Consider the following 57,671-nt stretch of genomic DNA (forward strand, 5'->3'; position numbering starts at 1 on the left):
GCTCGGAAAACCGAATCGGTTTTCCGAGCCATTTTTAGGCTCTTACGAGGGCTTATTCAGGCTTCGGTGCCTCCTCAGCATCGGTATCCTCGACCCAGCCGTAGGTGCGTTCAACGGCACGGTTCCACTGGTGGAACAGGCGATCGCGCTCTTCGGCCTCCATCTTCGGACGCCACTTCTTGTCAATCGTGATGTGGGCCTTGACCTCATCCAAGCTCGACCAGAAGCCAACGCCCAGACCTGCACCATATGCAGCGCCGAGAGCAGTGGTTTCAATGTTGTTCGGGCGCGTGACAGTGACATCTAGGATGTCGGACTGGAACTGCATGAGGAACTCGTTCATGGTCATGCCGCCATCAACGCTCAGCGTCGTGATGTCCGTGCCGGATTCTGCGACCATGGCATCGAGAACCTCACGGGTCTGGTACGCAGCAGCCTCCAGCACAGCGCGGGAGATGTGGTTGCGGTTAACGAAGCGAGTCAGGCCGACGATGACGCCACGGGCGTCCGGCTGCCAACGAGGAGCGAAGAGACCGGAGAATGCCGGCACGATGTACACGCCACCGTTGTCCTTGACACTCTTTGCTTTGTTCTCGATGGAAGCGGCATTTGGAATCATTTGCAGCTCGTCACGCAGCCACTGAACAAGTGCGCCGCCCATGGAGACCGAACCCTCGAGAGCGTAGACCGGCTTCTCGCCCTCGACCTGGTAGCAGACGGTGGAGATGAGGCCGTGCTCGGACCACTTCGGGTTCTCGCCGGTATTCATCAGCATGAACAGGCCAGTGCCGTAGGTGTTCTTGGTGTCGCCCTCGCCGAAGCAGCCCTGGCCGAACATGGCGGCCTGCTGGTCGCCGAGAATACCTGTAATGGGCAGGCCGGACAGCGCATCGCGGGCGCGAACGCGGCCGAAGTCGCCTACCGACGGGCGGATGTCCGGCAGCATCGACATCGGAATGCCAATCTCACGGCAAATGTCCTCATCCCACTCGAGGGTCTTGAGGTCCATCAGGAGAGTACGGGATGCGTTAGTGACGTCCGTTGCGTGAACTGCAGATTCGCCGTTGTCGCCCTCTGCGCCGCCGGTGAGATTCCACAGCAGCCAGGTGTCGATAGTGCCGAAGAGTAGGTCGCCAGCCTCAGCCTTTTCGCGAGCGCCCTCGACGTTGTCGAGAATCCAGCGTACCTTTGGTCCAGCCGGGTAGGAGTTGATACGCAGGCCCGTGGTCTCACGCCAGCGGTCCGCGCCTTCATCCCCCATGAGCTCCTTACAGATGGTGTTCGTGCGGGTGTCCTGCCAGACGATGGCGTTGTAGACCGGTTCACCAGTGTTCTTGTCCCAGACGACAGTGGTTTCGCGCTGGTTGGTGATACCGATTGCCTCAATGTCCTGGGAGGAGATGTCGCCATCAGCGAGAGCTTCACTGACTACGCGACGGGTGTTGGTCCAAATCTCCTGGGCATCGTGCTCGACCCAGCCCTCTTCCGGGAAGATCTGCTTGTGCTCCATCTGGGCGACAGTGACGATCTCTGCGTCATGGTTGAAGATGATGCAGCGGGTGGAAGTAGTTCCCTGGTCAATGGCGAGGACATATTTGCTGTGCATCATGGGGGATACTCCTAGCGAAATTGTGTGTAAATGTGAGTTTTCGGACTTGCGCTATTTTATTGTGCGTTTACTCTCATATTCCCGTTATCCGATGGCAAAGGCAAGAGCGCCTGCAGCCACGGCTGCCAGCATCGGTGCGACAATCGGAACCCATGCATATGCCCAGTTCGCATCGCCCTTGCCCTTGATCGGGAGCACGAAAGCGTAGGCCAAACGGGGGCCGAGGTCACGAACCGGGTTGATAGCGTATCCAGTCGGGGAACCAAGGGAAAGACCAATCGACACAATGATGAACGAGACACCGAAGTAGGTCAGCGGGCCAAGCTCGCCGCCGGCTGGGCCGAACAGGATGAATGCGAGCAGAACGAAGGTCGCGATGAACTCGGTGACGGCATTCCAAAAGTTATTTGGATGAACCGGCGCGGTGAAGAAGTTGCCACCAGTTTCGGCATTCGCATTGGTCGGATTGCCGTTGTCGTCAACGCCATTGGCATCGAACAGCTGCTTAAACGCGGCCCATGCCAGGATTGCACCTACGAATGCGCCCAACAGCTGACCTGCGGCATAGTAGGGGACCAGGCTCCAAGCCAGGCTGCCTTTGACTGCCAGGGCAACGGTTACCGCTGGGTTCAAGTGCCCGCCGGATACGTCAGCAATAGATGCGCCAGCGAAAACGGCCATACCCCAACCGAAGGCAATGCCCAACCAGCCTGCATTTGCAGCGCGGGTAGTCCGGAGGTTGATAGAGGCGCAGACTCCGTTACCGAGCAGAATCAGAATGGCGGTTCCGAAAAACTCCCAGAGGAATGCCTGGGATCCTGTGATTGTCTCCATGAGATGTAGAAAACTCTCTGTGAGTCGTGACCGGGCAAGGTCACGATGAATCTTGCAACGTAGAATTCTTTAGGTATAAGAAATGCCGGCGAGAAACTATTTTTCGCCGGCACTTTTATTTCGACCCCATCAGCCCTTTGAAGTGCGAAGCCGTTTTCCCGAGAAGGAAGCTATTTCGTTGTGGCTACAGCGCTGGTGGCCATTCAAGAGCTAACTCGTATGGCCACCTAGGGGAGGGTGGGAAATGAACTAGCGGTCGAGGCTGACGTCGACGTCCGCGCGAGTTTCCACTGCATGAGCAGCAATCTCGTTAGCGGCCTTGTCAGTCAGCTCACGTTCAGCTGCCAGGGTTGCTTCGACACGTTCGATGAAGACCTTAATCTCCTTCTCCATCGTATCCTTGTCCCAACCCAGAGCTGGGGCAACCAGTTCAGCGGTGGCCCGGGCGCTGTCGACACCGCGGTGTGCGTACTCCATGGAGACACGCAGGCGGCGCTCCAGGATGTCGTCGAGGTGCTTTGCGCCTTCGTGGGTCACTGCGTAGAGGACCTCAGCGCGCATGTACTGCTCAGCGGCCTCCAGTGGCTCGAGCAGGGACTTGTCCTCAGCTGCCGGAGCCAGAACCTCGTAGATAAGGGAGCCGTAGCGGTTGAGCAGGTGCTCGACCTGCTTCTCGGTGATACCGAACTGCTTGGCCAGCGCTGGCTTCTGGTTGTTCAGTGCGTGGTAGCCATCGGCACCGAGCAGCGGGACATCAGCGGTGACGGACTCTGGTACCTTGCGTGGAACATCCTGGACTGCAGCGTCAATGGTGTCGGCGCCGATGACGCGGTAGGTGGTGTACTTACCGCCTGCGACGGAGACCATGCCCGGAGCAACGTGGGCAACAGCGTGGTTACGGGAGAGGTTAGTGGTGGAGTCGGAGTCGCCTTCCACCAGTGGACGCAGACCCGAGTAGACACCGACGATGTCGTCGTAAGTAATCGGACGACGAACCTTGGCGTTGACGTGATCGAGGATGTAGTCGATGTCAGCGCGGGTAGCTGCCGGGTTTGCCAGGTTCATGGTCCAGTCGGTGTCGGTGGTACCGATAATCCAGTACTCACCCCACGGGATAACGAACAGGACGGACTTCTCAGTCACGAAGGTCATTGCCACCGAGCCCTCAAGAGCGGACTTCGGAATAACAATGTGGACACCCTTGGAGGTGTGGACGCGGAACTTGCCGGTGACGCCAGCCAGCTTCTCAATCTCATCGGACCAAATGCCGGTGGCGTTGACGAAAACGTTGCCGCGGATAGTGGTGGTCGCGCCAGTGTCAGTGTCAAGGAGCTTCGCGCCGACGATGCGCTCGCCTTCCTTCACGAAGTCGACAACCTGGGTGGAGGTGCGGACGTCAGCGCCGAAGTGAGCAGCGGTGCGCAGGACAGTCATGGTGTGACGGGCATCGTCAACCAGAGTGTCGTAGTAGCGAACGCCGCCGACCACGGCATCTTCCTTCAGGCCCGGAGCCTGCTTCAGGGTTCCCTTGCGGGAGTAGTGCTTCTGCATCGGAACCTGCTTGGCGCCACCCATGACGTCGTAAAGGAAGAAGCCCGATGCCATGAACGGACGCTCCCATACGCGGTGAGTCAGAGGGAAGACGAAGCGCAGTGGCTTAACCAGGTGCGGTGCCAGATGCGACATGGACAGTTCGCGCTCGCGCAGGGATTCAGCTACCAGGCGGAAGTCCAACATCTGCAGGTAGCGCAGACCGCCGTGGAACATCTTTGAGGAGCGGCTAGAGGTGCCGCCTGCGAAGTCACGAGTTTCAATGACCGCAGTCTTCAAACCACGGGTTGCGGCATCGAGCGCAGCGCCAGCGCCTACAGAACCGCCGCCGATAATGACGACGTCGTATTGCTCGGTACCGAATTTCTCCCAGGTCTTTTCATGCTGTTCCTTGTTCAGAACTGCAGATGGGGCGAGAGATGAAGAGGACGACATTTTCCAATCCTTCCCGGTGGGGGCGTTGATTTTTTCGTCGAAGAGAATTTCTCGGCTCACGGCTCAGGTTACCAAAACTCGGCTTACTTGTGAGCGCCAACCTACGGTTACGTAGATATAAATAATGGGGCAAAAAGTCACGAAAATCGCGCCAGTAATGTTGTCCGATTTTCCGCAGGTAGATGGCTATGTTAATAGAGGTTTTCCACTTTTAGACTGAAAGTCGGCTGGCAATGAAACCCCCATAATGGGGGTATCAAAGATGGCTGATGGGTGGGCAATGGGTGCACGGCGGGCGTGTGGCGTATATGAGAGGCGATGACTGGAACTGCGCTCGCATTTACACATGAATATGAGCCTGTAACGACATTTATTCATGGGTCTCAGATACCAGTACATATCGCCCCGCTAAGGGGTGCGAAAGATTGTAGAGTAAAGGCCATGTTCAAGGATCCTGTGTACTTAACGATTATCGGATTGGCGCGCACCGTCTTCTTTGCCCAAGGTTTGAAGTTCACCGTTAAGGGCTGGGAAAACGTGCCGAAAGACTCTGGCGCCGTTCTCGTTACTAACCACACCGGATACATGGACTTCACCTATGTCGGTCTTCCATTCCGCAAGCATCGTCGTTTTGTCCGTTTTATGGCGAAGAAGGAAGTTTTCGACCATTCGATTGCAGGCCCAATCATGCGTGCTTGTAAGCACATTCCGGTCGACCGCACCGACGGCTCCAAGTCTTTCGAAGAGGCCTGCGCAAAGCTGGAAAACGACGAGTTGGTAGGCATCTTCCCGGAGTCGACTATCTCGCGCAGCTTTGAAGTCAAGAATCTGAAGTCGGGTGCGGTGCGTATGGCGCAGCGCACCGGCAAGCCCATCATCCCAGTGCTGATTGTGGGATCCCAGCGCGTGTGGACGAAGGGGCACCCCAAGCATCTCGGTCGCAGTAATACTCCGATTCATATTACGGTTTTGCCGCCGTGGACCCCGGAGGGCGATCCGGCAGAGGCCACCGAAAAGCTACACGAAATCATGGATCAGGGTGTCCGTCAGCTCTGGGACGAGTACGCAGCTGAAGAAGGTCCGCTGCCGAAGGGCGCCTACTGGGTACCGGCTCGCCTTGGCGGCGGCGCACCGACTTTCGAAGAGGCCCAGGCAGAGGACCTGAAAGTCGAAGAAGAGCGTCAGCGTATCCGTCATTTGCGCGGTGACCTGGCCGCATTCAAGGAAAAGCTAGCCGAGTCGGCGCGTGAATTCGGCGATAGTGCGCGTGAGTTCGGCGATCAGACCAGGCAGCAGTTCCTCGATGCCTCGCACACGATGAGCGCGGAGTCTGCTCGTCGAAGGGAACAGACGACCGCGCTGTTGGCGCAGTTCCGTCAGTCTGTGGAACAGATGGCTGATGATGTCGTCGCCGGCGCCAAGGAGAGCAAGGAGTCCGTGCGTACTGCCACGGATTCGATGCGTGTGACGTTCCGCGAAGCGTACGTGCAGCTCGAGAAGGCCTCCGCCTCTGGTGTTGAACAGACGCAGCAGACCGTTTACCGTCTTATCGGCCAGTCGATGATGATTCGCGACAAGCTTCCACAGCGCTTGAACAGGCTCATCGCCGCTCAGCCGGAGACGTTTATCTTCGATTACCCCGCATCGCTTGCCGACGACGCGGGCACAATTAGCGAAGAAACTATCAAGGCCTTGCAGCAGCTCGGTGATGTCGGAGCCACAATCGTTGTTCTGCACGAGTCGGGAGATAAGCCGAATCTATCGGCTTTGGAATCGGTTGACCTGCAGGTCGTGGAACTTCCGGAGGGCGCCAGCAAGCTGGACGTCACAAATGCGGTGGTTAGCACGCTGCGCAAGCAGGCTCGCAAGGAAGAAACCGCGATTCTTTTCGCCGGTCGCTCGAACTTTGAGGAAGCTACACAGCGTGTCGGCATGCCGGTAGTTATGGCCGATGCGGACTGGGCCTTGCTGAAGAACGCGGACTGGGTAATTGACACTGTCGAGCATGGGGGAGTAGCCACAACGCTGCAGTTGTTGCACGACCGGTTTTGCGATGACGGTGAAGATGACAACAGTGAGGACGGCAAGTAGTTCGAAGTGACCGAGAGACTACATCCACTACTCGTAGCTTCGGATATTGACGGGACGTTCATCGACTCGCGGGAGCGGGTAACTCCCCGCCTGCGACAGGCCGTCACGCGAATGCTACGCCGCGGCACCCCGTTGGTGCTGGCCACGGGAAGGCCGGCCCGGTGGTTGCAGCCAGTGCTCGAGCAGCTGCCGGTTCAGCCGTTGTGCGTGTGCGCCAATGGCGCCGTGATTTACGACTCCGGCCGTGATGAAGTAGTTGCCGCCAACACACTGAAGCCAGAGACGCTGCGATACGTCGTTAAGCATGCGCGCGAAGCGACGCGATCCATCGGTGGAATCGGCATTGCGGCAGAGCGCGCTGGGACATCGGCGAATGACGCCATCGATGAGCTTTTTGTGGTGGCACCGTCCTATGATCATGCGTGGGAATCGGATGAGCACGGTGAGCTTGCTGAAGAGGCCGTGTTGTCAGAACCCGCGACGAAACTCTTACTGCGAAACTCAGATGTGAACAGTGCCCAGCTATATGAACTGGTCGCCCCCGCAATTGACGCGAGCCTGGCGCACGTGACCTACTCCATGCCGGACGGGCTTTTGGAGGTGTCCGCGCCGGGCGTGACTAAGCGCGCCGGGCTTGAATACGTATCTGAACTGGTCGGAGCGACCGCGAAAGATGTGGTCTGCTTCGGTGACATGCCGAACGATATCGAGATGCTGTCGTGGGCGGGCACGGGTGTGGCCATGGGCAATGCGGCTGACAACGTCAAGGAGATTGCAGACGAAATCACCGCCACCAATGATGATGACGGTGTTGCTCGTGTGCTGGAGCGCTGGTTCTAGCTAGCCTCGAGGGTTTCCTCGCGCCAGCTAGCTCACCCAGCGCTCGACAGCGTTTACTTCAGCTCGGTCTTGACTTCGCCGGTGGTGCGGTCGAAGGTGATTGAGCCGTTCTGGAACTCAGCGCGCTCGATGTTTCCATCGACCACCTGGGTCTTCGTCGGGGCACCCAGCTTGCCGACCTCGAAGCCCTGGCGGGCCCACTCATCAGCAATCTTGCCCCAGATAGCGTGCGCGCCGGTGGTGTCGGAGTCGGTGATTACGCCGTTGGAGAACTTCACGTAGCGCAGGGCATCGGCCTGGCCAGCATTGTTCGCTACGGTAGAACCGCTCTGGATGCCGGACATTGCGTAACCGAGAACGGAGCCCATTTCCTCGGAAACTTGGCGCCATTCGGCAGCCAGGTCGTTCTGCTCATTGATAGTGATGATCTTGTCAATCAGTACCGGCAGGTCAGCAATCGATGGGCCGTTTTCAATGGAGCGTCCAACGGCACCCAGAATCGCATCGGCGGTCTGTCCGAGCCCCGGTGCGCCGAGCATGCCCAGCGCCGAGGCCAGCATCGAACGTGCACCCGAGACTGTCTCCAGAGCCTGTGCCTTCTGCTGCTCGTCGGATGCGCTCGGCGAGGAGGAGTTGCTCTGCTCGCTTGCCGACGGTGCGGAGGAGTCAGCCGTAGCAGTGCCACTGGTGTTCGTGGCGTCGGTTGGCTCCGAGGTATTCGAAGTACCCGAGGTGGTCGAGTCGGAGCTCGACGTTGTCGACGAAGTGGTGCTCGATGCGCTCGAGGACTTCTCGGAGGACGAGGTCGTGGACGTACCCGTGGATGCCGAGGTGGTCGAAGTGGTCGAGGTCGACGTGCTCGACTCGGTCGATTCGGTCGACTGCGAATCTGCGTCTTCGGCGGTCTTATCGCCCTTTTCATCCTGCGGAACGAGGAGGTCAATCAAGCCATCTGGACCCTCATTGTCAATCTTTCCGCTGGTCAGGCTGTTGTACTTCTTCTCGGCAATCGAGCGGATTTTGCCCAACTGGGCGTAGCCAGCATCACCTGGGCAGGTGGTGTTACCAACATCGCGGTGCGCGAAGACGGTCGGCAGAGTGACCTGCTTGCCGTAACCATACTTGGAGTAGCTGGTGCCACCCGAAGTCATCTGAATCTGGCCGGCCGGCTTGACGCCGGCGACCTTCAGACGCCAACCAATCATGTTGCCCACCGAGTTCAGTGCAGCCTCACTGGGAGCAACCGAAGTGTAGTTACCCATCATGGAGATGCCGAAAGTACCGGTGTTGAAGCCACCTGCGTGAGCGCCCTGGACATTCTTATCCAGGCCACCGTAGCGGCCCTCGAAGATGTTGCCGTACTTGTCGACCAGGGCGTTGTATCCGATGTCGCACCAGCCCAGAGTCTGTGCGTGGTACTGGTAAATACCGCGGACGATACCAGCGGACTGGCTCTCGGTGTAGTTGTTTGAGCCAGCGGTGTGGTGCACGGTGGCACCGACAAGCTTGCTGTCGTAGTCCGCGCCCTTACAGCGGTTATTCTCGTTGGCACCCCAGCCGGCACGGGTAATGACCTTCGGCATGCCCGTGACATTCTTGGCGTCCACAATTGGGTCGATGCCGGATGCGGCAGCCTGGCCGTCAATAAGCACTGCGTCGACCTGGTCGATTGGCAGTTCATCGGCGACTGGCTCGATATCCGTCCACTTCACTGGGAGGTTCGGCGAGTCCAGACCTGCAGCGTCGTTAGCGCTCGGAGCGGTCGGGTCATCGAGTGCGTCCTCAGGAGCTGCATCCGGAGTCTGCTGGTAGTCGGAAGCGGTATCGGCGACATCCTTGGCCGCATCCGTAGCGGAATCCTTTGCATCCTCCACGGCCTTCTTGGCGCCCTCGGCATTAATCTCGTCGAGGTTGAGCTTGGACAAATCCAGCTTCTCAGCGCCCTTGATGTCCTTCAGATCCACGCCGGAACCCGGACCGAAGATGTTAAGTCCGTGGGTGGAAACCTGAACGCGCTTGGTTGGCTCGATGTAGATGAGCTCCGTTCCGTTCAGGCCGTTGCCATTGCCTTCAGCGGGGTAGTCCGGGTCAACGCTGAACCAGTCGGACCAGGAGCCGTCTGCTCGCTCGGCGCGGACGAAGCTGGCGATATCAGGGTCACCGGCCCACGTCAGCGCAAACTGGGAAAACTCAGTATCGGAGGTAATTTCCTTGACGACACCGCGGTTGGGATGAGCTTCGTCGGCAAGCGACTGCGTTGCGATTGCTGCATCTTCGACGAGAACGGAGACGCTGTCTGCAAGCGACTTGCTCTGGACAACCGGGTCGATGGGGCCGGCGCCGTTTTCCTCAATGAGGTCATAAGCGGCACCTGCGCCGACAACGGCAACGGGTGTCAGGGCAAGGGTCGCCACGGCAGCGAGTACCAAGGATTGCTTGGCACCTGCGCGGCGATTGATGCGGCGGCGACTAAACACGGTAATAACTCCTGGGTGATTGCGAAAATCTGGTGTTACACCACAAATGTGATGTGGTTATGCCTGGATTAGATAAGCGGGGGGTTAGTTCTGAGGTGCGAACCAGGTCTGCGTAGCTTCGGCAGGGTTGGTTGGCAGGGATTCAGTTAGAAACTCACCAACAACCTCGCCTGGCGTGGGCGTTTCCACGTTTCCGAGGGAACCGCCGTTGTCGCCCGACTCGCCGGTGCCCGGAATCGGCGGAATGCTGGCGGCCTCTCCGTCCTGGTTGTTCGGATCCGTCGAGCGGCCGGCGATATCCGCTCCACCGGCACCATCAAACTTGGCTTTGGCTGCAGCGCGGATGGCATCCATCTGCTGGTAGCCGAAGGTGCCCGGGCAGGAGGTGTAGCCGGTGTCGCGGTGACCGAAGATGGCCGGGAGGTTCACGGTCTGGCCGGAGCTGTAGCGTGCCTTCGAGTAGCCGGCGCTGGTCAGTGCGGCGGTGGACATCGGATCGACGCCACCGACCTTCATGCGCCAGCCGACCATCTCGCCGAGTGCGGTGACGGCCGCATCCGGAATCTCCAGCTGGTCGTGGTTGCCCATCACCGAGATACCGAAGGTGCCGTTGTTGAAGCCACCTGCGTGTGCGCCCTCGATGTTCTTGTCCAGGCCGCCGTAGCGCCCCTCGTAGATGTTGCCGTACTTATCGACCAACGCGTTGTAGCCAACATCGCCCCAGCCCAGCGTCTTTGCGTGGTAGGCGTAAATGCCTCGGACAATGGCTGGTCCCTGCGACTCTGAGTAGTTATTGGAACCCGCGGTGTGGTGGATGCACGCGCCCTTGAAAGTGCTGTAGGAGCTCGAACCGCTGCGGATGGACTCATCTGCGCCCCACGCTGCACGGCTGATTACATTTGGCGCACCGGCAATCGACGACTCGTACGCAACTGGCTGAATAACCTCGCCGACCTGCTCTACGCCGTCGATGAAAACTGCCTGGACAGCGTTGAGGGACAACGCGGCCGTAGCACTGACGAGGTCCTGCAGGGAACCGCCGATGGTTGCGGGGTCAAGATTGTCGATACCAATGATGTTGCGTGGATCTAGGCCCTCGAGGAGGTTCAGTCCGACAGTCGACACCTGCACGCGCCTGGTGGGCTCAACGAACAGCAGCTCGGTGCCGGACTGTCCGGAGTTATTCATCGGACCGTGTGAATCAGCGTGGAACCACGGGCCAAAGCTGCCGTCTTCACGCTCGGCGCGAACGTACAGCTGCAGATTGTCATCGCCCGGCCAGGTCAGGGCGAACTGGGAGAACGGTTCGTCGCGGGTGATGTCCTTCACGAATCCGCGAAGCGGGTGCAGGGCATCGGTAATGGCATGCGTGCCGACGGCTGCGTCGTCAATCATCATCGTGACAGCGTCAACCAGCGGCGATGTCGAAATCTTGGCCGCGATGGGGCCGGCGCCTGGGCTTTCAACCAGGGTAGGGGCCTGGCGAATACCCCATGTTGCTAGCGGAGCTGCGGCAGTAGTTGCTGCCAGTCCATAGAGGAAGGTGCGACGGCCCATCGACGGGGCATTGATGCGACGGCGAGTTGGCACGGTAAAAGCTCCAAAAAAATGGGGTACAGGGTTATCGACCCGAGGCCTACCCCGGGGTCGAAGGGAAGGAAAGTTGCAAAGCAACAGAAAATTCTGAGGAGGATGTTACCAGTGTGACTAAAAAAATCTAGTGAGACATCTGTGTTTCTCCGTTAATTTTGGGAAAATTATCAAATAATGTGACCAAATGAACGTTGGGTTGGGCTCACGTGGACGTCGTAAAGCCCGCGTGTACACCCGCAAACCGGATGGAAATGCAATAGGTTTTAAGGCGTGAGTAGCGAAAAGAACATCACTGCCAATGAATTTGCTCCGAAGTCCCTACAGGACATCAAGGACAACACCTACGACCTCATCGTGGTCGGCTCGGGTTTCTTCGGTTTGACCGTTGCTGAGCGGACCGCCAATGAGCTGGGCAAGCGCGTGCTCGTTGTCGAGCGCCGCAACCACATCGGCGGCAACGCCTACTCGGAGGCAGAGCCGGAGACTGGCATCGAGGTGCACAAGTACGGTGCGCACCTGTTCCATACCTCTAATAAGAGGGTGTGGGACTACGTCAACCAGTTCACCGACTTCACCGACTACCAGCACCGGGTGTTCGCTATGTACAAGGGCACCGCGTACCAGTTCCCGATGGGGCTGGGGCTGATCAACCAGTTCTTCGGCAAGTACTACAGCCCGGACGAGGCTCGCCAGCTGATTAAGGATCAGACCGATGGTCTGGATCCGCGGGATGCGAAGAACCTTGAGGAAAAGGCCATCTCCCTGATTGGCCGCCCGCTGTACGAGGCCTTTGTCAAGCACTACACTGCCAAACAGTGGCAGACGGATCCGAAGAACCTGCCGGCCGGAAACATCACCCGCCTGCCCGTTCGCTACACCTTTAATAACCGCTACTTCAACGACACCTACGAAGGTCTGCCTGTCGACGGCTACACCGCCTGGCTGGAAAACATGGTGACCTCCGACAAGATTGACGTCGTTGTCGACGCTGACTGGTTCGAGGTGCGCGACGAGCTGCGCGCTGTCTCCCCGGATGCTCCGGTCGTCTACACCGGCCCGCTGGACCACTACTTCGATTACGCAGAGGGCAAGCTGGGTTGGCGCACCCTGGACTTTGAGATGGAGGTTGTCAACACCGGCGACTTCCAGGGCACCCCAGTGATGAACTACAACGACGCAGATGTGCCGTACACCCGTATCCACGAGTTCCGCCACTTCCACCCGGAGCGCGATTACGTCAAGGACAAGACGGTAATTGTTAAGGAATACTCCCGCTTCGCCGATGATGGCGACGAGGTCTACTACCCGATCAACACCCCGGAAGATCGCGAGATGCTGGAGGCTTACCGCAAGCTCGCCGCAGCAGAAGCGCAGGAGAACAAGGTCCTCTTCGGTGGTCGCCTGGGTACCTACCAGTACCTGGACATGCACATGGCAATCGGTTCCGCACTGTCGATGTTTGGCAACAAGATTGCGCCGTTCTTCAACGACGGCGAAGCAATCCAGCAGGAGCGCGGGCACTAGTTTGCCGCTTGCGGCTCCCGCGCTAGTATTGCGCGAGTGTCGCGCGAAGAAAACCAAACCGAAGTTCCCCAGCAGGGGCCATTGCTACAGCGTGTGAACAAGTTTCTCACCCTGCCAGTGGCTCCCGTAATTCTGGTTCTCATCGGTTCTCTCGGCACCCAGGCCGCGGCCGTGCTGGTCACTGGCATGCTTTCCACGGTCGGCGCGCCGGGCATATCGGGCTTGCGCATGACTGCCGCCGCCATCATCATGGTGGTCCTGTTCCGGCCAAAGCTGTCCGGGATGACCCGCGCTCGCGCCATCAACATCGTGGTCTACGGCATCGCTATGGGCATGATGAGCATGATGATTTACGCCGCCATCGCCCGCCTCCCGCAGGGCGTCGCCGTCACCATCGACTTCCTCGGCCCCTGCGTCGTGTCTTTCCTGGGGCTGAAAATGTGGCGCTCCCGCCTGTGGGCCATCGTCGCTTTCATCGGCGTTGCCCTGATCGCCCAGCCCTCCAATGACCTTGACATTATCGGCATTGGTTACGCCGCAATCGGCGCAATCTTCTTCGGAGCTTACACGCTCTTCTCCGCCCGAATGGGCAGCACCGAGGGCGGCGGCATGCCCGACCTGGCGCTGTCAGTGGTCGTCGCAGCAATCGTGCTCGCGCCATTTTCTGTTTCCGCTGCACCGCTTGTCGACGGTTCGATGTGGGCCACCATCGTTATTTCCGGGTTTATTGGCGCTGTTATTCCCTACGTGATGGACACCATCGCTGCGGGGATTGTCTCAGCGGCGGTCGTCGGCACGCTCTTTGCACTGGACCCGGTCATCGGTGCAATCCTGGGCTGGGCGTTTTCCGGTGACCGAGTGACCTGGTCTATGGCGCTGGGCATCGTGCTGATCGCGGCGGCTGGCGCGATTATTACCTGGCGCGGGGCGCGGGAGTCGCGCGAGCTGCGGGGGCTTGCGCAGTAAAAATGCGGATACCAGAACCCGCCGAAAAGTGGGGTCTCGACGTGTTCTGCTGGAAAACGACAGTGAATGCGGGTAAGTTTGTCGAAGACTTACTGTTTCTTAAGGTAATTCCCTGAAGAGGAAACACGCCTGATAGCTCCCACCGGCCGTGGGGAATCGCACATTGTGAGGAGAATGCACACGTGAAAATCACCTCTACTTTCCGTGGTTGGCGCCGAAAGGTTGCAGCCGTTGCGTCCGCAGTAGCTGTGGCTGCGTCTGCATTGACCATGGCGCCGGCAGCGAGCGCGGCGGGTGACCGAGGCTCGCTGCGCCCGGGTTGTGAGTGGGATTCGTACCGGTACTTCACCCAGAAGTGCCAGGTTTATTCGCCGGCCATGGATCGTAATATTCCGGTTCAGATTGTGGCCTCGGCCAATGGCGGTAACAAGGCTCTCTACCTGCTAGATGGCCTGCGTAGCCCGGCTGATGCCTCAGACTGGGTGGAGCACGGTAACGCCCCACGTACTTTTGAGGGATCCAACGTCAACCTGGTTATTCCAGGTGGCGGGGGCGGTAGCTTCTACACCGACTGGAAGCGTCCGTCGGTTAGTGTGCACGGTCCGTTTGTAAACATGTGGGAGACCTTCTTAACTCAGGAACTGCCGGTTTACCTTGAGCGTGAGTTCGGCATTTCTCGCACTGGCAACTCCATTGCAGGTCTGTCCATGGGTGCATCTGCTGCACTGTCGCTGGCATACAACCACCGAGACCAGTTCGGTCAGGCTCTTGCCTTCTCCGGTTACCTGCACACCACTGCCCCGGGTATGACCACTGCAATTGAGGCTGCTCAGCTGTCGGCTGGCTACAGCTCCTTCGACATGTGGGGTGCGCCTATGTCAGCGGAGCGTGTCCGCAATGATCCGTACCTGAACGTCGAGAAGATGAAGGGGCTGGATCTGGTTATTACCTCGGCAAATGGTGTTCCGGATGAGGTTCGCGACCCGAAGAACCTCTACCGGGTCGTCCCGAAGGCCGGTGGCGTTGCGCTGGAGTCGCTGTCCCGCTTGTCCACCCGCGAGTTTGAGTTGCGTGCTCGTACCTCCGGTCTGGATGCCACGTTTGAATACGAGCAGACCGGTATCCACGATTGGCCGACCTGGGATCGTAACCTCCAGAACTCCAAGGCCCGCATCGAAGGTTTCCTCGGAGCTTAAAACTACAAACTGAACGAAAAAGCCCCTATGCGCAGCAGATAGTCCGCAGCGCGTAGGGGCTTTCACATTCTGGGCTGTCGCTAGCGTGGCAACAAGAGGCAATCCGCCACGGGCACTAGGATGCTATGAGATAGAAACGTCGGTAACTTATCGGCGGCAACACCCCCGGTAGACCTTTCGGAAAGTGGTTGATACGTCTCATGGCATCACAGCCTGAACAAAAGCGGACACATACCCCGACAACGTCGTCAAGCCTTGCCGTTGAACGCCTGCAGCGGATTTTGCTGCCAAAGTTGGGTGAGCCCCGTGATGTCCGCTCGCTCTACTTGGTTGAGCCGGAGACGAATGTCGGTCGTGTGCAAGCACATTCCCGCACGTCAGCCACCATTCCGGCGGGTGATGAAGTTAGTTTTGAAACCTACTTCAATGCTTTTCCGGCCAGCTACTGGCGCCGGTGGACGAATCTGGACAATGTTGTCCTGCGCCTGGAGCTGTCCGGTACCGCGCGCGTGGACATCTACCGTTCGAAGATTGACGGTGCGCGCATCGCCGTGACCGGCGAAGTTGTCGGTGACCTGGGTGCGGCGGCTGAAGGCGCGGAAGCCAAGGTCGACGGCAAGGATGTGCACGTCTGCGAAATCCCAGTACCGCTGACGCAATTTGAAGACGGCGGCTGGATTTGGTTCGACCTCACCTGTGAGACGGACGTGGTAATCCACTCCGCAGGTTGGTATTCCGATATCGAGGCACCGCGCCAGACGTACCCGGACGGCACGGAGCATCCGGCGCCGGAGGGGCGCGTCACTATCGGTATCCCGACGTTCAATCGTCCGACCGACGCAGTCGCTGCTCTTGAGGCGTTGTCCTCGGATCCCGAAGTCGATGCCATCATCGATGCTATTTTGATGCCTGATCAGGGCACTAAGCACCCGGCAGACGAGCCGGGCTTCGATGCTGTCGCCGAGCACTTTGGTGACCGCCTGCGTATTTTCCCGCAGGGAAATCTCGGTGGTTCTGGCGGGTACTCCCGCATTATGTATGAGGCCCTGGGTGGTCCGGATTCGGATTCGAAGCGTGCGACCGATAGCCCGTTCATTCTCTACATGGATGACGACATCGCCATCGAACCGGATTCCATTCTGCGTGCGGTCGCTGTCGGCCGGTTCGCGAAGTCCCCGATGCTGGTCGGCGGTCAGATGCTGAACTTGCAGGAGCGCAGCCACTTGCACTCGATGGGTGAAGTCATCGGCCGCCATGACTTCATGTGGACTTCCGCTCCGCACGTCCACTATGACCACGACTTTTATGCACACCCGCTGCGCGATCGCGGGGAGCATGGCACCAACGCAACCGGTGAGGTCGTCGATTCGAAGGACCTTCACCGCCGCATCGATGTTGAGTTCAACGGCTGGTGGATGTGTCTGATTCCGCGCGTCGCTGCTGAGGCGATCGGTCAGCCGCTGCCACTGTTTATTAAGTGGGATGATGCCGAATACGGTTTGCGAGCAGGCAAGGCAGGCTTTCCGACGGCCACGTGGCCGGGCGTCGCAATTTGGCATATGGCCTGGTCGGACAAGGACGACGCCATTGACTGGCAGGCGTACTTCCACCTGCGCAACCGCTTGATTGTCGCGGCTCTTCAGTACGAGGGCGATGCTGCCGGTATCGTGCGTTCCATGCGCAAGGCCACTTTCAAGCACCTCCTGTGCCTGGAGTACTCCACTGTTGCCATCCAGAACGAAGCCATGAAGGACTTCCTGGCAGGCCCCGAGCGTCTATTCGACATTCTCGAGTCCTCGCTGCCGCGCATCAATGCCCTGCGCAAGAGCTTCCCCGACGCGGTTGTGTTGCCGAGCGCAGGCGATCTGCCAAAGCCCTCCGGTATTCCGGGGGTTCCGACAAAGGATGTCGGTGGTCGTCTGGGCAAGCTGAAGAAGGTCGGTTGGCTGGCCAAGGGTTTGCTTCACAGCGTGCGCCCGGAAAACTCCGAGCACCATGCGGTGCCGCAGGCAAACCTGGCGCCGCTGGAGGCGCGTTGGTTTTCCCTGTCGCGTCTGGATGGCGCAACGGTCACCACCGCTGACGGCCGTGGCGTGGTGTATCGCCAACGTGACCGCGACAAGGCCAAGGCTCTGCTGGAAGAATCCTGGGAGCTGCAAAAGCAGGTTGAGGAGCGGTTCGAGCAAATGCAGGCACGCTACCGCGCAGCCTATGACGATTTGACCAGTAGGAAGGCCTGGGCGAATGTCTTCGAAAATTAAAGGCGATCCGTTCGGCGAGTCCGACGTTCTCGTTAATATTCAGCACACGCTTAACGACGTTCCGGGTGTGCTGCCCACCGCGCGTGCCATGAGCTATTTCGGTGAGCACGCCCTTGGGTGGATGGGGCTCGCTGCCCTCGGGGCGGCGGTGGATAAGGAGCGACGCATTAGCTGGGCAAAGGTCGGTGTGGCCGCCTTTACCTCGCATGCGGCATCGGTGGTGCTTAAGCGCATTGTTCGTCGCCCGCGTCCCCATGACCGTCGTATAGCAATCGGCGTTGGTACGCCAAGCAAGCTGAGTTTCCCGTCCTCGCACGCGACGTCGACGACGGCGGCGCTGGTGGGGATTGCAAAGTTGGGTTACCCGGCAGCACCGGCCGTGGGCGTGCCGGCGATTATGCTCTCCCGCCTGGTGCTGGGAGTTCATTACCCAACCGATGTCGCTCTCGGAGCAGCGCTGGGTACAGCCACTGCTCTTGCGGTGGACAAGATAGGTGATAAGGTCATCGAGCCGAAAAAGGCGCAGCATAACCAGGGTGGACAGCCCTCCATTGCGGAAAGGAATGCACAGTGACACAGGCGGAGAACGACAACTTGGCCAATGTGTCGGCCAACCAGCGGCAAGCTTCTCAATCAAGGATTGGGTCCGAGCCGCACACTTCCGGTATCGATGAGCCTGCGCACCCGCAGGGGCATCCGCCGAAGAATCTGTTGGACGGCATGATCAAGGCGCTTCGCCCGAAGCAGTGGGTGAAGAATGTCCTGGTCATTGCGGCTCCACTGGCAGCCGGCAACGAGATCATGGACTCGGGACGTTCGATCGGTACGCTGACCGTCGACATCCTGGTGGCGTTTGTGGCCTTCTGTTTGGCCGCATCGTCGATTTACCTGATTAATGATGCCCGCGATGTTGAAGCTGACCGGGCGCACCCAACCAAGCGCTTCCGCCCAATTGCCGCTGGCGTACTGCCGGTGAGCATGGCGTACATTATGGCGGTCGCACTGATTATTGGTTCGATTGCGGTGTCCTGGTTTGCCTCTGAGGGGCCGGGGCTAGCAATTGTTGTGGCTGTATACATTGCACTGCAGCTCGGTTACTGCTTTGGCCTGAAGCACCAGCCGGTGATTGATATTGCGCTGGTGTCCTCGGGTTTCATGCTGCGTGCAATGGCCGGCGGTGTTGCTGCCAACATCAACCTGTCCCAGTGGTTCTTGCTGGTTGCCGCCTTTGGTTCGCTGTTCATGGCAGCCGGTAAGCGTTACGCTGAGCTGCTGTTGGCAGAGCGCACGGGTAAGAAGATTCGAAAGTCGTTGCAGGGTTACACCGCGACTTACCTGCGCTTTGTGTGGACCCTCGCTGCGACCGCCGTGGTGCTGAGCTACGCGCTGTGGGGCTTTGAGATGGGCCGCGCGCCGGGCACTTCATCGACTTCGGCTATTTGGTACGAGATCTCGATGGTTCCATTCACTGTGGCCATCCTGCGCTTCGCCGCCGACGTTGACCGTGGTGATGCGGGAAGCCCGGATGAGATTGCGCTCAAGGACCGACCGCTGCAGGCACTGGCCGTCCTGTGGCTGCTGTCCATTGCCATCGCTGTCTACGCTGTCCCGACTCTGGGGTAGTTCCCAGTTCTTATCCCTTTAAGCGAACTGCGATTTCCGTCGGGTTCTAGTCGGGTTCGGTTGGTAGCTGAAAGCCCATGCACCGAGGGGTGCATGGGCTTTTTTGTGCCTAGCTAATACTTACGTTGTGTTTGGGGTTCTTGTAGGCGTGTTTTAGGTTTCTCAGTCAGTCCTACGGATTAGTCGGGGCGGAATTACAATTTTGTAATTCCATGCTGGTAAACATTGTTTCTCCTTGTGGTGGATAGTTTTGAGGGGAAATGTGAGAAATATTACGGAATGATTACGATTTAAACTTGGATGTAGGGAAACGATTGAGTATCGTTACATACTCGAGATTCTTTTGTGGGGTCTCCAGTTGTCGCGTCACAACTGGAAGCAGAAAAGCGAAAGCTCGCGTAAGCGACTGCCTCCGAAAAGTCTGGCGCGGAGGTAAGTCCGAAAGTAAAGAGGAGAACGATGAGCTTTACTGCAGTGAGTCGTAACTTCACGGTGAAGGTCGTAGCTGCCCTTGTGGCTGTTGCAATGGTGTTTGGTGGCATCATGCTCGCATCCGCGAAGGATGCGAGTGCTGATCCAAACCGTGATCGACTGCGTCCAGGCTGTGAGTGGGATCCATACAACTGGTGGGTTCAGTACTGCCAGGTCTTCTCGCCGGCTATGAACCGCAATATTCCGGTTCAGATTAAGGCGGCTACTGGTGGCGGCGATGCGTCCCTGTACATGCTCGACGGTCTGTGGGGCTTTAATAAGGGCGCGTCCGGTTGGATTTGGTCGGGTCACATTGCTCAGACCTTCGCCAATGACAACATCACTCTGGTTGCGCCGGCTGCTGGCGATGGCTCCTTCTACACCGACTGGAATACCCCGGCTGTGACTGCTGAGGGTCCGAAGATCCAGAAGTGGGAGACCTTCCTGACTCAGGAGCTGCCGGTCTATCTGCAGCGTGAGTTTGGTGTCAACCCGAACCGCAACGCAATCGCTGGTTTGTCCATGGGTGCGGCTGCGGCGGTTTCTTTGGCAGCCCGCCACCGTGACCAGTTCAAGCATGTTACTTCGCTGTCCGGTTACTACCAGATGTCGAACGAGGTAGTTGCTACGGGTACCACTGCAATGGTGGCTAGCACTGGTGTAGTGAATCCGACTGGCATGTGGGGTCTTCCGGTTCCGGCTTCGGCGGAACGCCAGGCCCATGACCCTTCGATGCTGCTCGACCAGCTCAAGGGGCTGCCGATGTATGTTTCCTCCGCCCAGGGTGTTCAGAGCCTGTGGAGTGATCCGGAGGTTTTGAACCGTCCGGTGCCGCAGCTCCCTGACACCGTCTGGCGTGCCGTGATGGAGTCCGTATCCCGCGCTTCGACGCAGCGCTTTGAGCAGGATGCTCGCGCTGCCGGCCTCAATGCGCAGTTTGTCTACAGCCCGAACGGTATCCACTCGTGGGAGCTGTGGGGCCGTGATGCCGCGCTTGCTCGCCCGCACATTCTTCGGGCGCTGGGCCTTTAGGTCGATAGTTATTTCAGGGCGCTCTGGCGCGCTGACCTAGCGCTGGTGCTGGATGACTTCTTAAAGGGGCTAGCTTCTTAAGAAGTCTCAATTTTGAAGAAAGACCAATCCTTTTGTTGGGATTGGTCTTTTTTCTGTGTCGAGTCCGGGTTTGGATGCTGAGCGGAAGGTGTGGGTAACGGCCTACAGAGGGGCGCAAAGAGTTGCGCTGTCAAAGCTTGAATTCAGTTCCTTTTGCGTGTGTCTCCACGGTTTTTACCCGTAAGAGGGTAAACATGAGAGTCGAACCTTAAAGTAAAGGGTGAAGCTATTCAGGTAGCTATACCGTTTGTTTCGCAGAACGTGTGTGAGATTCTTCGTGCAGCGGCACGCCGGAGGAGGGGAACCTTCGGATACGTTGCTGGTCACCACGTAATTCTGCGAAGCCGAACGGTAAACGCATAGCTCTAGCGCCGCGTGATGCTATCTGCAGGTGCCTAACCGGCGCCGGTGCAACACTCAACGTCTCAAATAATTTCAACCAGCGACTTTGTAAAGGGAAGCCCTCTTATGCGCGTAACCGCTAGATTCCTCCGTGGTGGCCTCGGCAACAGCCGGAAGTCATCGCGGGCGTTGACCGCACTTTTGGCACTACCGTTGACTCTCGCTCTCGGTGCCCCTGCTGCAGTGGCGGCTCCCGAGCCAGCTCAGCCAGGTCTGCCTAGCTACGAGGAACTTCAGGCCGTTCAGGGGCAGTTGGCTCAATCTGAAGACCTGGGAGACCTTGCTAAGGCCGCTGAAGCAGCGCAAGCTGCTGGTGCGCAGCTACCTGGCCTGGGTATGCCGAAGCCGATGCCAGGGCCGGAGCGTACGCCATTTAAAGTCGATACTCCCGCAGTGGCGAACCTGCCCAGCGGAGTCAGCGTAGACAAGGTCGAGTGGTACACAGATCACCACGTCATTGCGCACATTCGCTCGGCTGCCATGCCGGAGAAGCCAATTCAGGTTGAGATTTTGCTGCCGCGCGATTGGTACCGCGACAAGGAGCGCACATTCCCGAGCGTCTATCACCTTGACGGTATGGCATCGTTTGATGACTACTCCGGTTGGATTCGCGCTACCAATATCGAGCGCTTCTACGAGGACAAGAATGTCCTGGTGGTTATGCCCGCCGGCGGTACATCGTCCTTCTACTCTGACTGGGATCAGCCGGATAACGGTCAGAACTACAAGTGGGAGAGCTTCATTACTAAGGAGCTCGTGCCGGTTATCACCAACGGCTTCCGCGGCAACGATGAACGCGGCATTATCGGTATCTCCATGGGAGCTACCGGTGCTTACAACGTTGCAGCACACTCTCCGGAGCTGTGGAAGTTTGCCGGTAGCCTCTCTGGTTACCTGGATATGACTTCGCCGGGCATGCCGCAGGCAATCTCTCTGGCGATGAAGAACACCGGTGGCTATGACGCGACGAAGATGTGGGGCCCGCTCGGTTCGCAGCGTTGGAAGGACAATGATCCGAAGCTGAACATCGACAAGCTCAAGGGCATGTCGCTGTACATCTCGGCGGGTAACGGCAACACCGGTGAGTGGGACGTGCCGTCGCAGATCGATCCGACGAAGCCGGACAATCCGACCGGTTACGCATTGGAAGTGCTTTCCCGCATGACCAGTGAGACCTTCATCCGAAATGCTCGCGAAAAGGGCGTCGAGCCGGTTGTGAACTTCCGGAGCTCGGGTACTCACACCTGGCCGTACTGGCAATTCGAGGTCAGTCAGGCCTGGCCAACGCTGGCCGATGCACTGCAGTTGCCGGAGTCCGATCGTGGCGCTGTCTGCCGCGTAGGTGGCGAGATTGAGAAGGCCGTTGCATCTCTGCCGGGAATTGGCACCTGCCTGTCGGATGAGTATGGTGTCGCCAAGAATGGCGTGGCTCAGGACTTTACCGGCGGTACCGCCTACTGGCACCCGGATTCCGGGGCACATGTGGTCTGGGGGCGCATCGGTTCGCGTTACAACGAGCTCGGTGGTCCGTCCTCGCCGCTCGGCTACCCAGTGACCAACGAACTGGCTACGCCGGATGGCTCGGGACGCTTCGTTCACTTCGAAAAGGGTTCGATTTACTGGACTCCGGAAGGCGGAGCCCACGAAGTCACCGGCGACATTATGAACGTCTGGGGCAAGGCCGGCTTCGAGACCGGTCCGCTGGGCTACCCAGTCGCCAACCACCGCGATATTCCGGGCGGTGTCGCCCAGGACTTCCAGGGTGGCACCATCGTCAAGATCGGCGGCGAAGAACCTCGCATCGTGCGTGGTGAAATCGGCCGTGTCTACAAGGAGCTCGGTGGCGCTGAGTCCGATCTGGGTCTGCCTGTCGACGGCGACGAGGTCAAGCTCGCCCGCGGCGCTTTCCAGCGCTTCGAACACGGTGCCATTTACTGGACTCCGGAAACTGGTGCACAGCCGGTGCGCTCCAACGACATCACTGACCACTGGGGCAGCACTGGCTACGAAAATGGCCCGTTCGGCTACCCGGTCGGCCCACTGCAGCCAGTCAAGGCCGGCGGTCTTGAGCAGCAGTTCGAGGGTGGCTGGATTCGTCAGCTCAACGGCAAGATTGTCGAAGAGCGCAATAAGCCAGAAGCGCCGGCCCCAGCCGCCGACAACGGTGATGACAAGTAAGCCAACCAAAGCAGGGCACTGAATAAGGGATAGACAAATGTCCATGAACAAGTCCTTCCGGACACTGGCTACAACCACAGCTGTTGCGCTGCTGACCTTCGGAGTGGCCGCCTGTGGCAGTTCCACAGTGGAATCTTCGGAGGTCACCTCGTCGACGACTACGAAGACCTCCACGACGTCGTCAAGCACGAAGACTTCTGCGCCGAAGTCGAGCGAAAAGTCTGCGCCGGAGATCACAGATCCCCAAGCTAAGCGCGTGGACGAAGCGCCCGATGGGCAGATGAAGCTCAGCGAGGCGGACGATTCATACCTCGGAGCGCTGGAAAAAGCGGGAATCGATGTTGATGGGGTGGAGGATCAGCTCATCGGCACAGGTCGCGCGGCATGCGCGGACGCACCGGAGGAGGAGCGTGAAGTCATCGCGCTGGCGATTGCCGGGCAGCTGGTCGCCCAGGGGCGCTCACAGGAAAGCGCCGAAGAAGTGGCGAAGACTATTGCAAGCTCCGCTAAAAAGGCGTATTGCTAGCACTCATGCGTAAAGTGCTGACAATTCTGGCGGTCATTGTGCTGGTGGCCGCTATTGGCTTCGGCGTAGTGCAATGGCTTAACGACGACCAAGGCGGTCAAACCCCACCGACCCCCGGTGACGATGGCGGGGTTCTGGCCGAACAACCCGAGTGGTGCCCGGCGGTAGAAGTTATCGCCGTGCCCGGAACTGCGGAATCGCGTGCTGACGATGATCCGATGGCCCCGACCGCGAACCCGCATTCGCTGCTGCTTGGCCTGACGAACTCGATCTCAGGGTCCTACTCGGAGGGTGATGTCAAGGTCTGGACTACGCCGTACCCGGCACAGATCAAGACGCATCAGCTGCCCGACCAACTCACTTACGATGATTCGCAGGCAGTCGGGCGCGATGTCACCGCTAAGGAAATGGCTGACTTGCACGGGCAGTGTCCACTGACGGACTTCGTCCTGATGGGCTTCTCCCAGGGTGCCGCTATTGCAGGTGATTTGGCCTCTGACATCGGCAATGGCCGCGGTGTCGTTCCGGCCGAGCGCATTGCGGGCGTGGCTCTGTTGGGCGACCCGCGGCGTGACCCCAATCAGGGCGTGAACCAGGGCGTTCCGCTGGCTGGTGTGGGCGTCGAGCTGTCATTGCAGCCGCTTGGCGGCATTGTGCAGGCTGTGGTTCCGGGCGCGACGATGCGCGGTCCACGAGACGGCTTTGGTCCTCTTAATGACAAGGTCCAGAATGTCTGCGTGCCATCGGACTCCTTCTGTGATGTGCCTCCGGGAGTGGCCGATGCGATTGCACGAGCGCAGGAGATGATTACCGGCGCGGGTGCGCACGCGACCTACGCCACGAATGATGTGGCAATTCCGGGGACGACTCCGCTGGCCTGGACTGAGGGTTGGGCTCGCGAACTGATTGAGCAATCGCTGGCGCGGTAGAGGCAGCTCGAAATGTGCGAGACGCCCCCGACGGGGACTTGCTGTTAGAATCTTGCTCAAGAACTGGTGTTTAATGTTCCAAAACAACAGTTTCGCTAAAATTTCGAAAGAAATTGACAAAGTTGCAGGAAGCAGTCTGACGGAACCGGTTATTATCGCCCAAGGAACTGCTGTTCATGACCGGGGAAATCTAGGCGAAAAGGTAGGGTGCAATGACGAATCCGACAAACCCATATGGAGATTTCGACGAAGACGGTATGCCGAGGTCCAAGGGGAAGTTCGCTAACAGCTCGGGTGCTTACAGCTCCGGTATGCCGTACTCGGATCCATACCCACCGCAGCAGCCGAACGTGGGGCAGGGCTATCAGGACCCGAGCCAGCACAATTTCCACAACGGGTACTCGAATCCGTATCAGAGTGGTTACCCAAACCAGCAGGCGCCGGCGTATTCCGCTGGCTTCGGCGGCCCGAACCCGCACCAGGGCTACGGGGTGGCAGGTTCCCCTGTCTCGGATAAGTCCAAGATTGCAGCGGCTCTGCTTGCTTTCTTCCTGGGCACCCTGGGTGTTCACAATTTCTACTTGGGGCACAACTCGCGTGGTGCTATTCAGCTAGCACTGACGGTATTCGGCTGGATTACCGCCATCTTCCTGGTTGGCTTCTTCCTCATTATCGGCGTCAGCATTTGGGCATTTATCGAGTTCATTTTGATTCTCGTCGGTAGCGGCTCCTACGCCTATGACGCAAATGGGCGCCACCTGCAATCGTAGGAGCCTCGTCCGAATCCGCTAGTTCCTGAAGCCGTGCACCGGCGCGGGGATGTAGCCGCCGCGGGCAATGAACTCGGCATTGCCCTTGGCATTGACATCAATGACCGGCGCGTAGCCGAGCAGACCACCGAAGTTCACCTCATCGCCCGGCTTGGTACCCGGCACCGGAATGAGGCGGGCTGCGGTGGTCTTGTGGTTCATCACACCGATGGCGGCCTCGTCGGCAATCATGCCGGAAATCGTGGTCGCAGGCGTGTCGCCGGGAATCGCGATCATGTCGAAGCCCACCGAGCAAATAGAGGTCATCGCCTCCAGCTTGTCCATGCTGATCGACCCCGCGCGCACAGCATCAATCATGCCCTTGTCCTCAGAGACCGGAATGAACGACCCGGACAGTCCACCGACGCGTGAACACGCCATCAGGCCGCCTTTCTTGACGGCGTCGTTAAGCAGTGCCAGCGCGGCAGTGGTGCCGTGCGTGCCGACCTGCTCCAACCCCATGTGCTCGAGAATATGAGCGACGGAGTCGCCCATCTCTGCAGTCGGCGCGAGCGAGAGGTCCACGATGCCAAAAGGCACGCCCAGGCGCTCCGACGCCATCGTGCCGACCAGCTGACCCGTGCGCGTGATCTTGAACGCCGCCTTCTTAATCTCCTCGGCGACTTCGTTAAAGCTGGCGCCCTGCAGATCGCCGAGCGCGCGATCGACCACGCCCGGACCCGAAACGCCGACGGACACGACACAATCTGGCTCCCCAACGCCGTGGAACGCGCCGGCCATGAAAGGATTGTCGCCCACCGCATTGGCGAAAACCACCAGCTTGGCACAGGCAATCGAGCTGCGGTCAGCGGTTTGCGCCGCAGCTTCCTTCACTACCTCGCCCATGCGGCGCACCGCATCCATGTTGATGCCCGCGCGTGACGACGCAACGTTGACCGAACTGCACACCAATTCGGTCTCGCTAAGAGCGTGGGGAATGGAGTCGATGAGCCGCTTCTCGCTGGTCGTCGCGCCCTTTTCGACGAGCGCCGAGTAGCCGCCGAGGAAGTTCACCCCAGAATCGCGGGCAGCGCGGTCGAGCGCCTTGGCAACCACTGTGGGATCGCCTTCGCAACCGGCCGTGATGAGGGAAACTGGTGTGACGGAGATGCGCTTATTGACGATCGGAATGCCCAGCTCCGCCTCGATACCCTCGCAGACCTCCACGAGGCGAGCGGCCTGCCTGGTTACGCGGTCATACACGGCCTGTGCGGTGGCTTCCATTTCAGAGCGAGAGCACTCGAGCAGGGAAATCCCCATGGTGACCGTCCGGATATCCAGACGGTACTTCTCGATCATGTCAATAGTGTCGAGGAACTTAGATTGCGCGAAGTTGAAATCCATCCTGGTCGCGCCCTTTAAATCTCGTTGACGGCGTTGAACAGCGCCTCAGACTGGATTCGAATGACAAGCCCCTCCCGCTTGCCGACGGAATCCATGTAACCCTGCAGCGTGCTGATAGGGGTGGCCTTCTCGTTGAACTCCACCCGCAGGATCATGGTGAACCATTTATCCATGAGGGTCTGGGAAACATCGACGATGTTGACGTCCTGCTCCGCCAGAGCAGTGGTGACGGCGGCGATGATGCCGGTGTGATCCTCGCCGGTGACGGTAATGATGGCAAACATGGCCTCAATTTTAGCCGGTGGGGAGGCGGGGAAAATCTGTGGATGGCGGTTGTGCTGGTGGCAAGTTTGTGGTGAAGCATGTTCAGGGCCGCCCAAAAACACTTCACGACACCTATGTCACCACGTGCCATCTGTGGAGGCGGCATGAGGTGACATAGGTGTCGTGAAGTGGGGAGGAGGGGGAGGGGCGTGGGCGTGGGCGTGGGCTGTGCCAGAGCGGGGGCCAGCCTTACGGATCCGGCCCTACGGCCCTATCGGACGTCGACGAACTCCTTGACAATCCACTTGCGCAGGGCGAGCAGAATCAAGCCCAGGACAACCGAGGCGATACCCAGGGTGATGAAGAAGGTGTTCTCAGCAGCGGCATCCTCATAGTTGTAGAAGCCGGCCAGGGTGCCTGCCAGTGAAGTACCCATAGCGACTGCCATCAGCCAGACGGCCATCATGCGCGACGGGAATGCTGCCGGAGCGACCTTGGTAGCAAGGGCGTTGCCGACCGGGCTCAGCATGAGCTCACCCATGGTGAACAGGAAGAGAATCCAGATAATCGCATACAGCGGAGTGGAGTTCTCACCGCCACCGGAGAATGGGATGAAGAAGAACAGCGAGATACCGATGATGATGTTGGCGACACCGAACTTCACTGGGGTGGACCACTGGCGGTCACCAAGCTTGGACCAGGCGGCTGCAAAGACCATCGAGAAGGCGATGATGAAGATCGGGTTGATCGAGTTAATCCAGGCCGGGGACATTTCCCAACCGAAGATCTCGCGGTCGAGGCGGATGTCCGAGTAGATGGCCAGCACCGTGAACTGCTGCTGGAAGATACCGAAGAACAGCACGCCTGAGACGAACATCGGGATGAAGCCGACCAGGCGAGTCTTCTCCGATTTCGTCGTAAGTGGCGAGGAGTACATCTGCCACCACAGCACCACAGCGGCGATCAGTGCAATCACTGTGACCACAGTGGAAAGAGTCGTGACCGGAACAATTCCGGTGGAAACCAGCGTAACCGAGACAACAGTGATGACCACTGCGATGCCAATCCATACCGGGTACTGCTTCTTCGGCAGCGGGTTCGGAATCTCATGGCCAGCCTCGGCGATGGTGGACTTGCGCATCAGGATGTACTGAATCAGACCGGCAGCCATACCGATAGCGGCCAGGCCGAAGCCCCAGTGGAAGCCCTTCATTCCCCAGATCCAGCCGGTGAGCAGTGGGCCGAACAGGGCACCGATATTGACGCCCATGTAGAAGATGGAGAAGCCGGCGTCACGACGCGGGTCGTCCTTTGCGTAGAGCTGACCCAGCACGACCTGTGCGTTGGTCTTCACGCCGCCGGAGCCGATTGCGATGGAGACAAGGCCAATAGCCAGGCCAATCACGCCGGGGATGAATGCCAAGGAGATGTGGCCAAACATGACCAGGATGGCGGAGTAGAACAGTGTCCGCTCCGAGCCAAGGATACGGTCAGCAACCAGAGAGGCAACGAGTGCGGCCATGTAGACAAGACCGCCGTAAGCACCGACGATAGAGGTAGCAGCACCCTTGTCCAGGCCGAGACCGCCCTGAGTGGTCTCGTAGTACATGTAGAAAGCCAGGATGGCCTGCATGCCGTAGAAGCTGAAGCGCTCCCACATTTCGATGCCGAAGAGATTGGCGAGACCCCACGGTTGGCCCATGAAGGTGCGGTCTTCGCTGGACCCTGCGGGGTTATGAGTTCGTTGGGTCTCAGCAGTTGGTTGATTGCCGAGAGCCTCGTCTGAAGATTTGTCCATTCTTCAATTATCGAGGCGGAGTGCAAAAATTAAAAACCAGATTTAGTCAGTGAACTAAATCGAAGGGTTAGGAACGGGGCCAAAGGCTTAGTCCAGAGACTTACGAGCAACCGCATTCGACGCTGCTCGCCAACCCAGCAGCAGCAAGGCGCTCATGACTGAGGCAACCAGAATGAAGGACCAGTGCGGGACTGCCGAATTGCGGGTGGCCCACACAGCTAGGCCGACGACGACAGTGCCGAGCCACACAATTGCGCCTGAACTCACTGCACGCGGGTTCGGCTCGTTCTTAATCAGCGCGGTGCCCAGGAGGACACCGAATGCGAACGGCCACCAGGTATCGAGGATATTGATGAAGGTAAAAGGATCCTCGGGAGTGTTGTGAGCCAGACGTGCCAACACGGCGAAAATAAAGATGGCGAGGATGTCAATCAAGAACGTCGATACGCGTGTGTTCATGCTTCTTAGTCTAGCGACCCCTCAGATCGGTGGGTGACCAGCGACCAGCGGCGAGGAAGCCATTAGCGGTCAGCGACTGGCTGATGCTCGGGCTGATCCTTGTGGTCGAAGCCGAGGGCGTAGATAATCCAGCCCACAATTGCCACCAGGACGAAGGAAACGATGCGGTAGACCAGCACCGCTGCAAAAGCCTCGGCGCCGGTGGTGCCGCCTGCGATGAGAGCCGCAGTCAAAGCGGCCTCGACAGTGCCGATGCCGCCCGGTGTGGCCTGGATGAAACCCGCGAGCTTGCCGGTTACGAAGGCCAGCAGCACCTTCGTAGCGGAGATGTCATCGACACCAACGGCCCGGATGGCGGCGTAGAGACAGACAATTTCCGCCACCCAGTTGATAAAGGACCAGGTGAAGGAAAGAGCTAAAGTTTGCACGGGCAACTTCACGCTGGTCAGCTGTTTGATGGACTCTTCAAGTCGGTCGACATCGGTGTCCGCGGGCTTCTTTCGAATCTTGTTAAAGACACGTAGACACCATGCACCCGCCTTGTTGAGGAAAGCTGGGTTCTGCGAGATCCGCCACAGCAAAATGGTGGCTAGTAACACCACAATTGCCATAGCGATGAGCACTGCGGTCGTGCCGCCCTGTCCTACGAAGAAGAGGCTGCCAAGCCCCAGAAATGCCAGACCTAAAAACGACAACGCACCCGAAAAAAGCACGAACCAGCTGACAAGGACCGCGGATGCGCCCCACTGCATCATGCGCTTAATCTGCAGCGCCGTGGAAAATGCAGCACCACCGGGAACGGTGACCGCCCACGCGTTGGATGCGAGGGTTAACGCATTGGTGCTGCGGCGAGTGGCTGCTTTTACGCCTCCAGCTCGCAACAGCAGACGCATCACTTCCGCCATCGCGTAGAGCGAAAAAGCCACGGAAAAAATGGAGATGAACAGCCACTTAGCGTCAACATCTGCAAGGATGTGCAGCCCTTGGACGACACTGTCCCAGTTTCTTACCGTCAGGACGATACCGGCAATCACGAGGGGTACGAGGATTATCGATCGCAGCCAGCTCGAATTACCGGTTTTGAGGACATTTTTTAGTCGTGACATAAATAAGAAGCCTGTTCGTCTTCCTGTTCGTCTCCCTAGACGTTGCCGCAGTGGTCTCCCTAGTCGTCGTTCTTGCCGTCGCGCTCCTTGAGCAACGACGTGAGCGGACGGAACGGCTGCAGCCACGCACCGCCATCAGGCAGGCGGTCGAGATCGATACGCGGTAGCGGCTCGCGGAAGACGCCCTTGATTTCCTCCAGGTCAACGAAGCGAATCGCATCGGAGGCCAGCGCCCAGGAAGCGTGCTCGTGAAAACCGATGACGGTTACCCGAATCCCCTCGGATGCGAGCTTTTCCAGCAGCTCCTGGAAATTCTGGCCATCGGCGGACGCAACGACGACACTGCGCAACACGCCCTCGTCGTAACGCCGTTGGATGTGCGCAATCATGTCCGGGTCAACGTCGGTGTCCTCTTCGATCTTCGGCTTTGCGAAGACCGCGAAACCGACATTGCGCAGAGCCTCGACCCAGGGGCGGACAATCTCCGCTGAGCCCGGGTTGACGTTGGTGAACACCGTGGCCTCGGGGAGGACATCGGAACCGATTTTGTGGGATACGCGCTCGGCTTCGTCGATAAGCCATTTGCCCACGGCGTCGAAGCGGGGGCGGTGCGCGGCGGTCGGGCGGGAGCCCAAAATGGCGCCGAGCCCCATGTCCAAGTTCGGGGCATCCCACACGAGCAGTGCGGTGGGGTGCGTCTCGGTGGTGTTGTAGCTGGCAGAGGTGTTTTGGGTAGTGCTCATGTTCCTATGCCTCTTTCTTGCGCCAGATGAACTCGTGGATGTCGTGGTCGAGGTTCAGGCCGCGGGCTTCGAACTTGGTCGTCGGTCGGTCGAGAAGCATGGGGGATTCCGGCCAGGGCCAGGCGATGGGCTCGAGCGTCGGCTCGACCTCGCGGAGCTCCTCGATCCATTCGGCGTAGTCCGCATGGTCGGTGGCGGCGTGGAAAATGCCGCCGGGCTTCAGACGCGAAGAAATCAGGCGCAACGTGCCGGACTGCACAATGCGGCGCTTGTGGTGGCGTGCCTTCGGCCACGGGTCCGGGAAGAACAGGCGTACGCCGGCCAGCGACTCCGGCTCGATCATGCGCTGCAGGACCTCGACGCCGTCGCCGCGGACCATGCGGATGTTCGACACCTCATTGCGCACGGTGGCGGAGAGTAGTTTCGCCAGGCCAGGGCGGTAAAGCTCAACGGCGATGATGTTGTGGTCCGGTTCCTGCGGAGCCATTGCCACGGTGGACGTGCCGGTGCCGCAGCCAATCTCGACGATGGTCGGACCCTTGCGGCCGAACCATTCCTCCACGTCAATGACTTCGTCGGAGAGGACCTTGCCGTACGTGTCCCAGTTGTCTTCCCAGATCTTTTCCTGGTTGGGAGTCAAAGTGCCACGGCGGAAGGACAGATTGCCGATGCGCGGGTAGTCAAGACCATCATCGAATTGGGTCTTTTCCGGACGACCTGCAGGCAATTCGCCCTTTTTCGGCTGGCGCTCATGCGGTTGTTCCGCCTGCGCGTCTGCGCGAGTTGGCAATGGTTCGGATTCCTGCGAAACCGCAGGCTGTTCGATATTTTCAGAAAAATCAGAAGTAGTCACGTTCCCTATTGTCCACGACATCGGCCAACTATCCAATCATTGCCCCTAGGATTTTTGTTGTTGTCCTGGCGGTTTCACGCCGGTTGACGATGCCGCGTCGTCCTGAATTGGCGGCACGGCGAGGCGAGTTGTTTTGTCGACTTGCCGAATCCGCGGTCCGCTGTAGGCTGAACGCGAAGCCGCGCTTATTCGTTGGTTGAAGCGGTGCTTGGGGTCTGCCTAGCGCAGCGTTTCAGGGCGCGGAATCTGGCCTACGGGTCGTATGGGGGTTACGCAGGTTTTAACTAAGCCACGCAGGGGATTTATGGGAGGGGACTAGGCCTAATGGACCTTATTTCCGCAACTGATGTCACGGAAACAACACAGCCGACAACGGGATCTACATCGTCGTCGTTGCGCGGTGCTGTGGTGGACTGGCTGTCATCACGGCAGGCCGCGCACTCGGACACCGCTAACACGAGCGGCGCGGAGGTGTGCGTCGCCAAGGCGCTTGAGCGCGAGAAACGGCCACCGATAATCTGCGCGCGATTGCGCAGGGGCGTGCGCGAAACCGCTGTGCGCGAGGCATTTTCGCAATGTCACGCGGAGCTGGCCGACAAGCTGTCCGCCCCTGTCGCGCTGGTCATCGAGCAACAACCGATTCGCCATTCGCTTGCCGACGAGTATTGCGACATCACCACAAACGAGACAGCTGAACACACCTTTTTGTTCAGTTCCGCGTTGCGGAAGATTGCTGAACGCTACGGTGCGGAAGGCGGATCACGCAATGATGACGGGCTACTCGCAGTGCAGTTGACTGAGATCGCGGCAGCCTTTCCCGCGGCTAGAGACAGCCTGGAGGAGTTGCTATGGCAACACCGGACGTAGTTGAGCCACGCCCGGTCTCGGCGGAGGGGTCTGAGCAGCCACCGCTCCTTGTCACCAAAGCCGGGGACGCGGCGGACCGCGCGGACTTCTCGCAGATTGTTGACACTGCGACGCCGCCACGTCGGCTGGAGTTTGTGGATAAACGCAGCGCCGTCGTGCTCTATGTTGCAGACAGCGAGGTGCAGCCCACGCGGGAGTGCGTCAGCACGGTTGCAGCAATTAGCCAGGCCACCGGTCGCGTTGCAGTTGGCCTGATTGGCAATGGTGAGTATGCCGAGGCCTGGCGCCAGGAAATCGACAGCACAATCCCGATGGGAGCGCTGGACGAGAGAATGGCCAGAACCCTGGTTCTGCTGGCAGAAGGCCCGCCCAGAAACTCGGGAGAAACACTGAGTGCGCGCCGGGCTCGAAATGTGCGAGCTCAGCTGGCGCAGGAGCGATCGCGCGGAGCCGGGGCGGCGGCGCGATTGCAGCGGAAGATGCAGTTGGTAGCTGAGAGTGCAGTGCGGGATGCGCTCCAGGAAGTGGCTGACGGACCCGCAGGTGACCAAGCGGAACTTCAGGGCCGTGCCGAGGTCGCAGCGACGCGGCTGCAGCAGCGGTGTGGCGACGAATTGGGCTTTCGTGTGGAAATCCCGGTGCCCGCTCCAGAAAACCCAGCTCGCCCCAGTTATGCCATGGACGCGCTGGTGGCGGTGGCCTCGCTTGGCGTGGCGGTCGGCGCAGTGCGGATCATCCACGGGGTGCTGATGTGGGTTGGGGTGCCGACGCTTGCGGCGCAGCTGGCCGCACTTGCAATAGGCCTCGGCGTTGCGGTGGTGGCGGTGGGCGCAACGATTCGTCGTAACGCACGCCAACGCACCGCGCAGTGGCGGGCAAATTACCTCGCCCATCTGCGGCGAAAATGGACACAGTCCGTGGAGATGACGGTGCGCGAAGCCCTTGGTGCGCGGGGTCCGGGATGGCGGATAGAGCAGCTGGCGGAGTACACCGGAACGCCTGCCCGATAGCCGTGACAGCGAAGAGAAATAGGGGGATATCACGATGGATGAGTTTTCATTACTGCAGTACTTTTCCGACCAACCCGCGTCCGAGGTCGGGGTGGAGGTGCGTTCGCCCGCTACGCCGTGTGGTTTGGAGGCGGCGACGCCGATTGATGGGCAGTCTGCGGACGTTGGTGGCGCCGGGCTGGTTGTGGAGGTCGATGGGCAGCTCTACGACCTCGGCGACGACGAGGGGTCAATTACGCTTGCCGACGATTCCGGGTTGTCAATCTATTCAGATCTGGACGGTGACGGCACGGTGGATCACGTTACGACGGTCCGTTTTGACGGCACTTGGGAGTCTTGGAGCAGTGATGATGTGAGGGCTGCTGACGCGATGGGCGAAGCAGCAGTGGAACCGGCATCAGCCGCGGGGAAGTGGGATGCGTACTCATGGGAGCAATCCGCTCGGGGCAGCTGGGACTAACGACTTTGGAACCACGGTGCGCGGGGGTACCCGTGTCTCGGTTGCTTACAAATGGGGGTAACTGCACCCAAAGGGTTAATGGTTGTAAATTTATGTGGTGAGGCTGGCCTTATTCACTGGTTATGGCCGTAAATGAACAGGTCGCAAGAATGGGGCGAGGAAAATTATTTGTTGTAAAGCTGTGATGTAACGGCTTGCAAATGCGGGAACAAGCCGATTGTCGATGTGGGGCCCGGCAACTTTCGGTATCCCCCGGTAGCCTTAAATTAAGACGCGAATCAATGAGTCAGGAGAACTGATGTCCGCACCTTCTATTCCTGGTCTCGAGGGCCAGGCCCCGACCGAGAACGCCGAACTGCTGCGCTGGATTGCTGAGGTCGTAGAACTGACCCAGCCAGACAAGGTTGTCTTTGCTGATGGCTCGGAAGAAGAGTGGAACCGCCTTACCCAGGACCTGGTTGATAAGGGAACTCTTATCAAGCTGAATGAGGAAAAGCGCCCGAACTCTTTCCTTGCCCGCTCTAACCCGAAGGACGTTGCTCGTGTGGAGTCCCGCACGTTCATCGCTTCTGAAAAGGAAGAGGACGCTGGCCCGACCAACAACTGGGCGGATCCGGTCGAGCTGAAGAAGGAAATGACCGAGCACTACCGCGGTTCCATGAAGGGCCGCACCATGTTCGTCGTTCCGTTCTGCATGGGTCCGATCACCGACCCGGAGCCGAAGCTGGGTGTTCAGCTGACCGACTCGGAATACGTGGTTCTCTCTATGCGAATCATGACCCGCATGGGTCAGGATGCCCTGGACAAGATTGGCCCGGACGGAGACTTCGTCCACGCTCTGCACTCCGTTGGCGCTCCGCTGGAGGAGGGCCAGGAGGACGTTGCATGGCCGTGCAACGATGAGAAGTACATCACCCAGTTCCCGGAGACCAAGGAGATTTGGTCCTACGGTTCCGGCTACGGCGGAAACGCCATCCTGGCCAAGAAGTGCTACGCACTGCGTATCGCTTCGGTCATGGCCAAGGAAGAGGGCTGGATGGCTGAGCACATGCTCATCCTGAAGCTCACTAATCCGGAGGGCAAGGCCTACCACATCGCCGCTGCATTCCCGTCTGCATGTGGTAAGACCAACCTGGCTATGCTGACTCCGACCATCGAGGGCTGGAAGGCCGAGGTCGTCGGCGACGACATTGCATGGCTGAAGTTCGGTGAGGACGGTCGCCTGTACGCTGTTAACCCGGAGAACGGCTTCTTCGGTGTTGCGCCGGGCACCAACTACTCCTCCAACCCGAACGCCATGAAGACCATGGAGGCCGGTAACACCCTGTTCACCAACGTCGCACTGACCGACGATGGTGACGTCTGGTGGGAAGGCATGGAAGGCAAGCCGGATCACCTCATTGACTGGAAGGGCAATGACTGGACTCCGGATTCCGACGAGCTGTCCTCGCACCCGAACTCCCGTTACTGTACCCCGATTTCGCAGTGCCCGGTCGCCGCACCGGAGTACGACGACCCGCAGGGTGTCCCGATCGACGCCATCCTGTTCGGTGGCCGCCGCCCGGACACTGTGCCGCTGGTAACCCAGGCACTGTCCTGGAACCACGCAACCTTCATCGGTGCAACCCTGGCTTCCGGCCAGACCGCTGCTTCCGCTGAGGCCAAGGTCGGCTCCCTGCGTCACGACCCGATGGCAATGCTGCCGTTCATTGGCTACAACGTCGGTGACTACCTGCAGCACTGGATCGACATGGGCGCCAAGGGCGGCGACAAGATGCCAGAGGTCTTCCTGGTCAACTGGTTCCGCCGTGGCGAAGACGGCCGCTTCCTGTGGCCGGGCTTCGGTGACAACTCTCGCGTTCTCAAGTGGATCATCGACCGCATTGAGGGCCGTGTTGGCGCCAAGGAGACCGTTGTTGGTCACACCGCTAAGGCAGAGGACCTGGACCTGACTGGCCTGGACATCGACTTTGAAGATGTCAAGGAAGCCCTGAAGGCACCGGCTGCTAAGTGGCAGGGTGACCTGCCGGACAACGAGGAGTGGCTGAAGTTCCTCGGCGACCGCGTTCCGCAGGAAGTCTGGGACGAGTTCGAGGCTCTGAAGGCTCGTATCGAGAAGAGCCTGCAGGACTAAGATCTTGCTAGCTAGCCTTGCTAAAAGCTAGAACCTAGAACCACCCCCTTGTTGCCCGAAGTGGCTGGCAAGGGGGTGGTTTGTGCAGTACAACGATGAAGGATGACACGCAATGCAACTAACGCTTTTCTCTGATTTGAGCCTGCGTGTCATCACTTTGATGGCGATGGGGGAGCTGGGGCGCAAATACACCGCTGCCGAGGTAGCGGAGTCTCTCAATGCGTCTCGCGCGCATGTTTCCAAGGTTGTCTCGCGGCTTGTGGAGCTCGGCTTCTTGGAAGCGGTCAAGGGGCGCAATGGTGGCATCTATCTGCGAGATTCGGCTACGGAAAAATCCGTCGGCAAGCTGCTGCGCACTCTGGAAAACAACGAGGTCGTCGATTGCGTCGGCACTGACTGCCCATTGCTGCCGACGTGCCTGTTGCGTGGCAAGTTAGCGGCCGCGCAGGAGGCGTTCTTCGCCGCGCTGGATCCGGTGTTGATTGCGGATCTCATTCCCGCCAAGCCGGTTGATGGTGCGGATGGTGATACTCCCGAGGGAGCTAGCGCGCCCGAGGGTTCTCGGCTGAATATTCGTCCGGTTTAGGCGTAGAGCTGAAGGCCTGATTTCGATTCGAAAAGAGCTGAGAGTGGTGCTGTCGAAGCCTGTCTGTCAAAACTTTCGGTGGCGCCGTTTCTGCAGCTAAAAGCGGTTGATTCGCAACTGCAAAGACTAATTTTGGCGCCAACAAACCATATTGCGCAAACAAAATGCGCAATATAGTGATAGTGTGAAGTCATGCCAAACCTGAATGTCAACAAGAACGGCCTGACTCCAGAGCAGGCCGAAGTCGTCACCCAAACCCTGCCCGTCGTCGGTGCCAACATCGAGAAAATCACGCCGAACTTCTACAACCGGATGTTCGCTGCTCACCCCGAACTCATTGCCGATACCTTCAACCGCGGCAACCAGAAGCAGGGGGCTCAGCAGAAGGCGCTGGCGGCATCCGTCGCTACCTTCGCAGCTACCCTGGTCGACCCAGACGCTCCTGCCCCGGAGGAACTGCTTTCCCGCATCGGCCACAAGCACATTTCCGTTGGTATCAAGCCGGAGCAGTACCCAATCGTGCACAAGCACCTCTTCGATGCCATCGAGGAAATCCTCACCCCAGAGGTCTTTCAGGGAGCTGTCCGCGACGCATGGGATGCCGTCTACCTGGAGATGCAGCGTGTTCTCATCAACTTCGAGAAGGGGCTCTATGACGACCTCGGTGTCGAAGCAGGTGATGTTTTCCGCGCCGCTCACGTCGTCTCTCGCGAAGAGCGCGGTGATGATGTCGCAGTATTCTCCGTCAAGCTTGACGACGAAACCCCCGTTTCCTACCTCCCGGGACAGTACATCTCCGTGCGTCAGACCATGCCGGACGGCGCCGGCCAGCTACGTCAATACTCTCTGGTCGGCGGCAAGGAAGGTGTTCTGACCTTCGCGGTTCGTCGTGTCGACGCCTCTGAGGACCTGCCGGCTGGCGAAGTTTCCACACAGCTGTGGGAAAAGGTGCAGCCGGGCGATGCCATCGAGATTTCTCTGCCGGCAGGCGACCTGGTGTTGGACACCAAATCAAACGACCCAGTGGTGCTTATTTCCGCAGGTATTGGCGCCACTCCCATGATCGGCATGCTGGATGCCCTGGTGGCTGCCGATTCCAAGCGTGATGTTGTCGTTCTCCACGCGGACCGCGCAGAAACCGCAGATGCCCTGCGCGCAGAGCGCAACAATGCTGTCGCCGCATTGGCCAATGCTCGCCAGCAGGTGTGGTACGAGCCGGATTTGATGAATCTGGCGGATGCGGAGCTGCCGGAGGGCGCTCAGTTCTACCTCTGTGGTGGCAACGGCTTCCTGCAGGCCATTCGCCAGCAGCTCGCCGATCGCGGTGTTGCTCGCGATAACGTTCACTTCGAGCTGTTCAGCCCGAACGATTGGCTGCTAGACGCTTAACGCCACAACCGCGCCGTCGCCATAAAAGTCGTCGTCACAAATAAAGCCAAATGACCAGCCGCGATATATGTCCGGGGCTGGTCATTTTGCAGTTTGTAGCATCGGCGGCTTCGTATTACTCGGCCAAGCCGGAAAGCTCCGCAACAACCTCGCCCGCATATTGAACCTCGCACTGCGCAAACCCAATACCTGCCCATAAGTTGAGATATTCAGAATCGCCGGCCTTATTCGCCGCGCCGCGAATCGGCGTGGTCAAGTAGTGCAGTTGCGGGTAAAGCTCCGGCGCGACCCTAGAAAACTCCCGAGTAAACGTGTTCTCGATGGCACGCGCAGGCTTACCGGAAAAGACGTGAGTCAAAACGGTGGCACGCTCCACCAAATCACGCAGTGCCCGTCGGTGCGTCTCCTTCGTACCCGCCTCCGCGGTGGTGAGGAACCGTGTGCCAACTTGCACAGCCACCGCGCCGGCTTCCATAAGCTTGACGACGTCCTCTCGGTTACCCACCCCACCAGCGGCGATGATAGGTACATCGGTCACTGCGCATGCTTCGGTGACTGCTTGGGCAAGCTCTTCTACAGAGGCCCCAATGCTGTCGGACGAATCCTTCCCCTCCACAAATGCGCGGTGCCCACCCGCAGCTAGTCCTTGCAGGACAATGCGATCAGCGCCAGCTGCAGCCGCCGCTCGTACGCCCTCAATTGAGGTCGCATTGAGCACCACGCTGCGGCCAGATTCCTTTACCTGAGCAATGACCTCGTTATCTGGGTAGCCAAAGGTAAAGGAGACGAACTTCAGGGCATCGGGATTGGGCAGAAAGTCATCAGCGAGAATTGCCTCGACTTTCGCCGAGAAGTAGTCATCTGACCAGGTCGGAGTGTCAGGCAAATCGATGTCGAAGTGGGCAGCAGCCGGCGCCAGACGATTACGAAAAGCGGTCCACTGAGCAAGTTCCTCCTCTGAGGTTCCGACACCGGCGTCAGCCGTGTTGGGGCAGAAGAGGTTGATGCCGAAACCTTTGCCGTCGTCAAGCAGTGTGCACGTCTGCTGTGCCTGTTCAGTGAGCTTTTCGACAGTGAGATATCCGGCGGCAAGGGTGCCAACCCCGCCAGCATTGGAAACGGCAGCGACGAGTTCGGGCGTGGATGGGCCACCGGCCATCGGCGCCAAAATGATTGATGAGCGTCGGAGGTTTTCGAGTGTCTGCGAGGTTGTACTGCTCATAGGGGCGAGAGTAACACTAAGGCCGGATTCCCCCGCGTGGGAGAACCCGGCCAATGCCGACGAACGACGTTGCGCAATAGACGCCGCGCTACCGCCTCAAGAACTCAAGAACTACTTGGTGCTCTCCGGCGGATCCAGCGGCATACCCTGGCCAGCGCGGTAGAACGGAATGTCCTGCGGTGCCAGCGGGGTCTTGCCGGCGATGAGGTCAGCGGCCTTTTCGGCAATCATCATAGTCGGTGCGTAGATATTGCCGTTGGTGATGCCCGGCATGACCGAAGCGTCAACCACGTAGAGGCCCTCGGTGCCGTGGACCTGCATGGTCTCCGGATCGACCACGGCCATCTCGTCGGAGGCCGGCCCCATCTTGCAGGTGCAGGATGGGTGCAGGGCGGTCTCGGCATCCTTGCGGACCCACTCGAGAATTTCCTCGTCGGTCTGCACATCTGCACCCGGGGAAATCTCGCCGTCGGTGTACTCCTTCATGGCCGGAGTGTCCAGCAACTTACGGGAGACCTTCACAGCCTCGACCCATTCACGGCGGTCCTGATCAGTGGACAGGTAGTTGAACAGGATCGACGGCTTGACCTTGATGTCCGAGGAGGTGATGTGGACATGGCCACGGGCATCCGAGTACATCGGACCAACGTGGAACTGGAAACCGTGCGGGCTATCGATCTTCGTGCCGTCGTAACGCATGGCCAGCGGCAGGAAGTGGAACATCAGGTTCGGGTAGGGCTCGTTGTCGTTGGAGCGCGCGAAACCGCCACCCTCGAAGTGCGACGTTGCCACCGGGCCCTTGTGGGTGAGCATCCACCACAGACCGATGAACGGCCAACGCCACTTCTCCAGGTACGGCTGTGAAGACACCGGCTGGGTGGCGTTGTACTGAATGTAGACCTCCAGGTGGTCCTGCAGGTTCTCGCCGACACCAGGCAGGTGCTTGACGACGTTCACTCCGGCGGCATTCAGAATCTTCTCATCGCCAACGCCGGAGACCTCGAGCAGCTGCGGAGAGTTGAAAGCGCCACCGCAGAGGATGACCTTGTCTGCTCGCACCTGGTGTGTACGACCCTTCCAGGTGTACTCGATGCCGACGGCCTTGGTGCCCTCGAAGAGGATGCGGGTGGCTTCTGCGCGGGTGCGGAGCTCCAGATTTGGACGCTGCAGGGCTGGGTGCAGGTATGCGCGGGCAGCGGAGAGGCGACGGCCCTTGTCGATGTTCGCGTCGAAGGGACCGAAGCCCTCCTGGCGGTAGCCGTTGACGTCCGGGGTGTAGTTGTAGCCGGCCTGCTGGACAGACTTGAAGAAGGCCTTGAACAGCGGAGAATCGGCCGGACCGCGCTTCATGCGCAGCGGACCGTCGTGGCCACGGCGCGGGTCATCCTTGTCGGAGCCCAGCGCATTTTCCATGCGCTTGAAGTAAGGCAGAACGTGGTTCCAGCCCCAGTTCTCCAGCCCCTTGGTGTCGCCCCACTTGTCGTAGTCCATGGGGTTACCGCGCTGGTAGATCTGGCCGTTGATGGAGGAGGAACCGCCGACGACCTTGCCGCGGGCGTGGTAGATACGGCGACCGTTCATCTCCGGTTCCGGCTCGGATTCGTACTTCCAGTCGTAGTACTTGTTGCCGATTGGGAAGGAGAATGCCGAAGGCATGTGAATGTAAAGGTCCCAGAGGGAGTCCATGCGGCCGGCCTCGAGTACGAGCACCTGCTGAGTGTGGTCTGCGGACAGCCGGTTAGCCAGCACAGAGCCGGCAGAGCCCGCGCCAACGATGACGACGTCGCGGTGTTCGACTGTGGTGTTGCCATTCTTTTTACCGAAGTTGAAGACAGCCGGGAAAGCTCCCATGTTCTGGTGTACCTCCGTAGGTTGTTTGCCGATGTATATCGGACTGGTTTTCAAGGACTGCGATAAGCCTCAAGCGATATTTAAAGGCGGGACCTATATATTGATAGTAGAATAGGTGGCCGGAGGCGTATCTCAAATCCTCTTCACATATATAGAATGGCATACAATTGGCATTCAATTCCAGTTGAAATGGTTTTAAACGCCGTGAAAACTAGATAAAGATGCAGGTAATGGTGTTGAAATTGGGGTTAAGGAATTCTTCTGAATCGATTCTAAGACTTGAGGGATTATTCAAACTAGGTATGCTGGGTTAGTTCCCGAATCTGAAGGATTTTCCTATGTCTGATACTCCGCCAACTGAGAAGGTAACGGAGGAAAAATCTGGATCGTCGCAAGAAATGCAGCGATCGCAGTCGGTCCCTCCACAACAAGCGCAAGCGAGTGTGACCTCCGAGCCTGAGGTCAACTGGCCTGTATTTATTATTTCAGGTGTTGGCATTCTTGCCATTGCCCTGTGGGCTATTTTTGCCCCGGACAATGCAGCGGACACCCTAGCTGGCATTGTCGCCTGGGTATCGAAGAACTTCGGCTGGTTCTATATTGTGACCGCGACGGTGGCAGTGCTCTTCATGCTCTACGTCGCTATCTCGCGAACGGGACAGATTAAGCTCGGCCCCGATCACGCCAAGCCTCAGTTTGGTCTGTTCTCCTGGGCCTCTATGCTCTTTGCGGCGGGTATCGGCATTGACCTGCTCTTCTTCTCGGTAGCAGAGCCGGTGGCACAGTACTATGGCCCGCCGACCGGAGATGCGGAGACCATCGAAGCCGCGCGTCAGGCAGTGGTGTTCACGCTCTTCCACTATGGTGTGACCGGTTGGGCACTCTACGCCCTGATGGGTATGGCATTCGGCTACTTCGCGTATCGCCTGAACATGCCGCTGACCATTCGTTCGGCGCTCTATCCGATTATCGGCAAGCGCATCCACGGCCCCGCTGGTGAAGCGGTCGAAATCGCGGCGATGCTGGGTACCGTTTTCGGTGTCGCAACCTCGCTGGGTATCGGCGTCGTCCAGCTGAATTACGGCCTGCGTGTGCTGTTCGGGGTGGATGAGAGTACGTCCTGGCAGATCGCTCTAATCGTCGTGGCCGTATCGGTGGCTATCGCCTCCGCAGTTTCCGGTGTCGACAAGGGAATTCGTCGTCTCTCGGAGCTCAACGTTGGCCTGGCCATCTGCTTGATGCTCTACATCCTGGTTACCGGCCGCACCGCGTTCCTGTTTGACGCACTGGTGATGAACGTCGGTGAGTACGTCTCGAAGTTCCCGTCCATGACTATGGATACCTACGCGTTCTCCGGAGCGCAGGAATGGTTGAACTCCTGGACCCTGTTCTTCTGGGCTTGGTGGGTGGCCTGGGCACCGTTCGTCGGTTTGTTCCTGGCTCGCATTTCCCGTGGCCGTAGTCTGCGTCAGTTTGTCGTCGGCACGCTGACCATTCCATTCCTCTTCGTTCTGATGTGGGTATCGGTGTTCGGTAACTCGGCTCTGGACCTGGTTATCGGTGGCGATTCGGAGTTTGGGCAGACTGCATTGGATTACCCGGAGCGCGCCTTCTACCTTCTGCTAGAGCAGTACCCGGCACCGATGTTGGTGGCGGCAGTCGCCTCCCTGATCGGTCTGCTGCTCTACATCACCTCGGCTGACTCGGCAGCACTGGTGATGAGTAACTTCACTTCGAAGATCACCGACACACAGCAGGACGGTAAGAAGTGGACCCGTATTTTCTGGGCTGTCGTGGTCGGTGTGCTGACCATCGCGATGCTCTACGTCGGCGGTATTCCGACACTGCAGTCCGCGACGATTGTGATGGGCCTGCCGTTCGCCTTTGTCATCTATCTGGTGATGTATGGCCTCTTTAAGTCGCTGCGACTGGAGCTGCTGCAACAGGATTCGACACGTCGAGCCCTCCATGGGGCGATGTCGGGCCGCGCCGTAGATGGCGAACAGGGCGACTGGCGTAAGCGACTTGCCCGCTCCATGTCCTTCCCGGGCAAGAAGCCAGTCATGCGCTACCTCGACCGAGTGGTACAGCCCGCGCTTGAACAGGTGGCAGAAGCTATCAGGGATCGTGGCGGCGAAGTGACGCTGCACCGTGAACCAGCAGAAGAAGTTGGCATCGACCAGATTGACCTGCAGGTCGGTTTCGGCGAGGAGATGAGCTTCCGCTACCAGGTCTATCCGGTTGAACACTTGACGCCGTCTTTCGCTGGCCTGGTACACCTGGACAGTGATGCTGATATTTACTACTACCGTCTCGAGGTCTTCACGCTTACCGGCTCGCTCGGCTACGACGTCTATGGCTACACCCAAGAGCAGCTGATTTCCGACGTCCTCGACCTCTACGAACGGCACTTGGAGTTCCTGCATATGCAGTCTGATCTCCCGGGCACCTCAGATCTGTCCGATAATGCCGAACCTGTCCGCGAATGGTCTGATGACTACGCCAAGGAGGATTCCTAAATGACCTTTAAGCCTTCCACTACTGATAAGGCTCTCGCAACCGAGACCGCCAAATCTCACGAAGGGGCCGCCACGCTGTTTATCAACGGCACCTGGTCCGCTGCAGCCGCTGGCAATACTCGCACCATCGAGTGCCCGGCCGACGGCTCTTTCATCGCCGAGGTCGCAGAAGCAGACGCAACCGACACCGAGCGCGCCATCGCCGCCGCCGACGCTGCTTTCCGACGTACCGGAGAAGGTTCCTGGGCATCCTGGAGCACAGCTGAGCGCAGCAAGTTGGTACTCGATATCGGAGCTGCCATCAGGCAGCGCAAGGACGAATTTGCCTGGGCAGAGGCTATGGATACCGGCAAGCGCCTGCCTGAGGCGGCAGCCGATATGGATGACATCATTGCCTGCTTTGAGTACTTCGGGAAGCTCGCGGGCAATGATGCCGGTCGTCTCGTGGATGCGGATGACCCGTCCGTCGTCGCGCGTATTGTGCGTGAACCTGTTGGTGTCTGTGGCCTGATTACGCCGTGGAACTACCCACTGCTGCAGACCGCATGGAAGGTTGCACCGGCGCTGGCCACGGGCAATACCTTTGTGCTCAAGCCGGCGGAGCTGACTCCGCACACAGCAATTCTGCTCATGCACGTCATCGATGATCTGGGTGTTCCGGCAGGCGTTGCCAACCTCATTACCGGAGCCGGTGCCGAAGCGGGCGCACCGCTGTCCTCGCATCCGAAGGTGGACATGGTCTCCTTCACTGGCGGTCTTGTCACTGGCAAGATTATTGCTGGTGAAGCGGCTAAGTCTGTGAAGAAGGTCGCGCTTGAGCTCGGCGGCAAGAACCCGAACATCATCTTCGCCGACGCCGATTACGAAGCCGCTTTGGACAATGCCCTCAATGCTGCGTTCCTGCACTCCGGTCAGGTGTGCTCGGCGGGCGCTCGCTTGATTGTGGAGGAGTCCATCGCCGAGAAGTTTGTCGACGATCTGGTCGAGCGCGCCGGACACATCCAGCTCGGCGGTCCGCTCGACGAGAAGGCCGAGACCGGTGCGCTGATTTCGAAGCAGCACCTGGATAAGGTCGCGGCATACGTCGATCGAGCTCGTGAGCAGGGCGCTCGTGTGCGCGTAGGCGGCGAGATCGCCACGGGCACCACCGCCGATGGTTCCGCCTCGCTTGCCGACGGCTACTTCTACCTCCCAACCGTGATTGACCAGGTCACCCGCGATATGGACTGCGTCCACGACGAAGCCTTTGGCCCGGTAGTGACGGTGGAGACCTTCACCACGGTTGACGAGGCCATCGAGATCGGCAACGACACCGAATACGGCCTGGCCGGTGCGGTGTGGTCATCCAACCGCGAGGTGTCTGAGCGCGTTTCCCGCGAGCTGCGTCACGGTACCGTCTGGATCAACGACTTTGGCCCCTACCTGCCACAGGCCGAGTGGGGTGGCTTTGGTCAGTCCGGTATTGGCCGCGAGCTGGGCCCGACCGGCCTGGAGGAGTACACCGAAGCCAAGCTGGTCTACGAGAACACAGCACCGGCTGTTACCGGTTGGTTCGAGGATCGTCGTTAAATAACTCGGAACAAGCCCGAGTAAAAATACGGGAAAACGACCCATCGGCCGTTATACTCACCGATTGAAAAAAATCGACTCTGCGCACAACTGCGATAAAGGTTTGCAGTTGTGCGCATTTTGTTCTCTAAAGGACATCTGCCGTGAACGCTACTACTCGCTCCGACAATGCCAGTTCTAGTACCGCCAGTGGGCCAGATACTGCCTGCGCCGATACTGCCAGCACCGCCGCGACCTTCACCCGCTTCACCTGGCGCCAGCATGTCATCGCCTGGGCTGTGCATGCCTTCACGCTGACCGGTTTGGTGTGGGCAACGCTGGCTGCGGTCGCACTGCTGGAGGGCAGCCCACATTGGATGTGGCTCTGGCTGGGCATTGCCCTCGTCGTCGATGGTGTCGACGGCAATATGGCGCGTAAGCATCACATCAAGGAAGTCGTCCCGTGGTTTAACGGCGCAGTGGTGGACAACATCGTCGACTATCTCACCTGGACCGCCATACCCGCGGCTTTCATGGTTATGTATCTGCCACTGGGGCCACGGCCGTTGGCGATTGCCCTGATTATTTTGGTCCTGGTGTCGTCGATGTTCTGCTATGCCAACGAAGCCGCCAAGTCCGGCGACTACTACTTCGTTGGTTTCCCTGCCGCGTGGAACATCGTGGCAGTCTTGCTGTGGGTATGGAACGCGCCCATGGCGGTGTGCATCGCTGCCATTTTTATCTTCAGCGCAATGACGCTGGTGCCGCTGCACTACACGCATCCATTCCGCGTGGAACGCGGCCGGATTGCCAACATTGCCGCAACGTTCATCTGGATTGTCTCGACCGGCATGCTTATCGCAAGTGAGACGATGGCAGCGTCGTTAAGCAAGGCGTCTATCCACGGGCTTGTGGCTGTCAACGTTGCCGCCGGTGCCTGGCTGATTATTGGCGGCGTGCGGCGCTCGCTTAGCGGTCGCTAGCGGCAGTTGGTGGGTGGTTGGCGCAGGATTGCGGAGATGGCGCGGTCGCGCAGCCAGCGGACGTATTCGACGGCGCAGGCTGCGACAATTAACGCGATGACAAAGATGGTGACCCACATCGGATAATCGCGCCCATTGGCCCAGAAGTAGACGTAAGGCGAGACGAAAGTCACTAGGGTGATCAGGAGCCCCAGCATTCTTCGGCCGAATGAGCGGCCGGTGATCATCTCGACAATTCCCCAGGTGTAGGGGATAGCGGTAATGATGTCGATGCTCCACAGCACCCAGACATTGCCGTGGAATCCGGGGACGAAAACCACAGGTAGCGCGCGGAGCGAAGAGTAGACCATTACCACCAGATAGGCCAACACTTTCGGGTTGTAGAGCAGGCGCCACACGGGGTTGCGCTCGATGAGTTTGGTCCCGACTTTGCGTAGTGCATGCAGATCCTTTTGCTGCATGACCAGCGTATTTGTTCCCTCCAGCAGGTAAGCGAGCAGTTTTTGCTGCTCGAGACTGCCGTGTGCCCAGGCCTGCACCAGCTCGCTTGGCGAGATAGCGATGGGCACCAGTGGTTCTCCGCGCTGTTTCAGCGCAGTGGGAAGCTCGAGGGTACTGCCATCGAGCTTATCGACGGCCAGTTCCGGGCCCACCACATGAACGATGTCGCCGCCGAGGATGTTTTGTACCTTGTCCACATCACTTTCGGGCAGCGAGCTGAACCAGAGTAGCTGCCGGGAGGAAATTGCCATCCGCAAGGCGGTGCCCAGAGCTTCTGCCGCGTCATCGATGGCGTAAAAGTCCTGCGTGTTGGTGTGGGCGAGTGAACGCAAGCTGTCGATTGTCACGACATTTTTGGCATTGAGCTCGCTGAGGCGGGCCACGCCGGAAATATCGATGACCGCCTGAGGGTCAAGGGCGAAAGCATGGGTAAAAGGAAGGTCGAGTATCGAGCGCATCGCAAGGAGCCGCTGGTGTCGCTGGTGTCCAACCAGGGCTGAATTCTGTGCGCTCATAGTGTTTTAGCTTGCCACAACTTGCGCTTCTCACCAGCAACTATACGGTTCGGTCTGTCTATTGGCAGGTGTTCTACCCTGTGAAAACTTCATTAAGTTGGACTTTTTTCGCTGTGTAGAGTAGCTTCTAATCCACTAATAGACAGGTCTGTTCATTATGGCTTTGATGGCGGACTGGCTCATAAATTTAGGAGAAACACTCTCATGCTCATCTCAGGACTAGCGCTGGGCGCCGTGCTCGGCTTTGTTATGCAGCGAGGACGCTTCTGCGTCACCGGCTTCTTGCGCGACATCTTCACTCAGCGCAGCTGGCGCGGCTTCGTCGCCCTGCTGATTGTTATTTCCGTCCACGCCATCGGCCTGGCCGCACTGACCAGCGCCGGCGTGATTACTCCCGAATACAACGAGCTGGCACCGCTGGCCGTTATTGTCGGTGGCGTTATCTTCGGACTTGGTATCGTCCTGGCCGGTGGCTGCGCCTCGGGTACCTGGTACCGCTCCGGTGAGGGCCTGATCGGCTCCTGGATCGCACTGGTCTTTTACGCCCTATCCGCTGCTGCCATGAAGACTGGCTTCCTCAACGGCCTGCAGGATTCCCTGAAGGAACGCACCGTCGGCCTGACCAGCATTCACGCCTCTCTGGGCATTAGCATCTGGCCACTGGTCATCGCGCTGAGCGCCGTCACGGCATACTTCGCTGTCCGCTTCCTGCGCGAAGAATTCTCCGGTCCGCGCCCGGCCACTCTGGCGCCGCGCAAGTCCGGTCTCGCGCACATTCTGACTGAAAAGGCCTGGCACGTGTACGCCACCGCCGCCATCGTCGGTGTACTTGGCGTTATCGCATGGCCGCTGTCCGCCGCCACCGGCCGCAACGACGGCCTCGGCATCACGACTCCGTCCTCCAACCTCGCCAACTACGTTGTTACTGGTGACACCGAGCGTTTCGACTGGGGCGTCCTCCTCGTCCTCGGCATCCTCGTCGGCTCCTTCATCGCGGCCAAGGCCTCCGGTGAATTCCGCCTCCGCGTCCCGGACGCCACCCAGGGTGCACGCTCGGTCGTCGGCGGCATCTTCATGGGTGTCGGCGCTGCGTGGGCCGGCGGCTGCACCGTCGGTAACGGCATGGTTCAGACCTCGCTGTTCAGCTACCAGGGTTGGCTCGCACTGGCGTCCATCGCCGCAGGTGTCGCTATCGCCGCAAAGCTCTGGCTGAAGCCGTCCGCATCTTCGCTTAACGACGTCCCGAGCACCCCTTCCACCACCAACGACACAGCGGTATCGGCAACTGCTCCGGTCACTTCGGCTGCTACTTCGCCTGTGTCCCTGCCGGGTAGCGAAGGTGCCGGTGTCGCTGGCACCGAGGCCTCCCCGCTGGCGGGTGCCTTTACTGTCGCGCCGGTAGCGTTGCTCGACCGGAGCGTCGTCAAGCAGGAAGACGGCAAGCTCAAGCCACTGGGCGATGGGCGTTACGAGCTCGACACCGTCGGCGCGGTGTGCCCCTTCCCGCTGATCGAGGCCAAGGACGCGATCAACAAGATTGAGGTCGGCGAGGAGCTGGTGATCCCATTCGACTGCACCCAGGCCACGGATGCGATTCCGCGCTGGGCTGCGAAGGATGGCCACGAGGTCACCAACTTTGAGCAGACCGGTGAAGCTGGCTGGACGATTTCCGTCCGCCGCGGGAAGTAAGGCATGGTGACGGCGGGGGAGCGTTGTTAGGGTGAGGGCATAGATTGATTGACATCAACAACAAAGGAGCTCAACCATGGCAAAGAATATTCGACCACTAGATGCTCTCGTAGTCGCGGGTGCCGCCAGCGTCCTTGTGCTGGCCGGTTGCTCCTCCGATGATTCGGCTAGTACTGAGGCAAGCAGCACTGTTAGCGAGACCAGCTCTTCCGTGTCGGCCACCAGCACTGAGGGCCATGACGACATGGATGATATGGACGATGCCGATGAGCATGGCGGTCATGGTGACCATGGTGATGACGCGATGGCCGGCCATGACCATCCGGCCGATGGTGGTCCGGCTCCAGAGGGAATGATTGCGGCGGACAACGCGAAGTTCCCGGTCGGCAGTGAAGTGCAGGTTCTCGCCGATCACATGCCGGGCATGAAGGGTGCAGAAGGCAAGGTTGTTGGTGTTTTCAACACCACTACCTACTCCGTTTCCTACACCCCGACCGATGGCAGTGAGCCGGTGAAGGACCACCGCTGGGTCGTTCATGAGGAGCTGGAGAACCCAGGCGAAGCACCGCTTGCCGACGGCTCCGAGATCACCATCAACGCCGAGCATATGGCGGGCATGAAGGGGGCCAAGGGCACTGTTGACTACTCCACCCAGGAGCCGGTGTACATGGTCGACATTGACGATGATGGTATGACCATGAAGAACCACAAGTGGGTTACTGAAAGCGAGCTTGCTCCGGAGGACTAGCAGGCTGTCTGGACGGTCTTTCCGGATAGCTTTCTCTCTTCTCCCGCTCAATCCGCTCCGACTCAAAATCGCCCAGCCACTTCACGACACCTATGTCACCTCATGCCGCCTCCACAGCTGGTACGAGGTGACGCCTGTGTCGTGAAGTGGCCCAGAGGGGGGCGGAGCGAAGTGCCCTGGGGAAACAGGCCACTGCCCAGCTACAGATCCAAATCCAACGACGCACCTGGGATGGCGTCCAGCAGCCGCTGGGTGTATTCCTTCTCCGGGTGGTCGAAGAGATCGTCGGTCGGACGGTGTTCAACCATCTTGCCGTGCTCCATCACGATGACCTCATCAGCCACCTGCCGCACCACAGCGAGGTCGTGCGTAATAAAGAGGTAGGCCAAATCCATCTCTTCCTGCAGCTCAGCGAGTAGTTCGAGCACCTGAGCCTGCACCACCACGTCGAGGGCCGATACTGCCTCGTCACAGACCACAACCTCAGGGTTCAGGGCCAGCGCACGCGCAATCGCCACACGCTGACGCTGACCACCCGACAGCTCACCGGGGAAGCGGCGCCCCATCTCCGCGGGAAGTGCGACGCGGTCGAGAAGCTCGAATACGCGCTGCTCACGCTCCTTCTTGGTGCCAATCTTGTGAATCCGCAGCGGCTCCTCGATGGAGGAATGCACCGTGCGCATCGGGTCCAGCGTCGCATACGGGTTCTGGAAAATCGGCTGAATGCGACGCCGCAGCTCCAGCTCCTCTTTACGACTCCGGCCTTGGACGCGTTTGCCGTCGAAAAGCACTTCGCCCTCTGTCGGATCGAGCAGCCCCAGTGCCATATTGGCGACAGTGGACTTACCCGAACCGGATTCGCCCACGATACCGATGGTGCGACCGCGACGCAGCGTAAAGCTGATGTCATCGACGGCGCGAAAGGAATCCTTGCGCCACGGACGGTCGCCGGGGATGGCAAAGTCGCGCACCAGATTCTTCGCGACCAGAATTTCCTTCTGCTCGTGATCCGCAGTCGTCGGTGCCGCCACCACGCGGTCACCGCGCCGGGCAGCCAGCGACGGCGCGGCCGCGATCAGCTGCTTGGTGTACGCGTGCTGCGGGTGTGTGAGGACTTCCAACGCAGGACCAGTCTCAACGACATGTCCTGCTTGCATAACGACGAGTCGGTCGGCGCGTTCGGCAGCTAAACCGAGGTCATGGGTAATCAGAACCACGGAGGTGCCGAGTTCGCTAGTGAGCTTGTCGAGGTGGTCGAGGATCTTCTTCGCCACGGTCACGTCGAGAGCGGAAGTGGGCTCATCGGCAATCAGTAGCTTTGGGTGCGCGGCCAAGCCCATCGCGATAAGCGCGCGCTGGCGCATACCACCGGAGAACTCGTGCGGGTACTGGTCGATACGCTTTTTAGCGTTCGGCAGGCCAGCCTGTTCCAGCAGCTCAATCGCCTTTTTGTGGGCCTCGGAGCCAGTGGCGATGCTGTTGGCGCGCAGCGCCTCCTTAATCTGGGAACCGACGGTCCACACTGGATTGAGATTGGTCATCGGATCCTGGGGGACCAGGCCGATGCCGTTGCCGCGGATGCTAACAAACTCGCGGTCGGTCAGGTGTGTGATGTCACGGCCATCGAAGGTGATGGTGCCACCGGTGACTTCACCATCACCGGGCAACAGCCCCAGCGCGGCGTGGACAGTGGTGGACTTACCCGAGCCGGACTCGCCGACAATGGCGACCGTCTCACCGGGGAAAACCTCAAGGTCGACGTCATGCACCACATCGGTCAACGATTTACTGCGGCGGCCGGACGCTGTGGTCGTCGGAAAGCCAATGCAGACATCCTTCAAGGTGAGAATGGGCGCTGCGGAAGTATTGGTGTCGGTGCTCATCGACGACGCTCCTTCGGGTCGAGAGAATCCTTCAAAGCGTCACCCATGAGGATGAAGCCGAGAACGGTAATCGCCAGGGCGAGTGCTGGCCAGAACAGGTTGGACGGGGCCTGGCGGAGCACCTGCTGTGCGACAGAGATGTCGTTGCCCCAGGAAACGGTGGTCGTCGGCAAGCCAATGCCCAAGTAGGACAGCGTGGCCTCGGCGACGATGTAAATACCCAGTGAGGTCGTGGCCATGACGATGACAGGGGCGAGGCAGTTCGGCAGCACATGGCGGAAGAGAATGCCGGTGCTGGACAGACCGAGCGCCTTGGAGGCGGTGACGTATTCCTCGTTCTTCACCGAGATCACCGAGGAACGCACCACGCGCGCCATCTGCGGCCAGCCGAAAGCAGCGAGCACGAAGACCACGGACCAGATGGTGCGTTCGGTAAACAGCTGCATCAGCACGATGCCGGCGAGAATCAGGGGGATGGCAAAGAACATGTCCGTGATGCGGGAGAGCACCGCGTCGACCCAACCGCCGAGATAGCCAGCGATGGCACCGAGGATGATGCCCACCACGGTCACGGCCAGGGTGACGCCGATGCCGACGATGACCGAGGCGCGGGCACCGTAGATGACACGGGCGTAGACGTCGTAGCCCTGCTGAGTGAAGCCCATCGGGTGGCCGTCACGGGCTGGGGCCAGCGAGTCACGCAGGTTTGCCGCCGTCGGGTCCACAGAGGTGAACAGCGACGGGAATGCGGCCACTGCGATGGAGAGCAAAATAATGAATGCGGAAACCCAGAACAGTGGGCGGTAACGCAGGTTCTGCCAGGCCGAACCCCAGAGCCCCAGTGGTGGGGTATCCGGCAACTGCTTGTGGTCGGGGTTCGTCGCCTGCGCGGTGCCGGTATGCACGGCGTTGGCCTGCTTTTCTGGCTGAGTCGAATCTAACTGCGTCGAATCTGGCTTAGGCATAACGAATCCTCGGATCCAGGACTGCGTAGAGCAAGTCGATGAGCAAGTTGGCGAACATGTAAATAACCACCAGGATGGTCACGATGCTGACCACGGTGGGAGCTTCACCAATCTGGACGGCGTGGAAGATCAGGCCACCGATACCGGGCACGTTGAAGATGCCCTCGGTGACAATTGCGCCACCCATCAGAGCAGCGAGATCAGCGCCGATGAAGGTCACAACGGGAATTAGCGAGTTGCGCAAGATGTGGCGGCGGGTGACTTCAGAGGTTGGCAAGCCCTTGGCGCGGGCAGTGCGCACGAAGTCGGCATGGCGTGCCGACGAGACCTCGGAGCGCGTCAGTCGCAGAACATAAGCAACCGAGACGAGACCCAGCACGAATGCCGGCAGCAGCAGGGAGGTAAAGGAGGCATCGCTACCAACGGTGGGGGAGACAATCTCCCAGCGCACACCGAAGAGGTAGCGGGCCACGAAGCCGAGCACGAAGGTCGGAGTTGCGATAACCAGCAGGGACATCACCAGAACGGTGGAGTCGAAGAAGCCACCCTTGCGCATACCGGCAATAACGCCGAGGCCGATACCGAAAATGGCCTCAATGGCAACGGCCATCAGCGCCAGGCGAATCGTAATAGGGAAGGCCAGCGCGATTTCCTCGCCGACCGAGCGACCGGAGAAGGTCTCGCCCATATCCAGGGTGAACAGGCCCTTGAGGTACTCCCAGTACTGGACGAGGAAAGGCTCATCCAGGTGGTAGTGGGCGCGCAGTGCTGCGACCTGCTCCGGTGGCAGCTGCTTATCGCCAGCCAGTGCGGCAATGGGGTCGCCTGGCATGGCGAAGACCATTGCATAAATCAGCAGTGTGGCACCGAAGAAAACCGGCACCATCTGTAGGAGTCTCTTTCCGATATACCAACCCATGGTGCTAGTCCTTCTCAATCATTGGGTAGTCCAAGATGCCGTCCCACATCACTACGGCATTGCGCAGCTTCGGGTTCCACGCCACCGAAGCATTGGGGTACCACAGCGGAATCGCTGGCAGGTCCTCCATCAGCACAGACTGAGCCTTGACATAAATCGGCTTGGCATCTTCTGCGCTCTTTGCCGAGGCCGCCTCCTGAATCAGCTTGTCGAACTCCGGGTTCGAGTAGTGGTAGTCATTCGAGGAACCGCCAGTGACGAACTGCGGGATCATGTAGTTGGCCACTGACGGGTAGTCCGCTGACCAGCCAGTGCGGTAGCCGCTGGTGATGGTCTCGTTGGAGATTTCATCGCGCAACTGCTTGAAGGTCGGGTAGGCCTTGCCGTGGGAATCGATGCCGAGGGTTTCGCCAATCATGTTGGTCACCGCTTCGACCCACTGCTGGTGTCCGCCGTCGGCGTTGTAGGCGATGTCGAACGAGCCGGTAAACGGCGCAATTTTGTTGGCTTCGGCCCACAGTTGGCGGGCCTTCTTCGGGTTGTATTCCAGCACCTCTTGGCCAGGTACGTTCGGGTCAAGGTCGCCGAGCGTCAACGAGCTGAACTCGCGCGCCGGGGTGCGGGTGTCGAAGAAAATCTTCTCAGTGATTAGTTTCCGGTCAATCGCCATGGAAATCGCTTGACGACGAAGCTTGCCCTCTTCACCCGAAAAACCTGGCAGATTTCGCGGAATTGCGAAGTACTGCGAAGAGGAGGTCGGGACGTTTGCGCTGGAGTCGGGGAAGTCGGTTTGGAAGCTGGCGAGAGCCGTTGGTGGAATTGTGCGTGGCAGCGTGTCCAGGCGGCCGGCCTGGAGGTCTGCATATGCGGTGTCCACGTCCGAGTAGAAGCGGTATACCAGGCCGTTGTTACGGGCCTTGTGCTCACCGGCGAAGTCATCATTGCGAACCACAGTTAGCTGGTTGTTGTGCAGCCAAGCGCGGCCTTCGGCCATCTTGTACGGTCCATTGCCGATTGGGTGTTCACCGAAAGCCTTCTTGTCTTCGAACGCGGCCTTCGGCAGCGGCATAAACGCGACATAGCCGAGGCTGAGCGGGAAGGAAGAATCTGGGTTGGTCAGATCCACGGTGAACCTCAGGTCATCGACCTTTTTCAGGCCGGAGAGGGTTTTCTCCGTGGCCTTTTCTCCCGAGACTGCATCAAAACCCTGCACGTTGGCGAAGAAGGACTGCTGCTTCTGCAGGTTCGGTCCGTAGGCAGCGTAATTCCAGGCATCGATGTAGCTCTGCGCGGTGACTGGTTCGCCGTTGTGGAAGGTCCAGCCCGGTTTCAGCGTGATGTCGAAATGAGTCGAGTCCTCGTTGGGCTTAATTTCTGCCGCATGGTCCAGGATCATCGAGCCGTCGGTGTCGTAGCGCACCAGACCTGAGTAGAGCATGCGGAGGATATCGCCACCACCGGTTTCATTGGTGTCAGTGGTGTACAGCGGCGACTGTGGTTCGGAGTTCTGGACCACAATGAACCCCGCGCCGACCTGTTGCTGGTCAGTGCTGCAGGCAGCGAGCGCGCTTCCTGGCAAGGCGATTACCAGCAAAGCCGCCAGGATCTGGCGGACATGCAGCGTGAACTTTCCTTTTCCGCTGAGCGTTGTTGCGTGCAGTTTTGTGGCACGGGACTTCTCTCGCTGTCGGAGCTTCCGCCGGAGTTTCTGCCGGGTGTGGAAGGGGCCGGAGGCAACGGGTCTATGCATCGCGAGCCTTTCTAGATTCTGCCAGATAGGCGATATGAATTTGGTGATCGGCTCACTCCAAATGACTTAGATACCCACCTCCCACCTGCATAGGCAATGGTGGTGGTGACAACTTGGGTGTGGTGGGCTCTAAGGTTTGGATACGACCGTTCAATACAGTCTCTAACCATACAAGTCCAAAAAACATATGAGTATTAATCAGGCGAACCATCCCTTATTTGACGGTGTCTTTTACCCTCGATTGGGGAGTTAATCCTGTGCAGTGGTGCAACGTTGTAACATCCTGGCACCCCCGCAGGGGTTGGGGCTGCTGAATTTCTGGCTGTCCCACCGCCGGGCTCCTGTCCGGCCCCATCCGCGACTTCACGACACAGGTGTCACCTCATGCCACCTCCACAGCTGGCACGAGGTGACACCTGTGTCGTGAAGTGGGCTTTGGAAGAGGAAGTGGACTTTGGAGGAGGCGGAGAGGCAGCGCATTAAGTCCCACAGTACGAGTGGAAAGCACCCAACTCCCGCGGTGCCGGCTCCGTGAACCCCGCAGGGACGTCTTGCGACTCAAAGGGGTTGGTTACCGCCTCCAGCAGGTGCCGGTAGTCGGTCAGATCCCCCGCCCCTGCCGCCGCTAACGCTTCCGTGACCAGGTAGTTTCGCGGAATATACAGCGGATTCGTTTCCTCCATAAGTGTCAGGGCCGTCGTCTGGTCGATTCCCAGCTCTTCCCGCGTCTGCTTCCACAACTGCCCCCACTCAGCCGCGGCGGCGGGGAACGCAGGATCAGCGGTCAGCCTGGTCAGCGCAGCCAACGCAGCAACTGTATCCCCATCACCATCGGCAAGAACCTCAATCAGCGCCCGATGAGCATTCGTGTGGTCGAGCCCAAACTTCGCCAGCAACGCCTGCCACTGCTGCACCAGGGGGATGGCCAGCGGGTCGTCGTAAAGCGAGGGGAGAATCCCCAACTTGGGCAGCCACCTGCGGCTGAGCGCATCGGTGAATTCGTCGGCGAATTCGCCCAGGATGTCGCGGGCGCGTGCGAGGGCATCCTCCGGGGTGCCTGCGAAATGCGGTAGCAATGTCTCCGCGAGCTTCGACATGTTCCACCCCGCGATTGTTGGCTGCGCGCCGTACGCGTACCGACCGCCGTGATCAATGCTGCTAAACACCGCCCGCGAATCGTGCGCATCCAGAAACGCACACGGCCCAAAGTCGATGGTCTCGCCCGCGATGCTGGCATTGTCGGTGTTCATCACGCCGTGGACAAATCCGCAGGCCAGCCACGCCGCAACGAGATTGGCTTGCCGCTTGACGACGTCCCGGAGAACCGACTCCGCCGAACTCTCGTAGCCGTGCCGCTGCGCGGCGAACTCGATGAGCCGATCCATGATTCCGGTGTCCGTTCCGGAGCGAGCGACCAGCTCGAACGTGCCAACTCGCAGGTGGCTGGATGCTACGCGCACGACAATGCCGCCCGGTTGAAGTTCGGTGGTGGGGTCGGTGTTGTCGAATGGGGTTTGCGAGCCGCGGTAAATCTCTTCGCCGGTTTTGATGACCGCCAGCGCGCGGGTGGTGGGGATGCCGAGCGCATACATGGCTTCGCTGATGAGGTACTCCCGCAGGGCGGAGGTCAGCGTGGCTTTGCCGTCACCGCCACGGGAGAAGGGTGTGGGGCCGGTGCCTTTCGCCTGAATCTCGTAGGCCTGGGTGTTGTCGCTGCGGGTTGTCTCTTTGGGGTAATCCGGCAGTCCAGTCAGCCCCGGTTCAGCCTCAACTGTGGCAAGCAAGAGCGCGCGACCATCACCGAGTAGGCCTGCGAAGTTACCGAACTGGTGGCCGGCGTAGGCCGTGGCCATCGGGGTTGTGTATGCGCCGGGTGGGGTATCGGTTTCCTTGCCGACTCCGCGGCCAGTGAGGAACTTCAGGCCAGCGTCTGACCGGAGCCACTGTGGGGAGAGACCGAGCTGGCTCGCGAGTTCGTCGTTAAGCATGATTAGCTGCGGCGATGGGGCGTCAAACCCCTGCTGGTCGATAGCGAGTTCAGGCAGTGCGGAGGGCAGATCAACGACGTTTCTAGCCATGTGCGCAGTTTAACGGGTAGGCCGAATTGGGGTTGGTGCGCTGGTGCGTTCAGCGGTGC

At 59.3% G+C, this 57,671-nt stretch carries 44 protein-coding genes; 24 read left to right on the forward strand and 20 right to left on the reverse strand.

Going from position 1 to position 57,671, the window contains the following annotated elements:
• Positions 1 to 52: 52 nt before the first annotated feature.
• The 3 genes from glpK to HMPREF2547_RS06665 all read right to left on the reverse strand — a co-directional run bounded on the left by glpK (position 53) and on the right by HMPREF2547_RS06665 (position 4,429).
• The gene (glpK, locus tag HMPREF2547_RS06655; RefSeq protein WP_070437295.1) at positions 53 to 1,609 is read right to left on the reverse strand and encodes a glycerol kinase GlpK; all 1,557 of its coding nucleotides are present in this window, start codon (positions 1,607 to 1,609) and stop codon (positions 53 to 55) included.
• 84 nt (positions 1,610 to 1,693) lie between these two features.
• Complete coding sequence (locus tag HMPREF2547_RS06660) at positions 1,694 to 2,443, reverse strand: MIP/aquaporin family protein (RefSeq protein ID WP_180950648.1); 750 nt, start codon at positions 2,441 to 2,443, stop codon at positions 1,694 to 1,696.
• A 249-nt stretch (positions 2,444 to 2,692) separates the two neighbouring features.
• Positions 2,693 to 4,429: a glycerol-3-phosphate dehydrogenase/oxidase gene (locus HMPREF2547_RS06665; protein ID WP_070605226.1), complete on the reverse strand. Its 1,737-nt coding sequence runs from the start codon at positions 4,427 to 4,429 to the stop codon at positions 2,693 to 2,695.
• Between the two features lie 441 nt (positions 4,430 to 4,870).
• Between HMPREF2547_RS06665 and HMPREF2547_RS06670 the strand changes: the two genes are divergently transcribed.
• Together HMPREF2547_RS06670 and HMPREF2547_RS06675 are read left to right on the forward strand one after the other, a co-directional pair.
• Positions 4,871 to 6,520, forward strand: coding sequence for a lysophospholipid acyltransferase family protein (locus HMPREF2547_RS06670; RefSeq protein WP_070546507.1), 1,650 nt, complete (start codon positions 4,871 to 4,873; stop codon positions 6,518 to 6,520).
• Positions 6,521 to 6,526: 6 nt separating this feature from the next.
• The gene (locus tag HMPREF2547_RS06675) at positions 6,527 to 7,360 is read left to right on the forward strand and encodes a Cof-type HAD-IIB family hydrolase (protein WP_070437289.1); all 834 of its coding nucleotides are present in this window, start codon (positions 6,527 to 6,529) and stop codon (positions 7,358 to 7,360) included.
• Positions 7,361 to 7,413: 53 nt separating this feature from the next.
• Here the strand turns inward: HMPREF2547_RS06675 and HMPREF2547_RS06680 are convergent, their stop codons facing one another.
• Together HMPREF2547_RS06680 and HMPREF2547_RS06685 are read right to left on the reverse strand one after the other, a co-directional pair.
• Complete coding sequence (locus tag HMPREF2547_RS06680) at positions 7,414 to 9,837, reverse strand: N-acetylmuramoyl-L-alanine amidase (protein WP_070605229.1); 2,424 nt, start codon at positions 9,835 to 9,837, stop codon at positions 7,414 to 7,416.
• Between the two features lie 84 nt (positions 9,838 to 9,921).
• Complete coding sequence (locus HMPREF2547_RS06685) at positions 9,922 to 11,427, reverse strand: N-acetylmuramoyl-L-alanine amidase (RefSeq protein ID WP_070605232.1); 1,506 nt, start codon at positions 11,425 to 11,427, stop codon at positions 9,922 to 9,924.
• 330 nt (positions 11,428 to 11,757) lie between these two features.
• Between HMPREF2547_RS06685 and glf the strand changes: the two genes are divergently transcribed.
• The 11 genes from glf to HMPREF2547_RS06740 all read left to right on the forward strand — a co-directional run bounded on the left by glf (position 11,758) and on the right by HMPREF2547_RS06740 (position 25,389).
• Positions 11,758 to 12,954 carry a UDP-galactopyranose mutase gene (gene glf / locus HMPREF2547_RS06690; RefSeq protein ID WP_070605362.1) on the forward strand — a complete coding sequence of 399 codons (1,197 nt, stop codon included), beginning with the start codon at positions 11,758 to 11,760 and terminating at the stop codon, positions 12,952 to 12,954.
• 36 nt (positions 12,955 to 12,990) lie between these two features.
• On the forward strand, positions 12,991 to 13,920 hold the full coding sequence (locus HMPREF2547_RS06695) for an EamA family transporter (RefSeq protein WP_246819642.1): 930 nt from the start codon (positions 12,991 to 12,993) through the stop codon (positions 13,918 to 13,920).
• A gap of 182 nt (positions 13,921 to 14,102) precedes the next feature.
• Complete coding sequence (locus HMPREF2547_RS06700; RefSeq protein ID WP_070605235.1) at positions 14,103 to 15,116, forward strand: alpha/beta hydrolase; 1,014 nt, start codon at positions 14,103 to 14,105, stop codon at positions 15,114 to 15,116.
• 200 nt (positions 15,117 to 15,316) lie between these two features.
• Positions 15,317 to 17,377 carry a glycosyltransferase gene (locus tag HMPREF2547_RS06705; protein ID WP_070605238.1) on the forward strand — a complete coding sequence of 687 codons (2,061 nt, stop codon included), beginning with the start codon at positions 15,317 to 15,319 and terminating at the stop codon, positions 17,375 to 17,377.
• Positions 17,361 to 17,951: a phosphatase PAP2 family protein gene (locus HMPREF2547_RS06710; protein ID WP_049190962.1), complete on the forward strand. Its 591-nt coding sequence runs from the start codon at positions 17,361 to 17,363 to the stop codon at positions 17,949 to 17,951. Before HMPREF2547_RS06705 ends, HMPREF2547_RS06710 begins: the two co-directional genes overlap by 17 nt.
• A gap of 29 nt (positions 17,952 to 17,980) precedes the next feature.
• Positions 17,981 to 19,000, forward strand: a complete 1,020-nt coding sequence (locus tag HMPREF2547_RS06715; protein WP_049193199.1) for a decaprenyl-phosphate phosphoribosyltransferase — start codon at positions 17,981 to 17,983, stop codon at positions 18,998 to 19,000.
• 459 nt (positions 19,001 to 19,459) lie between these two features.
• Positions 19,460 to 20,503 carry an alpha/beta hydrolase gene (locus HMPREF2547_RS06720; protein ID WP_049193152.1) on the forward strand — a complete coding sequence of 348 codons (1,044 nt, stop codon included), beginning with the start codon at positions 19,460 to 19,462 and terminating at the stop codon, positions 20,501 to 20,503.
• A 549-nt stretch (positions 20,504 to 21,052) separates the two neighbouring features.
• Positions 21,053 to 23,164, forward strand: coding sequence for an alpha/beta hydrolase-fold protein (locus HMPREF2547_RS06725; protein WP_049193154.1), 2,112 nt, complete (start codon positions 21,053 to 21,055; stop codon positions 23,162 to 23,164).
• Between the two features lie 37 nt (positions 23,165 to 23,201).
• Positions 23,202 to 23,690, forward strand: a complete 489-nt coding sequence (locus tag HMPREF2547_RS06730) for a DUF732 domain-containing protein (protein WP_016421642.1) — start codon at positions 23,202 to 23,204, stop codon at positions 23,688 to 23,690.
• Positions 23,691 to 23,695: 5 nt separating this feature from the next.
• Positions 23,696 to 24,619 (forward strand): cutinase family protein, encoded by a 924-nt coding sequence (locus HMPREF2547_RS06735; RefSeq protein WP_049193155.1) that lies wholly within the window; start codon positions 23,696 to 23,698, stop codon positions 24,617 to 24,619.
• A 212-nt stretch (positions 24,620 to 24,831) separates the two neighbouring features.
• Entirely contained in the window at positions 24,832 to 25,389 is a 558-nt protein-coding gene (locus tag HMPREF2547_RS06740) for a TM2 domain-containing protein (protein ID WP_070605241.1), read from the forward strand.
• Positions 25,390 to 25,407: 18 nt separating this feature from the next.
• On the opposite strand, the gene HMPREF2547_RS06745 is transcribed toward HMPREF2547_RS06740, so the two are convergent.
• The 7 genes from HMPREF2547_RS06745 to trmB form a co-directional block, all read right to left on the reverse strand.
• On the reverse strand, positions 25,408 to 26,772 hold the full coding sequence (locus tag HMPREF2547_RS06745; protein WP_069359737.1) for a PFL family protein: 1,365 nt from the start codon (positions 26,770 to 26,772) through the stop codon (positions 25,408 to 25,410).
• A 14-nt stretch (positions 26,773 to 26,786) separates the two neighbouring features.
• A complete protein-coding gene (locus HMPREF2547_RS06750; protein WP_016421638.1) occupies positions 26,787 to 27,056 on the reverse strand; it encodes an ACT domain-containing protein in 270 nt (89 codons plus the stop codon).
• A gap of 251 nt (positions 27,057 to 27,307) precedes the next feature.
• Entirely contained in the window at positions 27,308 to 28,834 is a 1,527-nt protein-coding gene (locus HMPREF2547_RS06755) for a peptide MFS transporter (RefSeq protein WP_016421637.1), read from the reverse strand.
• A gap of 87 nt (positions 28,835 to 28,921) precedes the next feature.
• Entirely contained in the window at positions 28,922 to 29,293 is a 372-nt protein-coding gene (locus tag HMPREF2547_RS06760) for a DUF3054 domain-containing protein (protein WP_016421636.1), read from the reverse strand.
• Between the two features lie 62 nt (positions 29,294 to 29,355).
• Positions 29,356 to 30,399, reverse strand: a complete 1,044-nt coding sequence (locus tag HMPREF2547_RS06765; RefSeq protein WP_222865623.1) for a lysylphosphatidylglycerol synthase transmembrane domain-containing protein — start codon at positions 30,397 to 30,399, stop codon at positions 29,356 to 29,358.
• Positions 30,400 to 30,458: 59 nt separating this feature from the next.
• The gene (locus HMPREF2547_RS06770) at positions 30,459 to 31,142 is read right to left on the reverse strand and encodes an NYN domain-containing protein (RefSeq protein ID WP_005510460.1); all 684 of its coding nucleotides are present in this window, start codon (positions 31,140 to 31,142) and stop codon (positions 30,459 to 30,461) included.
• Between the two features lie 4 nt (positions 31,143 to 31,146).
• Positions 31,147 to 31,995, reverse strand: a complete 849-nt coding sequence (trmB, locus tag HMPREF2547_RS06775) for a tRNA (guanosine(46)-N7)-methyltransferase TrmB (protein ID WP_246819644.1) — start codon at positions 31,993 to 31,995, stop codon at positions 31,147 to 31,149.
• Positions 31,996 to 32,319: 324 nt separating this feature from the next.
• On the opposite strand from trmB, the gene HMPREF2547_RS06780 reads away from it, so the two are divergent.
• The 6 genes from HMPREF2547_RS06780 (at position 32,320) to HMPREF2547_RS06805 (ending at position 38,441) form a co-directional block, all read left to right on the forward strand.
• On the forward strand, positions 32,320 to 32,862 hold the full coding sequence (locus HMPREF2547_RS06780) for a hypothetical protein (protein ID WP_070605247.1): 543 nt from the start codon (positions 32,320 to 32,322) through the stop codon (positions 32,860 to 32,862).
• Complete coding sequence (locus tag HMPREF2547_RS06785) at positions 32,844 to 33,872, forward strand: hypothetical protein (protein ID WP_070605249.1); 1,029 nt, start codon at positions 32,844 to 32,846, stop codon at positions 33,870 to 33,872. The genes HMPREF2547_RS06780 and HMPREF2547_RS06785 overlap by 19 nt, the downstream gene beginning before the upstream one ends.
• Before the next feature lie 34 nt (positions 33,873 to 33,906).
• Positions 33,907 to 34,332: a DUF6802 family protein gene (locus tag HMPREF2547_RS06790; protein ID WP_070605252.1), complete on the forward strand. Its 426-nt coding sequence runs from the start codon at positions 33,907 to 33,909 to the stop codon at positions 34,330 to 34,332.
• Between the two features lie 298 nt (positions 34,333 to 34,630).
• On the forward strand, positions 34,631 to 36,466 hold the full coding sequence (locus HMPREF2547_RS06795) for a phosphoenolpyruvate carboxykinase (GTP) (RefSeq protein WP_069359740.1): 1,836 nt from the start codon (positions 34,631 to 34,633) through the stop codon (positions 36,464 to 36,466).
• A gap of 112 nt (positions 36,467 to 36,578) precedes the next feature.
• A complete protein-coding gene (locus tag HMPREF2547_RS06800; RefSeq protein ID WP_070605254.1) occupies positions 36,579 to 37,052 on the forward strand; it encodes an Rrf2 family transcriptional regulator in 474 nt (157 codons plus the stop codon).
• A gap of 192 nt (positions 37,053 to 37,244) precedes the next feature.
• Entirely contained in the window at positions 37,245 to 38,441 is a 1,197-nt protein-coding gene (locus HMPREF2547_RS06805; RefSeq protein WP_070605256.1) for a globin domain-containing protein, read from the forward strand.
• A gap of 115 nt (positions 38,442 to 38,556) precedes the next feature.
• On the opposite strand, the gene HMPREF2547_RS06810 is transcribed toward HMPREF2547_RS06805, so the two are convergent.
• Positions 38,557 to 39,663, reverse strand: coding sequence for an NAD(P)H-dependent flavin oxidoreductase (locus HMPREF2547_RS06810; RefSeq protein ID WP_070605258.1), 1,107 nt, complete (start codon positions 39,661 to 39,663; stop codon positions 38,557 to 38,559).
• A gap of 111 nt (positions 39,664 to 39,774) precedes the next feature.
• Positions 39,775 to 41,514, reverse strand: coding sequence for a choline dehydrogenase (betA, locus tag HMPREF2547_RS06815; RefSeq protein ID WP_049171795.1), 1,740 nt, complete (start codon positions 41,512 to 41,514; stop codon positions 39,775 to 39,777).
• Between the two features lie 338 nt (positions 41,515 to 41,852).
• Between betA and betT the strand changes: the two genes are divergently transcribed.
• From betT to HMPREF2547_RS06830, 3 genes are all read left to right on the forward strand, one after another.
• The gene (betT, locus tag HMPREF2547_RS06820) at positions 41,853 to 44,033 is read left to right on the forward strand and encodes a choline BCCT transporter BetT (protein WP_070605261.1); all 2,181 of its coding nucleotides are present in this window, start codon (positions 41,853 to 41,855) and stop codon (positions 44,031 to 44,033) included.
• Complete coding sequence (locus HMPREF2547_RS06825) at positions 44,034 to 45,602, forward strand: aldehyde dehydrogenase family protein (protein WP_049171791.1); 1,569 nt, start codon at positions 44,034 to 44,036, stop codon at positions 45,600 to 45,602. It begins immediately after the preceding gene.
• 143 nt (positions 45,603 to 45,745) lie between these two features.
• Positions 45,746 to 46,564: a CDP-alcohol phosphatidyltransferase family protein gene (locus HMPREF2547_RS06830; protein WP_080971496.1), complete on the forward strand. Its 819-nt coding sequence runs from the start codon at positions 45,746 to 45,748 to the stop codon at positions 46,562 to 46,564.
• On the opposite strand, the gene HMPREF2547_RS06835 is transcribed toward HMPREF2547_RS06830, so the two are convergent.
• On the reverse strand, positions 46,561 to 47,580 hold the full coding sequence (locus HMPREF2547_RS06835) for a hypothetical protein (protein WP_070605262.1): 1,020 nt from the start codon (positions 47,578 to 47,580) through the stop codon (positions 46,561 to 46,563). The two genes, HMPREF2547_RS06830 and HMPREF2547_RS06835, sit on opposite strands and share 4 nt — an antisense overlap.
• Positions 47,581 to 47,784: 204 nt before the next feature.
• Here HMPREF2547_RS06835 and HMPREF2547_RS06840 point away from each other — a divergent pair, with 204 nt between their 5' ends.
• Both HMPREF2547_RS06840 and HMPREF2547_RS06845 read left to right on the forward strand, forming a co-directional pair.
• The gene (locus HMPREF2547_RS06840; RefSeq protein ID WP_016421620.1) at positions 47,785 to 49,269 is read left to right on the forward strand and encodes a YeeE/YedE thiosulfate transporter family protein; all 1,485 of its coding nucleotides are present in this window, start codon (positions 47,785 to 47,787) and stop codon (positions 49,267 to 49,269) included.
• Positions 49,270 to 49,345: 76 nt separating this feature from the next.
• Complete coding sequence (locus HMPREF2547_RS06845) at positions 49,346 to 50,017, forward strand: YdhK family protein (RefSeq protein WP_083296871.1); 672 nt, start codon at positions 49,346 to 49,348, stop codon at positions 50,015 to 50,017.
• Positions 50,018 to 50,217: 200 nt separating this feature from the next.
• On the opposite strand, the gene HMPREF2547_RS06850 is transcribed toward HMPREF2547_RS06845, so the two are convergent.
• The 5 genes from HMPREF2547_RS06850 to HMPREF2547_RS06870 form a co-directional block, all read right to left on the reverse strand.
• Entirely contained in the window at positions 50,218 to 51,900 is a 1,683-nt protein-coding gene (locus tag HMPREF2547_RS06850; RefSeq protein ID WP_070605265.1) for a dipeptide ABC transporter ATP-binding protein, read from the reverse strand.
• Complete coding sequence (locus HMPREF2547_RS06855; protein WP_070605268.1) at positions 51,897 to 52,865, reverse strand: ABC transporter permease; 969 nt, start codon at positions 52,863 to 52,865, stop codon at positions 51,897 to 51,899. Before HMPREF2547_RS06855 ends, HMPREF2547_RS06850 begins: the two co-directional genes overlap by 4 nt.
• A complete protein-coding gene (locus HMPREF2547_RS06860) occupies positions 52,858 to 53,784 on the reverse strand; it encodes an ABC transporter permease (protein ID WP_016421610.1) in 927 nt (308 codons plus the stop codon). Before HMPREF2547_RS06860 ends, HMPREF2547_RS06855 begins: the two co-directional genes overlap by 8 nt.
• A gap of 4 nt (positions 53,785 to 53,788) precedes the next feature.
• Entirely contained in the window at positions 53,789 to 55,534 is a 1,746-nt protein-coding gene (locus HMPREF2547_RS06865; RefSeq protein WP_070605270.1) for a peptide ABC transporter substrate-binding protein, read from the reverse strand.
• Between the two features lie 479 nt (positions 55,535 to 56,013).
• Positions 56,014 to 57,612: a protein adenylyltransferase SelO family protein gene (locus tag HMPREF2547_RS06870; RefSeq protein ID WP_070605273.1), complete on the reverse strand. Its 1,599-nt coding sequence runs from the start codon at positions 57,610 to 57,612 to the stop codon at positions 56,014 to 56,016.
• Between the last annotated feature and the right edge of the window lie 59 nt (positions 57,613 to 57,671).

The organism is Corynebacterium sp. HMSC055G02 (assembly GCF_001809065.1).
Taxonomy (GTDB): domain Bacteria; phylum Actinomycetota; class Actinomycetes; order Mycobacteriales; family Mycobacteriaceae; genus Corynebacterium; species Corynebacterium jeikeium_D.

Bases quoted from the DNA above. Each gene is read 5' to 3' on its own strand.
- glpK (WP_070437295.1), bottom strand. From the start codon at position 1,609: ATGATGCACAGCAAATATGTCCTCGCCATTGACCAGGGAACTACTTCC.
- HMPREF2547_RS06660 (WP_180950648.1), bottom strand. From the start codon at position 2,443: ATGGAGACAATCACAGGATCCCAGGCATTCCTCTGGGAGTTTTTCGGA.
- HMPREF2547_RS06665 (WP_070605226.1), bottom strand. From the start codon at position 4,429: ATGTCGTCCTCTTCATCTCTCGCCCCATCTGCAGTTCTGAACAAGGAA.
- HMPREF2547_RS06670 (WP_070546507.1), top strand. From the start codon at position 4,871: ATGTTCAAGGATCCTGTGTACTTAACGATTATCGGATTGGCGCGCACC.
- HMPREF2547_RS06705 (WP_070605238.1), top strand. From the start codon at position 15,317: ATGGCATCACAGCCTGAACAAAAGCGGACACATACCCCGACAACGTCG.
- HMPREF2547_RS06710 (WP_049190962.1), top strand. From the start codon at position 17,361: ATGTCTTCGAAAATTAAAGGCGATCCGTTCGGCGAGTCCGACGTTCTC.
- HMPREF2547_RS06720 (WP_049193152.1), top strand. From the start codon at position 19,460: ATGAGCTTTACTGCAGTGAGTCGTAACTTCACGGTGAAGGTCGTAGCT.
- HMPREF2547_RS06725 (WP_049193154.1), top strand. From the start codon at position 21,053: ATGCGCGTAACCGCTAGATTCCTCCGTGGTGGCCTCGGCAACAGCCGG.
- HMPREF2547_RS06730 (WP_016421642.1), top strand. From the start codon at position 23,202: ATGTCCATGAACAAGTCCTTCCGGACACTGGCTACAACCACAGCTGTT.
- HMPREF2547_RS06735 (WP_049193155.1), top strand. From the start codon at position 23,696: ATGCGTAAAGTGCTGACAATTCTGGCGGTCATTGTGCTGGTGGCCGCT.
- HMPREF2547_RS06740 (WP_070605241.1), top strand. From the start codon at position 24,832: ATGACGAATCCGACAAACCCATATGGAGATTTCGACGAAGACGGTATG.
- HMPREF2547_RS06745 (WP_069359737.1), bottom strand. From the start codon at position 26,772: ATGGATTTCAACTTCGCGCAATCTAAGTTCCTCGACACTATTGACATG.
- HMPREF2547_RS06750 (WP_016421638.1), bottom strand. From the start codon at position 27,056: ATGTTTGCCATCATTACCGTCACCGGCGAGGATCACACCGGCATCATC.
- HMPREF2547_RS06755 (WP_016421637.1), bottom strand. From the start codon at position 28,834: ATGGACAAATCTTCAGACGAGGCTCTCGGCAATCAACCAACTGCTGAG.
- HMPREF2547_RS06760 (WP_016421636.1), bottom strand. From the start codon at position 29,293: ATGAACACACGCGTATCGACGTTCTTGATTGACATCCTCGCCATCTTT.
- HMPREF2547_RS06765 (WP_222865623.1), bottom strand. From the start codon at position 30,399: ATGTCACGACTAAAAAATGTCCTCAAAACCGGTAATTCGAGCTGGCTG.
- HMPREF2547_RS06770 (WP_005510460.1), bottom strand. From the start codon at position 31,142: ATGAGCACTACCCAAAACACCTCTGCCAGCTACAACACCACCGAGACG.
- HMPREF2547_RS06780 (WP_070605247.1), top strand. From the start codon at position 32,320: ATGGACCTTATTTCCGCAACTGATGTCACGGAAACAACACAGCCGACA.
- HMPREF2547_RS06785 (WP_070605249.1), top strand. From the start codon at position 32,844: ATGGCAACACCGGACGTAGTTGAGCCACGCCCGGTCTCGGCGGAGGGG.
- HMPREF2547_RS06790 (WP_070605252.1), top strand. From the start codon at position 33,907: ATGGATGAGTTTTCATTACTGCAGTACTTTTCCGACCAACCCGCGTCC.
- HMPREF2547_RS06795 (WP_069359740.1), top strand. From the start codon at position 34,631: ATGTCCGCACCTTCTATTCCTGGTCTCGAGGGCCAGGCCCCGACCGAG.
- HMPREF2547_RS06800 (WP_070605254.1), top strand. From the start codon at position 36,579: ATGCAACTAACGCTTTTCTCTGATTTGAGCCTGCGTGTCATCACTTTG.
- HMPREF2547_RS06805 (WP_070605256.1), top strand. From the start codon at position 37,245: ATGCCAAACCTGAATGTCAACAAGAACGGCCTGACTCCAGAGCAGGCC.
- HMPREF2547_RS06810 (WP_070605258.1), bottom strand. From the start codon at position 39,663: ATGAGCAGTACAACCTCGCAGACACTCGAAAACCTCCGACGCTCATCA.
- betA (WP_049171795.1), bottom strand. From the start codon at position 41,514: ATGGGAGCTTTCCCGGCTGTCTTCAACTTCGGTAAAAAGAATGGCAAC.
- betT (WP_070605261.1), top strand. From the start codon at position 41,853: ATGTCTGATACTCCGCCAACTGAGAAGGTAACGGAGGAAAAATCTGGA.
- HMPREF2547_RS06825 (WP_049171791.1), top strand. From the start codon at position 44,034: ATGACCTTTAAGCCTTCCACTACTGATAAGGCTCTCGCAACCGAGACC.
- HMPREF2547_RS06835 (WP_070605262.1), bottom strand. From the start codon at position 47,580: ATGAGCGCACAGAATTCAGCCCTGGTTGGACACCAGCGACACCAGCGG.
- HMPREF2547_RS06840 (WP_016421620.1), top strand. From the start codon at position 47,785: ATGCTCATCTCAGGACTAGCGCTGGGCGCCGTGCTCGGCTTTGTTATG.
- HMPREF2547_RS06845 (WP_083296871.1), top strand. From the start codon at position 49,346: ATGGCAAAGAATATTCGACCACTAGATGCTCTCGTAGTCGCGGGTGCC.
- HMPREF2547_RS06850 (WP_070605265.1), bottom strand. From the start codon at position 51,900: ATGAGCACCGACACCAATACTTCCGCAGCGCCCATTCTCACCTTGAAG.
- HMPREF2547_RS06855 (WP_070605268.1), bottom strand. From the start codon at position 52,865: ATGCCTAAGCCAGATTCGACGCAGTTAGATTCGACTCAGCCAGAAAAG.
- HMPREF2547_RS06860 (WP_016421610.1), bottom strand. From the start codon at position 53,784: ATGGGTTGGTATATCGGAAAGAGACTCCTACAGATGGTGCCGGTTTTC.
- HMPREF2547_RS06865 (WP_070605270.1), bottom strand. From the start codon at position 55,534: ATGCATAGACCCGTTGCCTCCGGCCCCTTCCACACCCGGCAGAAACTC.
- HMPREF2547_RS06870 (WP_070605273.1), bottom strand. From the start codon at position 57,612: ATGGCTAGAAACGTCGTTGATCTGCCCTCCGCACTGCCTGAACTCGCT.